The sequence below is a fragment of the Streptomyces echinatus genome, assembly GCF_014203595.1.
Lineage (GTDB): Bacteria > Actinomycetota > Actinomycetes > Streptomycetales > Streptomycetaceae > Streptomyces > Streptomyces echinatus.
Genome location: NZ_JACHJK010000029.1, coordinates 1 through 51,747, shown reverse-complemented (window position 1 = coordinate 51,747; position 51,747 = coordinate 1). Strand labels below are relative to the sequence as shown.

At 71.7% G+C, this 51,747-nt stretch carries 46 protein-coding genes and 3 pseudogenes; 19 read left to right on the top strand and 30 right to left on the bottom strand.

From position 1 onward, the window contains the following. Positions 1-357: 357 nt before the first annotated feature. From FHS34_RS43185 to FHS34_RS40225, 4 genes and pseudogenes are all read right to left on the bottom strand, one after another. On the bottom strand, positions 358-708 hold the full coding sequence (locus FHS34_RS43185; protein WP_225817923.1) for a TetR-like C-terminal domain-containing protein: 351 nt from the start codon (positions 706-708) through the stop codon (positions 358-360). A gap of 29 nt (positions 709-737) precedes the next feature. Further along, positions 738-920 (bottom strand): annotated as a pseudogene (locus FHS34_RS43180) (VOC family protein); the annotation flags it as partial. Positions 921-922: 2 nt separating this feature from the next. Next, positions 923-1,359: pseudogene (locus FHS34_RS40230) on the bottom strand (helix-turn-helix transcriptional regulator); the annotation flags it as partial. Between the two features lie 174 nt (positions 1,360-1,533). Next, positions 1,534-3,105 (bottom strand): MDR family MFS transporter, encoded by a 1,572-nt coding sequence (locus tag FHS34_RS40225; protein ID WP_184975396.1) that lies wholly within the window; start codon positions 3,103-3,105, stop codon positions 1,534-1,536. 128 nt (positions 3,106-3,233) lie between these two features. Here FHS34_RS40225 and FHS34_RS40220 point away from each other — a divergent pair, with 128 nt between their 5' ends. After that, positions 3,234-3,833, top strand: a complete 600-nt coding sequence (locus FHS34_RS40220; protein WP_184975393.1) for a TetR/AcrR family transcriptional regulator — start codon at positions 3,234-3,236, stop codon at positions 3,831-3,833. 55 nt (positions 3,834-3,888) lie between these two features. On the opposite strand, the gene FHS34_RS40215 is transcribed toward FHS34_RS40220, so the two are convergent. Beyond that, positions 3,889-4,440 (bottom strand): M23 family metallopeptidase, encoded by a 552-nt coding sequence (locus FHS34_RS40215; RefSeq protein WP_184975390.1) that lies wholly within the window; start codon positions 4,438-4,440, stop codon positions 3,889-3,891. Positions 4,441-4,916: 476 nt separating this feature from the next. Between FHS34_RS40215 and FHS34_RS40210 the strand changes: the two genes are divergently transcribed. Further along, on the top strand, positions 4,917-5,549 hold the full coding sequence (locus FHS34_RS40210; protein WP_184975387.1) for an HAD family acid phosphatase: 633 nt from the start codon (positions 4,917-4,919) through the stop codon (positions 5,547-5,549). A 590-nt stretch (positions 5,550-6,139) separates the two neighbouring features. Here the strand turns inward: FHS34_RS40210 and FHS34_RS40205 are convergent. Then, positions 6,140-8,665 carry an ATP-dependent Clp protease ATP-binding subunit gene (locus FHS34_RS40205; protein ID WP_184975384.1) on the bottom strand — a complete coding sequence of 842 codons (2,526 nt, stop codon included), beginning with the start codon at positions 8,663-8,665 and terminating at the stop codon, positions 6,140-6,142. Positions 8,666-9,113: 448 nt separating this feature from the next. Here FHS34_RS40205 and FHS34_RS42115 point away from each other — a divergent pair, with 448 nt between their 5' ends. Continuing rightward, a complete protein-coding gene (locus tag FHS34_RS42115) occupies positions 9,114-10,001 on the top strand; it encodes an SCO3374 family protein (protein ID WP_225817925.1) in 888 nt (295 codons plus the stop codon). On the opposite strand, the gene FHS34_RS40200 is transcribed toward FHS34_RS42115, so the two are convergent. The 10 genes from FHS34_RS40200 to FHS34_RS40155 all read right to left on the bottom strand — a co-directional run bounded on the left by FHS34_RS40200 (position 9,980) and on the right by FHS34_RS40155 (position 18,403). Then, positions 9,980-10,315, bottom strand: coding sequence for a histone-like nucleoid-structuring protein Lsr2 (locus FHS34_RS40200; RefSeq protein ID WP_184975382.1), 336 nt, complete (start codon positions 10,313-10,315; stop codon positions 9,980-9,982). The genes FHS34_RS42115 and FHS34_RS40200 overlap by 22 nt on opposite strands. Before the next feature lie 203 nt (positions 10,316-10,518). Further along, entirely contained in the window at positions 10,519-11,052 is a 534-nt protein-coding gene (locus FHS34_RS40195) for an amino-acid N-acetyltransferase (RefSeq protein WP_184975379.1), read from the bottom strand. A 9-nt stretch (positions 11,053-11,061) separates the two neighbouring features. Beyond that, a complete protein-coding gene (locus tag FHS34_RS40190) occupies positions 11,062-11,508 on the bottom strand; it encodes a BlaI/MecI/CopY family transcriptional regulator (RefSeq protein WP_245002608.1) in 447 nt (148 codons plus the stop codon). A 196-nt stretch (positions 11,509-11,704) separates the two neighbouring features. Beyond that, positions 11,705-11,881 carry a hypothetical protein gene (locus FHS34_RS40185; RefSeq protein WP_184975373.1) on the bottom strand — a complete coding sequence of 59 codons (177 nt, stop codon included), beginning with the start codon at positions 11,879-11,881 and terminating at the stop codon, positions 11,705-11,707. A 198-nt stretch (positions 11,882-12,079) separates the two neighbouring features. Next, positions 12,080-12,742, bottom strand: a complete 663-nt coding sequence (locus FHS34_RS40180) for a hypothetical protein (protein WP_184975407.1) — start codon at positions 12,740-12,742, stop codon at positions 12,080-12,082. A 157-nt stretch (positions 12,743-12,899) separates the two neighbouring features. Next, on the bottom strand, positions 12,900-13,697 hold the full coding sequence (locus tag FHS34_RS40175) for a type III pantothenate kinase (RefSeq protein WP_184975370.1): 798 nt from the start codon (positions 13,695-13,697) through the stop codon (positions 12,900-12,902). Between the two features lie 5 nt (positions 13,698-13,702). Then, positions 13,703-14,680 carry a carboxylating nicotinate-nucleotide diphosphorylase gene (gene nadC / locus FHS34_RS40170; RefSeq protein WP_184975367.1) on the bottom strand — a complete coding sequence of 326 codons (978 nt, stop codon included), beginning with the start codon at positions 14,678-14,680 and terminating at the stop codon, positions 13,703-13,705. A 29-nt stretch (positions 14,681-14,709) separates the two neighbouring features. After that, on the bottom strand, positions 14,710-16,407 hold the full coding sequence (locus FHS34_RS40165) for an L-aspartate oxidase (RefSeq protein WP_184975362.1): 1,698 nt from the start codon (positions 16,405-16,407) through the stop codon (positions 14,710-14,712). After that, positions 16,404-17,396, bottom strand: coding sequence for a pantoate--beta-alanine ligase (gene panC / locus FHS34_RS40160; RefSeq protein WP_184975359.1), 993 nt, complete (start codon positions 17,394-17,396; stop codon positions 16,404-16,406). The genes FHS34_RS40165 and panC overlap by 4 nt, the downstream gene beginning before the upstream one ends. Beyond that, positions 17,393-18,403 (bottom strand): Rossmann-like and DUF2520 domain-containing protein, encoded by a 1,011-nt coding sequence (locus FHS34_RS40155; RefSeq protein ID WP_184975356.1) that lies wholly within the window; start codon positions 18,401-18,403, stop codon positions 17,393-17,395. Before FHS34_RS40155 ends, panC begins: the two co-directional genes overlap by 4 nt. Positions 18,404-18,586: 183 nt before the next feature. Here FHS34_RS40155 and FHS34_RS40150 point away from each other — a divergent pair, with 183 nt between their 5' ends. Continuing rightward, the gene (locus FHS34_RS40150) at positions 18,587-19,771 is read left to right on the top strand and encodes a threonine aldolase family protein (protein ID WP_184975353.1); all 1,185 of its coding nucleotides are present in this window, start codon (positions 18,587-18,589) and stop codon (positions 19,769-19,771) included. 49 nt (positions 19,772-19,820) lie between these two features. Here FHS34_RS40150 and FHS34_RS40145 read toward each other — a convergent pair whose 3' ends face one another. After that, positions 19,821-20,030: a hypothetical protein gene (locus tag FHS34_RS40145; protein WP_184975349.1), complete on the bottom strand. Its 210-nt coding sequence runs from the start codon at positions 20,028-20,030 to the stop codon at positions 19,821-19,823. A gap of 205 nt (positions 20,031-20,235) precedes the next feature. Here FHS34_RS40145 and FHS34_RS40140 point away from each other — a divergent pair, with 205 nt between their 5' ends. Then, positions 20,236-21,342, top strand: a complete 1,107-nt coding sequence (locus FHS34_RS40140; protein ID WP_184975346.1) for a DUF5937 family protein — start codon at positions 20,236-20,238, stop codon at positions 21,340-21,342. A 48-nt stretch (positions 21,343-21,390) separates the two neighbouring features. On the opposite strand, the gene FHS34_RS40135 is transcribed toward FHS34_RS40140, so the two are convergent. Further along, the gene (locus FHS34_RS40135) at positions 21,391-22,062 is read right to left on the bottom strand and encodes a response regulator (protein ID WP_184975343.1); all 672 of its coding nucleotides are present in this window, start codon (positions 22,060-22,062) and stop codon (positions 21,391-21,393) included. A gap of 106 nt (positions 22,063-22,168) precedes the next feature. After that, positions 22,169-23,374 (bottom strand): sensor histidine kinase, encoded by a 1,206-nt coding sequence (locus tag FHS34_RS40130; RefSeq protein WP_184975341.1) that lies wholly within the window; start codon positions 23,372-23,374, stop codon positions 22,169-22,171. A 118-nt stretch (positions 23,375-23,492) separates the two neighbouring features. On the opposite strand from FHS34_RS40130, the gene FHS34_RS40125 reads away from it, so the two are divergent. After that, complete coding sequence (locus tag FHS34_RS40125) at positions 23,493-24,626, top strand: SAM-dependent methyltransferase (protein WP_225817928.1); 1,134 nt, start codon at positions 23,493-23,495, stop codon at positions 24,624-24,626. A gap of 68 nt (positions 24,627-24,694) precedes the next feature. Here FHS34_RS40125 and FHS34_RS40120 read toward each other — a convergent pair whose 3' ends face one another. Beyond that, the gene (locus tag FHS34_RS40120; RefSeq protein WP_184975338.1) at positions 24,695-25,846 is read right to left on the bottom strand and encodes an NADH-quinone oxidoreductase subunit D; all 1,152 of its coding nucleotides are present in this window, start codon (positions 25,844-25,846) and stop codon (positions 24,695-24,697) included. A 31-nt stretch (positions 25,847-25,877) separates the two neighbouring features. Here FHS34_RS40120 and FHS34_RS40115 point away from each other — a divergent pair, with 31 nt between their 5' ends. Together FHS34_RS40115 and FHS34_RS40110 are read left to right on the top strand one after the other, a co-directional pair. After that, positions 25,878-26,381 carry a PH domain-containing protein gene (locus FHS34_RS40115; RefSeq protein WP_184975335.1) on the top strand — a complete coding sequence of 168 codons (504 nt, stop codon included), beginning with the start codon at positions 25,878-25,880 and terminating at the stop codon, positions 26,379-26,381. A gap of 101 nt (positions 26,382-26,482) precedes the next feature. Further along, on the top strand, positions 26,483-27,790 hold the full coding sequence (locus FHS34_RS40110; RefSeq protein ID WP_184975402.1) for a PH domain-containing protein: 1,308 nt from the start codon (positions 26,483-26,485) through the stop codon (positions 27,788-27,790). 359 nt (positions 27,791-28,149) lie between these two features. Here the strand turns inward: FHS34_RS40110 and FHS34_RS40105 are convergent, their stop codons facing one another. Together FHS34_RS40105 and FHS34_RS40100 are read right to left on the bottom strand one after the other, a co-directional pair. Beyond that, positions 28,150-29,661, bottom strand: coding sequence for a prolipoprotein diacylglyceryl transferase (locus tag FHS34_RS40105; protein ID WP_184975332.1), 1,512 nt, complete (start codon positions 29,659-29,661; stop codon positions 28,150-28,152). A 99-nt stretch (positions 29,662-29,760) separates the two neighbouring features. Beyond that, a complete protein-coding gene (locus FHS34_RS40100; RefSeq protein ID WP_184975329.1) occupies positions 29,761-30,894 on the bottom strand; it encodes an alpha/beta hydrolase in 1,134 nt (377 codons plus the stop codon). Between the two features lie 226 nt (positions 30,895-31,120). On the opposite strand from FHS34_RS40100, the gene FHS34_RS40095 reads away from it, so the two are divergent. The 6 genes from FHS34_RS40095 (at position 31,121) to FHS34_RS40070 (ending at position 36,280) form a co-directional block, all read left to right on the top strand. Further along, the gene (locus tag FHS34_RS40095; RefSeq protein WP_184975326.1) at positions 31,121-32,935 is read left to right on the top strand and encodes a phosphatidylglycerol lysyltransferase domain-containing protein; all 1,815 of its coding nucleotides are present in this window, start codon (positions 31,121-31,123) and stop codon (positions 32,933-32,935) included. A 121-nt stretch (positions 32,936-33,056) separates the two neighbouring features. Continuing rightward, complete coding sequence (gene folP / locus FHS34_RS40090; RefSeq protein WP_184975323.1) at positions 33,057-33,971, top strand: dihydropteroate synthase; 915 nt, start codon at positions 33,057-33,059, stop codon at positions 33,969-33,971. Continuing rightward, on the top strand, positions 33,968-34,504 hold the full coding sequence (locus FHS34_RS40085; protein ID WP_184975320.1) for a nuclear transport factor 2 family protein: 537 nt from the start codon (positions 33,968-33,970) through the stop codon (positions 34,502-34,504). Before folP ends, FHS34_RS40085 begins: the two co-directional genes overlap by 4 nt. Positions 34,505-34,750: 246 nt before the next feature. After that, the gene (gene folB / locus FHS34_RS40080) at positions 34,751-35,110 is read left to right on the top strand and encodes a dihydroneopterin aldolase (RefSeq protein WP_184975317.1); all 360 of its coding nucleotides are present in this window, start codon (positions 34,751-34,753) and stop codon (positions 35,108-35,110) included. Next, positions 35,107-35,718 carry a 2-amino-4-hydroxy-6-hydroxymethyldihydropteridine diphosphokinase gene (folK, locus tag FHS34_RS40075; protein ID WP_184975314.1) on the top strand — a complete coding sequence of 204 codons (612 nt, stop codon included), beginning with the start codon at positions 35,107-35,109 and terminating at the stop codon, positions 35,716-35,718. Before folB ends, folK begins: the two co-directional genes overlap by 4 nt. A 73-nt stretch (positions 35,719-35,791) precedes the next feature. Then, positions 35,792-36,280: a DUF3180 domain-containing protein gene (locus FHS34_RS40070; protein WP_184975311.1), complete on the top strand. Its 489-nt coding sequence runs from the start codon at positions 35,792-35,794 to the stop codon at positions 36,278-36,280. Between the two features lie 37 nt (positions 36,281-36,317). Here the strand turns inward: FHS34_RS40070 and folE are convergent, their stop codons facing one another. The 6 genes from folE to dacB form a co-directional block, all read right to left on the bottom strand. After that, positions 36,318-36,923, bottom strand: a complete 606-nt coding sequence (gene folE, locus FHS34_RS40065; RefSeq protein WP_184975307.1) for a GTP cyclohydrolase I FolE — start codon at positions 36,921-36,923, stop codon at positions 36,318-36,320. Positions 36,924-37,055: 132 nt separating this feature from the next. Further along, complete coding sequence (ftsH, locus tag FHS34_RS40060; RefSeq protein ID WP_184975303.1) at positions 37,056-39,095, bottom strand: ATP-dependent zinc metalloprotease FtsH; 2,040 nt, start codon at positions 39,093-39,095, stop codon at positions 37,056-37,058. A 195-nt stretch (positions 39,096-39,290) separates the two neighbouring features. After that, positions 39,291-39,851, bottom strand: a complete 561-nt coding sequence (gene hpt / locus FHS34_RS40055; protein WP_184975300.1) for a hypoxanthine phosphoribosyltransferase — start codon at positions 39,849-39,851, stop codon at positions 39,291-39,293. An 85-nt stretch (positions 39,852-39,936) separates the two neighbouring features. Continuing rightward, positions 39,937-40,980: a tRNA lysidine(34) synthetase TilS gene (tilS, locus tag FHS34_RS40050; RefSeq protein ID WP_184975296.1), complete on the bottom strand. Its 1,044-nt coding sequence runs from the start codon at positions 40,978-40,980 to the stop codon at positions 39,937-39,939. 191 nt (positions 40,981-41,171) lie between these two features. After that, positions 41,172-42,320 (bottom strand): Rv3626c family coenzyme F420 biosynthesis-associated protein, encoded by a 1,149-nt coding sequence (locus FHS34_RS40045; RefSeq protein WP_184975293.1) that lies wholly within the window; start codon positions 42,318-42,320, stop codon positions 41,172-41,174. Positions 42,321-42,465: 145 nt separating this feature from the next. Further along, positions 42,466-44,022 (bottom strand): D-alanyl-D-alanine carboxypeptidase/D-alanyl-D-alanine endopeptidase, encoded by a 1,557-nt coding sequence (gene dacB / locus FHS34_RS40040; protein WP_184975290.1) that lies wholly within the window; start codon positions 44,020-44,022, stop codon positions 42,466-42,468. A gap of 124 nt (positions 44,023-44,146) precedes the next feature. Here dacB and FHS34_RS40035 point away from each other — a divergent pair, with 124 nt between their 5' ends. Both FHS34_RS40035 and FHS34_RS40030 read left to right on the top strand, forming a co-directional pair. Further along, entirely contained in the window at positions 44,147-44,638 is a 492-nt protein-coding gene (locus FHS34_RS40035; protein ID WP_184975399.1) for an inorganic diphosphatase, read from the top strand. A gap of 188 nt (positions 44,639-44,826) precedes the next feature. Further along, a complete protein-coding gene (locus FHS34_RS40030) occupies positions 44,827-46,482 on the top strand; it encodes a threonine/serine exporter family protein (protein ID WP_184975285.1) in 1,656 nt (551 codons plus the stop codon). A gap of 40 nt (positions 46,483-46,522) precedes the next feature. On the opposite strand, the gene FHS34_RS40025 is transcribed toward FHS34_RS40030, so the two are convergent. Next, positions 46,523-47,527, bottom strand: coding sequence for a DedA family protein (locus tag FHS34_RS40025; protein WP_184975282.1), 1,005 nt, complete (start codon positions 47,525-47,527; stop codon positions 46,523-46,525). 140 nt (positions 47,528-47,667) lie between these two features. On the opposite strand from FHS34_RS40025, the gene FHS34_RS40020 reads away from it, so the two are divergent. Beyond that, positions 47,668-48,033, top strand: coding sequence for a YbjQ family protein (locus tag FHS34_RS40020; RefSeq protein ID WP_184975279.1), 366 nt, complete (start codon positions 47,668-47,670; stop codon positions 48,031-48,033). Positions 48,034-48,060: 27 nt separating this feature from the next. On the opposite strand, the pseudogene FHS34_RS40015 reads toward FHS34_RS40020, so the two are convergent. After that, positions 48,061-48,826: pseudogene (locus FHS34_RS40015) on the bottom strand (MerR family transcriptional regulator). Positions 48,827-48,937: 111 nt separating this feature from the next. On the opposite strand from FHS34_RS40015, the gene FHS34_RS40010 reads away from it, so the two are divergent. Together FHS34_RS40010 and gad are read left to right on the top strand one after the other, a co-directional pair. Next, positions 48,938-50,224: an ion channel protein gene (locus tag FHS34_RS40010; protein ID WP_184975276.1), complete on the top strand. Its 1,287-nt coding sequence runs from the start codon at positions 48,938-48,940 to the stop codon at positions 50,222-50,224. A gap of 26 nt (positions 50,225-50,250) precedes the next feature. Next, positions 50,251-51,657 (top strand): glutamate decarboxylase, encoded by a 1,407-nt coding sequence (gene gad, locus FHS34_RS40005; RefSeq protein WP_184975273.1) that lies wholly within the window; start codon positions 50,251-50,253, stop codon positions 51,655-51,657. Positions 51,658-51,747: the final 90 nt, after the last annotated feature.

Below are 51,747 nucleotides of genomic sequence, written 5' to 3'. Positions count from 1 at the left end.
ACGCTACGAGAAACGGGCCTACACCTACCTCGGTACCGTCACCCTCGCAGCCCTGATCATCTGGCTTCGCACATGATCCGAGAAACAGCGCCTAGAACCGCCCGCCTCGCCGTCGCCGTACGGGGGCGACCGGAACCATCTGCCTCGCCGTCGCCGTACGGGGGCGACCGGGTCCGCCTGCCTCAGCGCCGTCGTCCGCGGGCGCCCCGCCTGCCCCGCCTCCGCTGTCCGCACGCGACCAGCACGGCCGCCCCGCCGTCGCCGTTCGCCGGCGAGCGGGGCGCCCGTTCCCGCTGCCGTCGGCCGGAGGCGACCGGCGTTGGGCCGGGCCGGGGCGGGCCGGGGCGGTGAAGGGGCTCAGCCGAGCAGGGAGTCGGCGAGGCGGATCGCCGTGTCCGCGTCCCGCGGGGCGTGTTCGAGCAGGAAGCGGTACCGGAAGAGGCCGTAGAACTGGTCGACGAGCAGGCCGGGGTCCCGGCCGGCGGGCAGTTCGCCGCGCTGCCGGCCCCGTTCCAGGATCTCGTGCACGGCGGCCCGCCGGGATTCGGTGAACGTCCGCAGCAGCTCCGCCAGATGCGGGTCCCGGGCCGCCTCGCGGACGAGGGTGCGCAGGGCCGGGGCGGCCGGCGGGCGCTGGGCGGCCTCGAAGGTGGCCACCGCCGGCGCGCGCAGGTCCCCGCGCAGGGTGCCGGTGTCCGGCGCGGGCACGTCCTGCGCGGCCTGGTCGGTGAGCGCCCGCCCTTGGCGACCAGCTTCTTCAGCGCCTCGGCGGACTCGGGGTCCAGGCCCGGGCCGTCCAGGCTCATCAGCGCCAGCTCCACGCCGGGCTGCTGCCTGGCGCCGACGGTGACCCAGCGCATGTCGCCCATGGCGAGATCGCTGCGCACCTCGAAGCCCAGTTCCTCGGTGAAGAAGGCCTCCGGTCACCGTAGGCAGGGCCGGGGGCGGCGCGCTTCTTCGATCTTGCGGTGTCGAAACCGCCGGCCCAGAGCATGGCGTAGCAGCCGGGGATGAGGGCGGCGCCGCGGCCCACGTGCCTGGTGCGGTACTCGCTCGGGGTGAGGCCGGTCCGGGTCTTGAAGCGGGCGGAGAAGGTGCCGAGGCTGCTGAACCCGACCAGGGTGCAGATCTCGGTCACCGTGAGGTTGGCGCTGCGGAGCATCTCCTCGGCCCGCTCGATCCGGCGGTGGGTCAGACACCGGCCGGGCGTCTCGCCGTACGCCTCCTTGCTCAGGCGCGCAGGAAGCGATACCGCGAGCACCCGGCGTGGGCCGCCACCACGTCGAGGTCGAGCTCCGGGTCGGCCCAGTCCCGGTCCATGGCGTCCTTGGCCAGACGCAGACGGCGGATTCTGTCCATGGGCCGATGGTGGCACCGGGGTCCGACGTCGGGCCGGTGGTGGCATGGGGATTCGGCATCGGGCCGGTCGTGGCACGGGGTCCGACATCGGGCGGGAGGTGGCACGGGGGCCCGGCGGCACAGGCCGAAGGCCCCGGGGCGGACACCCGCCGGGGCCTTCGGATGCGGGACGGGTCAGACGGCTTCGGCCACGGCCGCGGGCGCCGCCTCCGCGCCGTCGGTGGAGGGCTTCTGCGGGCCGCCCTTCAGCGGCACCTCCTTGACGAACAGCGCCGCGACCAGCACCAGCACCGAGATCGCCGCACCGAGCACGAACGCGGAGTGCGTGCCCGACGAGACGGCGTGCTGGTAGGCCTCCCGGGCCGCGGCCGGGAGCTTCTTCAGGCTCTCCGCGTCCAGCTGGGCCGACTTCGCGGTGAGGTTCTGTCCCGCCGTGCCGGCCCGCTCGGCCATGACGTCCTGGACCCGGTGGTTGAACAGCGCGCCCATGATGGCCACACCGAAGGAGGAGCCGAGGGTACGGAACAGGGTGGTGGACGAGGACGCCACACCCATGTCCTTCATCTGCACGCTGTTCTGCGCGACCAGCATGGTGACCTGCATCAGGCAGCCCATGCCGGCGCCGAGCACGGCCATGTAGAGGCCGGAGGTCAGCCGGGTCGTGTCCGTGTCCATCAGAGACAGCAGGTACAGCCCGACGATCATCAGCGCTCCGCCCGCGATCGGGAAGAGCTTGTACCGGCCGCTGCCGGTGGTGATCCGTCCGGCGATCATCGAGGTCACGAGCATCGCGCCGAGCATCGGCAGGAGCAGCAGACCGGAGTTGGTCGCGGAGGCGCCCTGCACCGCCTGCTGGTACAGCGGCAGGAACAGCGTGGCGCCGAACATCACGAAGCCGGTGATGAAGCCGATGACCGACATCAGGGTGAAGTTGCGGCTCCTGAAGATGTGCAGCGGCAGGACCGGCTCGGCGGCCCGGGTCTGCCAGAACACGAATCCGATCAGCGAGGCCACGCCGATGCCGATCAGCTCCATGATCCGCGCGGAGGTCCAGGCGTACTCGGTGCCGCCCCAGGTGGTGACCAGGACGATCGCGGTGATGCCGACGGTCAGCAGGATGACACCGAGATAGTCGATGCCCGCCTTGGCCCGCTTCTTCGGCAGGTGCAGCACGGCGGTGACCAGCGCGAGGGCGAACACGCCGAGCGGCAGGTTGATGTAGAAGGCCCAGCGCCAGCCCCAGTTGTCGGTGATGGTGCCGCCGACCAGCGGGCCGCCGATCATGGCGAGCGCCATCACACCGGCCATCAGGCCCTGGTACTTGCCGCGCTCCCGCGGCGGGATGAGGTCGCCGATGATCGCCATGACGCCGACCATCAGGCCGCCGGCGCCGAGACCCTGCACGGCGCGGAACCCGATCAGCTGGCCCATGTCCTGGGCCATGCCGCTCAGCGCCGAACCGATCAGGAAGATCACGATCGAGCTGAGGAAGGCGCCCTTGCGCCCGAACATGTCACCGAGCTTGCCCCAGATCGGGGTGGAGGCCGCGGTGGCCAGGGTGTAGCCGGTGACGACCCAGGAGAGGTGCTCCAGGCCGCCCAGTTCGCCGACGATCGTCGGCATGGCCGTACCCACGATCATGTTGTCCAGCATCGCGAGCATCATCGCGATCATGAGTGCGAGCAGCACCACTCGCACGCTCCTGGGCCGTTTGCCCTGTGCGTCCTGTTCGACAGTGTCCGCCATCGTCTTTCCATTCCCCCTTGCGGCCGTTACTTACTTGCCGCCCGGCTAGTACTCACTACACTGGGAAGGTAGCCCCGTTACTAGCCGGGCGTCAAGTAAGTTTCCGCGGAAGCGCGAGGAGTACGAGGATGGGCGTCACCATGGACGGCACCAAGCAGCAGCGCCGCGGCAACACCCGCCAGCGCATCCAGGACGTGGCGCTCGAACTCTTCGCGGAGCAGGGCTACGAGAAGACCTCCCTGCGGGAGATCGCCGCGCGTCTCGACGTCACCAAAGCGGCCCTGTACTACCACTTCAAGACGAAGGAAGAGATCATCGTCAGCCTCTTCGAGGACCTGACGAAGCCGATCGAGGACCTGATCGAGTGGGGCAGGCGCCAGCCGCACACGCTGGAGACCAAGCAGGAGATCGTCCGCCGTTACAGCGAGGCGCTCTCGGGCGCGGAGCCGCTCTTCCGGTTCATGCAGGAGAACCAGGCGACGGTACGGGAACTGCGCATCGGCGACACCTTCAAGGACCGGATGCGCGGCCTGCGGGACATCCTCATCGACCCCGAGGCGCAGCTCGTGGACCAGGTGCGCTCGGTGAGCGCGATGTTCACGCTGCACGCCGGCATGTTCGTGATGCAGGACCTGGAAGGCGACCCCGAGAAGAAGCGCGAAGCCGTTCTCGAGGTCGCCCTGGACCTGGTCAAGCAGGCGCACGAGCACGCCCGCGAGAGGGATTAGGGTCCTTCGTCCGGATCAGGCCGAGACCGGCCCGGTCCGGACGGGAAGCCCTGGGTCAGACCGTCACGCCCTTGGCGCGCAGGAACGAGACCGGGTCGACGGCGGAGCCGTAGTTCGGGGTGGTGCGGATCTCGAAGTGCAGGTGCGGACCGGTGGAGTTGCCGGTGGAGCCGGACAGGGCGATGTGCTGGCCGGTGCCCACGATCTGACCGATCCGGACGTCGATCCGGGACAGGTGCGCGTACTGCGAGTAGGTGCCGTTGCCGTGCTTGATGACGACGGCGTTGCCGTACGCCGGGCCGTCACCGGCGCCGTTCGGGCCGGCCTTGACGACGGTGCCGCCGTGCGCGGCGACGACCTCGGTGCCGGTCGGCACGGCGAAGTCCTGGCCGCTGTGCTTGGCGACCCAGTGGCTGCCGGCCTGCATGAAGCTGGCGGAGAGCGTGTACTTCTTCACCGGGTCGACCCAGGAGGCGGCGGACGCGGTGGCGGCGCTCGCGACCCCGGTCCCCAGCACGGCCGTGGCGCCGATACCGGCAGCCAGGACGGCCACGCGGTTGCGCTGCGAGGACGTACGAGTGGTGCGGGACGTGAAGCGTCGGATCATCGTGACCTCGTGAACTCGGGAGACAGGTCGCCACCCGGCGCACAGTCGTTCGTCCGGAGCGGCCATCCCTTGGTAACCGAGCACCACATCAAGCCCAAAACGGCCCAACTACGGCATCAGGTAGTAGCCGACCGCGAAACGAATCGCGTTCTTGACAGTCGCGCGGCGCGCTCACCCCGCCGCTGACGACGTCATTCCCTGTCGGGACCCCCTGGAGTGGTGGTCCGCTTTTCGCCCGATTTGCCCACCCGACTGATCCCACTATCTAAGGTAGTAACGGACATTTCGCCTGTGCCCCTTATCACCGGCTGCCCAAACCGAGAGCCACAGAAATGTGATGCAGGCCTCTAGGCACCTACCGTCCGGTAACCCTACGGTTCCTTTCGCGCCACTCTCCCCAAAGATCATGCCCCTGACATTCATGCGTACGGACATGACGTACGGACATGACGTACGGACGTGAGAGGACCCCCACGATGACCACACGCCCCTGGGCGCGCCGTATCTCCGTGACCGCCGTATCCGTGGCCGCCCTGGCCGCGCTGGCCGGCCCGGTCCAGGCGGCGGAGGCGACGGACGGCACGGCTGCCACGGCGACCGCGAGCACGTCCGCGAAGACCGACTACGCCACCTGGCAGAAGGACTGCCGGGCGGTCATGGACCAGGCCCTGCCGTACCTGAAGAGCCGCATCGCCGCCGCCGGGCCCGGTGAGAAGCAGGCGATCGTCTTCGACATCGACAACACCACGCTGGAGACCGACTTCGGCTTCAGCTACCCGCAGCCGGCCAACAAGCCCGTCCTGGACGTCGCCCGCTACGCCCAGGACCACGGCGTCTCCCTCTTCTTCGTCACCGCCCGCCCCGGCATCCTGTACTGGCCCACCGAGTACAACCTCGAACACGACGGCTACGAGATCTCCGGCCTCCGCGTCCGCGGCCTGTTCGACCTCTTCAAGGACGTCGCCGCCTACAAGACCGCCCAGCGCGTCGACATCGAGAACCACGGCTACACGATCATCGCGAACATCGGCAACAGCGCCACCGACCTGTCGGGCGGCCACGCCGAGAAGACGTACAAACTCCCCGACTACGACGGCCAGTTGTCGTAACACGGGGCCAGGTCCCCGGGCTACGCTCCATCCGTGCCCCAGCCGTTGTACGACCACGGGGGTGGCGGACGGAGCCGACGGCGATCGGCGGGGCGCCGGCGTCCGGACTGATCGTCTCGCTGCTGAAGAGACTGTTCCCGGCGGACGGCCCCGGGGCCGTGCCGGCCACCCGGACCGTGCGGCTCGGGGAGATCGGCCGGACGGAGACGGACCGCGACCGGGCGCAGAGCATCGTCGCGGAGATCCTCCCGGCCGTGCCGACGGCGTCGGTACTCGGGGACGCTGCGGCCGTCCTGGACCATTTCCTGGTCCGCACGGGCCTGTTGCTCAGCCCCGCCCCGGACACCCTGCACCTGGTCCACCGCACCTTCCCTGTCGGGAGCACGCGACGGAACTCGACCCGCCGGTACGCCGGCACACCGAGGACCTGGCCCGCGCCCTGCGGCCGCCCCGCACGGCGGAGGAGGCCAGGGAGCCGGCCGAGGCCGGCCCCTATGCCTTGTGAGAAGGACCCGGCCCGGTGAGAAGAACGGAAAGGGGCCGGTGCCCCAAGGCACCGGCCCCTTTCCGTTCGGTCGATCAGCGGACGCCTACGCGTCCTTGCTCAGGTTCGGTCCGGCACCGCCGGCCGCCTGCTCGATCGGCGGGACGTCGGGCAGAGCCGACTTCTCCTCACCCCGGAAGGTGAAGGTGGCGGCGTCGCCCTCGCCCTCGGTGTCCACGACCACGATGTGACCGGGACGCAGCTCGCCGAAGAGGATCTTCTCCGAGAGCGTGTCCTCGATCTCGCGCTGGATCGTGCGGCGCAGCGGACGCGCGCCCAGCACCGGGTCGTAGCCCTTCTTGGCCAGCAGCTCCTTGGCGGACTGGGAGAGCTCGATGCCCATGTCCCGGTCCTTCAGGCGCTCGTCCACCTTGCCGACCATCAGGTCGACGATCCGCAGGATGTCCGCCTGCGTCAGCTGCGGGAAGACGACCACGTCGTCGACGCGGTTGAGGAACTCGGGCCGGAAGTGCTGCTTCAGCTCGTCCGAGACCTTGTTCTTCATGCGCTCGTAGTTGGTCTTCGTGTCACCCGCGGCGGCGAAGCCGAGGTTGAAGCCCTTGGAGATGTCCCGGGTGCCGAGGTTGGTCGTCATGATGATGACCGTGTTCTTGAAGTCCACGACCCGGCCCTGGGAGTCGGTCAGGCGACCGTCCTCCAGGATCTGCAGCAGCGAGTTGAAGATGTCCGGGTGGGCCTTCTCGACCTCGTCGAAGAGGACGACGGAGAACGGCTTGCGGCGGACCTTCTCGGTCAGCTGGCCGCCCTCTTCGTAGCCCACGTACCCGGGGGGCGAACCGAAGAGACGGGACACCGTGTGCTTCTCGCTGAACTCCGACATGTCGAGGGAGATCAGCGCGTCCTCGTCACCGAAGAGGAACTCGGCGAGCGCCTTGGACAGCTCGGTCTTACCGACACCGGACGGGCCGGCGAAGATGAACGAACCGCCCGGACGCTTCGGGTCCTTCAGGCCGGCGCGCGTACGGCGGATCGCCTTCGACAGCGCCTTGACGGCGTCGTTCTGGCCGATGACCCGCTTGTGCAGCTCATCCTCCATGCGGAGCAGACGGCTGGACTCCTCCTCGGTCAGCTTGAAGACCGGGATGCCGGTGGCCGTGGCGAGGACCTCGGCGATCAGCTCGCCGTCGACCTCGGCGACGACGTCCATGTCGCCGGCCTTCCACTCCTTCTCCCGCTTGGCCTTGGCGGCCAGGAGCTGCTTCTCCTTGTCGCGCAGGGAGGCGGCCTTCTCGAAGTCCTGCGAGTCGATCGCGGACTCCTTGTCCCGGCGGACGGCGGCGATCTTCTCGTCGAACTCGCGCAGATCCGGCGGCGCGGTCATCCGGCGGATGCGCATCCGGGAACCGGCCTCGTCGATCAGGTCGATCGCCTTGTCCGGCAGGAAGCGGTCGGAGATGTAGCGGTCGGCCAGGGTGGCGGCCTGGACCAAGGCCTCGTCCGTGATGGAGACGCGGTGGTGCGCCTCGTACCGGTCGCGCAGACCCTTGAGGATCTCGATCGTGTGCGGCAGGGACGGCTCGGCGACCTGGATGGGCTGGAAGCGGCGCTCCAGGGCCGCGTCCTTCTCCAGGTGCTTGCGGTACTCGTCCAGCGTGGTCGCACCGATGGTCTGCAGCTCACCGCGGGCCAGCATCGGCTTCAGGATGGAGGCCGCGTCGATGGCGCCCTCGGCGGCACCCGCACCGACCAGCGTGTGCAGCTCGTCGATGAACAGGATGATGTCGCCGCGGGTGCGGATCTCCTTGAGCACCTTCTTCAGGCGCTCCTCGAAGTCACCGCGGTAGCGGGAGCCTGCGACCAGGGCGCCGAGGTCCAGCGTGTAGAGGTGCTTGTCCTTGAGCGTCTCGGGCACCTCGCCCTTGACGATGGCCTGGGCGAGGCCCTCGACGACGGCGGTCTTGCCGACGCCGGGCTCACCGATCAGCACCGGGTTGTTCTTGGTACGGCGGGACAGCACCTGCATGACCCGCTCGATCTCCTTCTCGCGCCCGATGACCGGGTCGAGCTTGGACTCACGAGCGGCCTGGGTGAGGTTCCGGCCGAACTGGTCAAGGACGAGGGAGGTCGAGGGGGTGCCCTCGGCCGGGCCGCCGGCGGTGGCGGTCTCCTTGCCCTGGTAACCGGAGAGCAACTGGATGACCTGCTGCCGCACCCGGTTGAGGTCTGCGCCCAGCTTGACCAGGACCTGGGCGGCCACGCCCTCGCCCTCACGGATCAGGCCGAGCAGGATGTGCTCCGTGCCGATGTAGTTGTGGCCCAGCTGAAGAGCCTCGCGGAGCGACAGCTCCAGGACCTTCTTGGCACGGGGAGTGAAGGGGATGTGCCCGGACGGGGCCTGCTGGCCCTGGCCGATGATCTCCTCCACCTGCTGGCGGACCGCCTCAAGCGAAATGCCGAGGCTCTCCAGGGCCTTAGCGGCGACACCTTCGCCCTCGTGGATGAGACCCAGGAGGATGTGCTCGGTGCCGATGTAGTTGTGGTTGAGCATCCGGGCTTCTTCCTGAGCCAGGACGACAACCCGCCGCGCGCGGTCGGTGAACCTCTCGAACATCGTTAATCGCTCCTCAGAGCGGTCAGGCAGTGGGGGGAACTTCCCCTCCCTGTCCTTCCGCAGCTTAGTCCCGCAAGCGGGGACCGCTCATTCCAACTGCCGACACCGTCGATGGCCTCCTGACCCCGAACGCCGACATCTGCTCCAACCCGATGGTGCGAGACGATGTTCCCGCAGGCCAGGCAGTTACCCCAGTCGCCAGTACGCCGATGGCGAACGTGAGACGCCCCGTCCTGCGTGTCGCCCCCTCCCACTAGGCATGTCTTACCCGCGGGCACTGACACTCCATGCGGCGCGCACCGGCTCACTCCGCTATGGGCGAACAACCTTGCGCCTCCCCGGGCTCCCGCGCGCCCCCATTTCCGGCACTCTGCGCAGGCGACAGGGCACCCAGCGTAACCTGAACGCCGCTTCGACGGTTGCACTTGGCATGGTTGGCTCAGTCCCCATGACCTCCACGGTCCCCCTTCCCCGCCGGCCCCCCGACCCGGATGCACCGGGCGCCGCCGATCCCACCGCCGGCGCTCTCCCCGCCGGTGGACACGCCGCCGCTCTCCTGGCCGCCCCGGAAGCCCGGGCCCGGCACTGGTACGAGAACGATCTGGGCTGGCCGACAGTGCCCGGACGGCCGCTCCGGCTGCTCACGGGGGTGCGGTTCGACGTGCTGGACGTGCCGGCCGAGGCGGGCGCGCAAGCGCTCCGGCATCTCGCACCGGACTCTCCCGTCATCCTTCGGGGTGACCGGATGGAGGTGCTGGTGGCCCCGGGCAGCGCGGAGGAGCTGCCCGGACTGCTGGACTGGCTGGAGTGGGGAGCGGTGTCCCTGGACCTGCGGGCCCTGGGGCCGGGCGGCACGCTGGAGGCGCCGCCGCCACCCGCGGGGACGACCGCCCTACGGCCTGAATCCCCGCGACCTGAATCGCCGCGTCCCGACTCCCTGCGACCCGCATCACTGCGTCCCGCACCACTACGACCCGAAGGCCCGGGGCCTGCATGCGCACGGCCTGATCCCGTGCGGGCCGGCTCGCCACGCGCCAGTTCCGCGCGGGCCGGATCCGCGGAGGCCGGATCCGCGCGGGCCGTATCGGTTCAGGGGGCCGTGGCCGCTGTGTGGCTGCGGCCCCCCGGGCCGGGAGACGAGATCGGGAACTCGCTGCCGGCCATGCCCTCGATGCCCGCCATGACGGCCGGGCCGGGCGTGGGGCGCGAAGGGAGCGCCCCCGATCTCGTACGACTGGTGGACACGGTGGCAGCGCAGTGCCACCGGGTCCGGCTGCGGCGCACCCGCGCCGGGCATCCCGCCGGTCGGCGGAATCAGCCGTTGGCCTTCTCGTAGGCCTCGCGAATCGACGCGGGAACACGGCCGCGGTCATTGACCTCGTAACCGTTCTCCTTCGCCCAGGCGCGGATCGCCGCGGTGTCCTGGTTGCCGCCGGCAGCGGCACGCGCCTTTCCACGCCCGCCCGAGGCACGGCCGCCGGTACGACGCCCGCCCTTGACATAGGGATCAAGAAGGCTGCGCAGCTTGTCCGCATTGGCAGTCGTGAGGTCGATCTCGTACGTCTTGCCGTCGACCGCGAACGTCACGGTCTCGTCCGCCTCGCCGCCGTCGAGGTCGTCGACAAGAAGGACCTGAACCTTCTGTGCCACCGCATTTCCTTTCATCGATAACGTTGAGGACCAGGGGTGTGCGGCGTCCGCCGTTTCGCCGCCCCTGTTATATGCAGTACTGCAGTACGTCGGAAAGCAAACCGCTTTTGCCGGAAAAACACAAACCCTCGGGAGTGACTCAGCAGACCACCCGCGCCCGGAAACATGCGCGTTTCGGACATAGGGAACCGGGGCAATGACGATCACAGATGCAGAAGCATCCGGCTGTTGCCCAAGGTGTTCGGCTTCACTCGTTCGAGACCGAGGAACTCCGCGACGCCCTCGTCATAGGAACGCAACAGCTCCGCGTACACATCGGTGTCGACCGGTGTCTCCCCGATCTCCACGAAGCCGTGCTTCCCGAAGAAGTCCACTTCGAAGGTCAGGCAGAAAACCCGTCGAACGCCGAGCCAGCGCGCGGTCTGGAGCAACTTCTCCAGCAAGTGATGGCCGACACCGGCGCCCTTGAGGCCGGGCTTCACCGCCAGAGTGCGGACTTCCGCCAGGTCCTCCCACATGACGTGCAGCGCGCCGCAGCCGACCACCTCGGCGTTGTCGTCGCGTTCCGCGACCCAGAACTCCTGGATGTCCTCGTAAAGCGTGACCATGGCTTTGTCGAGCAGGATGCGGTCGCGGACGTAGGCGTCGAGGAGGTGGCGCACGGCCGGGACATCGCTGGTCCGGGCCCGCCGGACGGTGATGGCTTTTGCGGAGACTTCGGGACGCTCTGCTGACATGAGCGGACGCTATCGCCCGTCCGTGTCCTGCGCCGAGCCGGGGCTCTCCTCTTGCCGGGCTTCCGGAGCTTCCCGTTGCCGCACTTCGGGGGCTTCCTGTTGCCGGGCCGCGGGCGCTTCCCGGGTTTCTTCGGGACCCTGGACGATGCGTACGGCGTCCCTGAGGGCCTGGCGCTGTTCCTGGCTCATCATGCCGAAGAAGGCGACGAGAGCGGCGGCCGGGTTGTCGCTCTGCGACCAGGCGTCGTTCATCAGGGCCGCGGCGTACGCGGCTCGTGTCGACACGGCCTCATATCGATAGGCGCGTCCTTCCGCCTCTCGGCGCACCCAGCCCTTCTGATGGAGATTGTCCAAAACGGTCATCACGGTGGTGTACGCGATGGACCGTTCCTGCTGGAGGTCTTCCAGGACTTCTCGAACGGTCACCGGGCGGTTCCACTTCCACACCCGCGTCATGACCGCGTCTTCGAGTTCTCCCAATGGGCGAGGCACAGCTCAGAACAATAGTGGGAGATCCCGGCAATGGCGTGCCGGACGTGCGCTAGAGCTGCAAACGCGAACAAAAAGGGCGTACGACTCGGAAAGCGGCGGGGCGTGGGAGTCGTACGCCGGGAGGGCCGGGGGCCCGTCGGAGCGCGGAGGGGGAGTCTCCTCAGGCGTCGGCGGCGGGAGCCTTGCGCGGGCCCTCCGCGCGCGCGAGCGCGGCGTCGACGGCGGCGTCCTCCCTGGCCTTGGCGGCCCCGCCCTGGGTCTTCACGATCACCCTGACCACACCGATGAAGAACACGGCCATGACGACCGGGGGCACGAGCGCGGAGACGTAGTCCATGTCTCCAGAGTATCCACGGCGGAACGGGCGAAAGGGGCGGGGTACACGCTGAGAGGACGGCCCGGACGGCCCGGACGGAGGCCGGGCCGTCGGTGCGGCGGGGTCGCCCGGGGCGACGAGGTCAGCCGGGGCGGCGGTGGGGCGGGGTCGGCCGGAGCGCCGGTGGGGCGGGGTCGGCCGGAGCGCCGGGCGGTGGGGTCAGCCCGCGGCCAGCTGGCGGGATTCGGCCGGCGGCGTCGGCTTGCGGCGCGGGAAGACCTCCCCCGGCGTCGGGATGGGCCGCTTCGGTGCCGCCGGCTCCGGCTCGGCCGGGCCCGCGGGCCGCTCCGCGGGTCCCGGCGATGGCTTCGGCGAGGGCTTCTGCGGGGGCCTGGACGGCCCCTCGGCCTGCTCGTCCTCCTGCCGGACCCCGGGCTCTCCCGCGCCGCCCGCAAGGGCCAGCAGGCGCGTTCGCGCGGGCGGCACGGCGGGCGCCGGCACCTTGCGCGCTCCCTGCGCGAACCGCGCCCGCACGTCCTGCTCGGCCAGCCCCTGGCAGCGGTCCAGCAGGGCCGCCGCCGCGGGGTTCCCGCGCAACGCCCGGAGCGCGGCGAGATCGTCCGGCGTGGGCCGGTGCCCGGCGCCGAGCGCCTCCTCCAGGAGGGCGAGGTAACCGGCGGCGGTGCCCGGCAGCGCGGCCCGGTACCGGCCCAGGTCGGCCACCAGGAAGGAGCGCAGCCTGGCCCCCTCGCGCATCGCCTCGTCGAGCGACTCGGCGAGCCGGTAGCAGTCCTGCACGTCCTCGGCGGAGACGTGGCCGGGGTGAAGGGCGAGGGCGAGGGCGCGGCGGAGCACACGCAGCTCCTCCGCGCCGAACGCCATGCCGCCGCGGGATCCGTATGGCGTGGGCATGCGGCGACGCTATCGCTAATCGGACAAAAGTGACGGATCGGAACGTTGTTTCGCTGCGTGTCGCTCCGGCGTTCCCTCGTCCGGGGTCACCGGGCAGGCCGGCCCCCGCGCGGGCGCCGGCCGTCGCTCACAGCCGTGAGACGTTCCGCTCGTACACCATGCGCAGCCCCATCAGCGTCAGCCACGGCTGGTGCTCGTCGATCACCGAGGACTCGCCCAGCACCATCGGCGCGAGCCCGCCCGTGGCGATCACCGTCACGTCGTCCGGATCGTCGGCCAGCTCGCGCGCCATCCGGCTCACCACCCCGTCGACCTGCCCGGCGAAGCCGTACACGATGCCCGCCTGCATGGCCTCGACCGTGTTCTTGCCGATCACGCTGCGCGGCCGGGCCACCTCGATCTTGCGCAGCTGCGCGCCCTTGACGCCGAGCGCCTCCACGGAGATCTCGATACCGGGCGCGATCACCCCGCCGACGTACTCCCCGCGCGCGGAGACCGCGTCGAAGGTGGTCGCCGTACCGAAGTCCACGACGATCGCCGGGCCGCCGTACAGCTCGACCGCCGCGACCGCGTTGATGATCCGGTCCGCGCCGACCTCCTTGGGGTTGTCGGTGAGGATCGGCACGCCCGTCTTGACGCCCGGCTCCACGAGGACGGCGGGTACGTCGCCGTAGTACCTCCGGGTGACCTCGCGCAGCTCGTGCAGCACCGACGGGACGGTCGCGCAGATGGCGATGCCGTCGATGCCGTCGCCCAGCTCGTCGCCGAGCAGCGGGTGCATCCCCATCAGACCCTGGAGCAGAACCGCCAGTTCGTCCGCCGTGCGCCGCGCGTCCGTGGAGATGCGCCAGTGCTCGACGATGTCCTCGCCGTCGAACAGGCCGAGGACCGTGTGCGTGTTGCCGACGTCGATCGTGAGGAGCATGGCCGTTACTCCGCCTCGCGCAGGTCCAGGCCGATGTCCAGGATCGGCGAGGAGTGGGTGAGCGCGCCGACGGCCAGGAAGTCCACGCCCGTGTCGGCGTACACGCGCGCGGTGTCGAGCGTGAGCCGGCCGGAGGCCTCCAGCAGGGCCCGCCCGCGGACGATCCCGACGGCCTCCGCGCACTGGTCGGGCGTGAAGTTGTCCAGCAGGATCAGGTCCGCGCCCGCGTCCACGACCTCGCGCAGCTGGTGCAGGGTGTCGACCTCGACCTCGATCGGCACTTCCGGGAAGGCCTCCCGGACGGCCTTGAAGGCCTGCGCGACGCCGCCGGCGGCGACCACGTGGTTGTCCTTCACCAGGGCCGCGTCGGACAGCGACATGCGGTGGTTGACGCCCCCGCCGCAGCGGACGGCGAACTTCTCCAGCGAACGCAGGCCCGGCGTCGTCTTCCGGGTGTCGCGGACCTTCGTCGTGGTGCCCTCCAGCGCGTCGGCCCACGCGCGCGTGGCCGTCGCGATGCCGGACAGACGGCACAGGATGTTCAGCGCGCTGCGCTCGGCGGTGAGCAGGTCACGCGTGCGCGTGGTGACCGACAGCAGCTTCTGCCCGGCCTCGATCCGGTCGCCGTCCTCCACGTGCCGCTCGACCTCGAACTCGTCCGTGCACACCACGGAGAGCACGGCCTCGGCGACCCGCAGGCCGGCCACGACGCCGCCCTCGCGCGCGGTGAAGTCACCGGTGGCGACGGCGTCCTCGGGGATGGTCGAGACCGTCGTCACGTCCACGCCGCCGTCCAGGTCCTCCTGGATGGCGACGTTGGCGACGTCCTCGACCTCGACGGGGTCGAGCCCGGCAGCGGCCAGCAGCTCGGCGAGCGCGGGGTCGAGCCCGCACTCCAGGTACTCCTCGTCGCCCTCCGTGCCGCAGGCGCAGCCGTCGCCGCAGCCGCCGGTGGTGGCGAGAGGAAGGTCGTCGGTGCTCACGTTCGTCACTGCTCCTGGACGCTGGGGTGTTACCGGGTAGGGGGGAAGTCTGCGGTGTCCGTGGTGCGTACGGCCAGCGACCGGTCCGGATTGAGCCGTACGACGATGTGGCGCCGCCAGGTGTCGTCGTCGCGCTCGGCACGGTCCTCGCGCCAGTGGCAGCCGCGGGTCTCCTCGCGCTGCCGGGCGGCGGCGACCAGGACACGGGCCACGCACAGGAGGTTGGTGGCCTCCCAGGTGTCGACGCCGGGCTCGGCGGTCTTGCCGTTCTCGTCCAGGGCGTCACGGGCCTCGGCGTGCAGCCGCTGGAGCTGCCCGGCGGCCGTGGCGAGAGACTCCTCCGAGCGCAGCACGCCGGCGCCCTCGGTCATGATCCGCTGGATGGCGAAGCGGGACTCGGGGGCCAGCAGCGGGTGCGCGGGCGTCTCGGGGTGCGGGACCGGTGCGGGCACGCGTGCGTGGAGGCCGTCCTCCGCGCGGGCAGCGACGATGTCGTCGGCGATCCGCTCGGCGTAGACGAGGCCTTCGAGGAGGGAGTTCGAGGCGAGCCGGTTGGCGCCGTGCACACCGGTGCAGGCGACCTCGCCGCACGCGTACAGGCCCGGGACCGTCGTGCGTCCCCGCGCGTCGGTGCGGACGCCGCCGGAGGCGTAGTGCGCGGCGGGGGCGATCGGGATGGGCTCGGTGACCGGGTCGATGCCGTTGGCGCGGCAGGCGGCCAGGATGGTGGGGAACCGGTGCTCCCACATGTCGGCGCCGAAGTGCCGGGCGTCGAGGTACATGTGCTCGGCGCCCTGCTCCAGCATCCGCCGCAGGATGCCCTTGGCGACGATGTCGCGGGGGGCCAGCTCGGCCAGTTCGTGCTGGCCCACCATGAAGCGCACGCCGTCCCCGTCGACCAGGTGGGCGCCCTCGCCGCGCACCGCCTCGGAGACGAGCGGCTGCTGGCCCTCGGCGTCCATGCCGAGGAACAGCACGGTCGGGTGGAACTGCACGAACTCCAGGTCGCTGACCTCGGCGCCCGCGCGCAGCGCCAGCGCCACACCGTCACCGGTCGACACGGACGGGTTGGTGGTCGCCGAGAACACCTGGCCCATGCCGCCGGTCGCGAGCACCACCGCGGGGGCGTGCACGGCGCCCACGCCGTCGTGCTGGCCCTCGCCCATCACGTGCAGCGTGACACCGGCCGTGCGGCCGTCGGCGTCGGTCAGCAGGTCCAGCACCAGCGCGTTCTCGATGGTGCGCAGCCCGCGCGCGCGTACGGCCTCGACGAGCGCCCGGGAGACCTCCGCGCCGGTCGCGTCGCCGCCCGCGTGCGCGATCCGGCGCCGGTGGTGGCCGCCCTCGCGGGTGAGGTGGATGTCGCCCTCGTCGTCGGTGTCGAAGTGGGCGCCGGTGGAGATCAGGCGCCGTACGGCGTCGGGGCCTTCGGTGACGAGGATCCGTACGGCCTCCTCGTCGCACAGGCCCGCGCCGGCCACCAGGGTGTCCTCCAGGTGCTGCTCGGGCGTGTCGCCCTCGCCGAGGGCGGCGGCGATGCCGCCCTGGGCCCAGCGCGTGGAACCGTCGTCGAGGCGGGCCTTGGTGACGACGACGGTCCGCAGCCCGGCGGCCTCGCAGCGCAGCGCCGCGGTCAGGCCCGCCACTCCGGAGCCGACGACGACCACGTCCGCGGAGATGTTCCACCCGGGGGCGGGTGCGTGCAGTCGTATGCCTGTGCTGGTCACGAGGCGGCTCCGAAGGTGAGAGGAAGATTGTCGATCAGCCGGGTCTTTCCGACCCGGGCGGCGACGGCGAGGACGGCCTCGCCGGTGAAGTCGTCGCCGATCTCGGTGAAGTCGGCGGGGTCGACCAGCGCGAGGTAGTCCAGCCGCAGCGGCGGGTCGTAGCGGAGGGCCTCGTCCAGCACCTGGTGGGCGGCGGCGCGGACGGCCGCCGGGCCGCCGGGCGCGGCGGTGGCCACCGCGTGCGCGTCGGCCGCCGCGCGGGACTCCCCTATGGCGCTCAGCGCCTCGGCACGCGCGTGCGTGGAGGGCACTTCCCGGGCCCGCGCGCGCAGCGCCTCCTGCGCCGCGTGCCGGTCGCGGCCGGCGAACAGCGCGCGGGACAGCGCGAGCGCGCTGCGGCGCTCGTCCACCGAGAGGTAGCGGTTGCGGCTGGACAGGGCGAGCCCGTCCTCCTCGCGCACGGTCGGTACGGCGACGATCTCGACGCCGAAGTTCAGGTCCCGCACCATGCGCCGGATCAGGGCCAGCTGCTGGGCGTCCTTCTGCCCGAACAGGGCGGCGTCGGGGCGGGTGAGGTGCAGCAGCTTGGCGACGACGGTGAGCATGCCGTCGAAGTGGCCGGGCCGGGAGGCGCCCTCAAGGCGCTCGCCCATGGGTCCCGCGGAGAGGCGCACCTGGGGTTCACCGCCCGGGTACACCTCGTCCACGGAGGGCGCGAAGACGGCGTCCGCGCCCGCCTCCGCGGCGAGCTTCAGATCGGCGTCCAGGGTGCGCGGGTAGCGGTCCAGGTCCTCTCCCGCGCCGAACTGCAGCGGGTTGACGAAGACGGTGACGACGACCTCGCCGTCCGGGCCGGCGATCTCGCGCGCGGAGCGGATGAGGGTGGCGTGGCCCTCGTGCAGGGCGCCCATGGTCATCACGACGGCTCGGCGGCCGTGGCGCACGCGCGCGTGCAGCTCTTCGGCGGTGCTCAGCAGGGCGGTGCTCATCGGTCGTTCCCCTCGGTGCCGTTCGTGCCGTCGGTGCCGTTCGTGCCCTCGGTGCCGTTCGTGCCCTCGGTGCCGTTCGTGCCGCCGGCTCCGCCGCCCGCGTGGCTTCCGTCGGCGAGTACCCCGAGGAGGTCCTCGGCCAGTTCCGGCTTCAGCAGGCCGTGGGCGAGCGCGCGGTCGGCGGTCGCGCGGGCCATCGCCAGATAGCCCGCCACGGTCTGCGGGGCGTGCTTGCGCAGCTCGGTGACGTGCGCGGCGACCGTGCCGGCGTCCCCGCGCGCGACCGGCCCGGTCAGGGCGGCGTCGCCGGAGCGCAGCGCGTTGTCCAGGGCGGCGCCGAGCAGCGGGCCGAGCATCCGGTCGGGCGCCCCCACGCCTGCCGCGCGCAGCAGCTCCATGGACTGGGCGACCAGGGTCACCAGGTGGTTGGCGCCGAGGGCGAGGGCCGCGTGGTACAGCGGGCGGTTCTGCTCGCTGATCCACTCCGGCTCGCCGCCCATCTCGATCACCAGGGCCTCGGCGGCCAGCCGCAGCTCCTCGGGCGCGGTGACGCCGAAGGAGCAGCCCGCGAGTCGCTGGACGTCCACGGGGGTGCCGGTGAAGGTCATCGCCGGGTGCAGGGCCAGCGGGAGCGCGCCCGCGCGCAGGGCCGGGTCGAGGACCTGCGCGCCGTACCGGCCGGAGGTGTGCACGAGCAGCTGTCCCGGCCGTACCGCGCCGGTCTCGGCGAGGCCGGCGACCAGGGCGGGGAGGGCGTCGTCGGGGACCGTGAGCAGGACCAGGTCGGCGCGCTGGAGGACTTCGGCGGGCGGCACCAGCGGGACGCCCGGGAGCATGGCCTCGGCGCGCCTGCGGGAGGCGTCGGAGACGCCGGAGACGGCCACCGGGCGGTGCCCGGCGAGCTGGAGGGACGCGGCGAGCGCGGGGCCCACGCGACCGGCGCCGACGACGCCGACGGTGAGCCGGGCGGGGCGGTCCTTGAGGTCTGGCTGGTGGAATGTACTCACGCGACGGCGGCCTTCCCGTTCCAGTCCGCTCTGGGTACCGGACGATTTCTCGTCATGTTAACGCTATCTCGTTCCGGCGCCGACCGGTTGTCCACAGGCTGTGGGTTTCCCCACGCTTCGGCCCCGGGCCCCGCGTGGAAATCCCGGTGTCCCCCGCCGGTCGGGCACGGCATGATCCACGCCATGACGGAGACAGCTGGGCTGGAGATGGAGCAGGGCGGGGAACGGTCGGCGCAGGAGCGGCTGCGTGAGCGGCGCGCGACCGCCCACCGGCAGGTGCGGCGCACGCTGGCACGCGCGAGCACGGGCGGATCGATCCGGGAGCGCCTCGCGGAGCTGACGGAGGCGGCCCCCGACGTCTACGACGTGGACGAGCCGACCGACATCTACGGCAACCGGATCGTGGCCGCTGTGGAGGAACGGGTCGCCGCGCTGCTCGGCACGGAGGCCGCCGCGTTCTTCCCGACCGGGACGATGGCGCAGCAGGTGGCCCTGCGCTGCTGGGCGGCCCGCACCGGCAGCCCCACGGTGGCCCTGCATCCCCTGGGTCACCCCGAAGTGCACGAGCGGGACGCGTTCAGCCAGCTCAGCGGCCTGCGCCCGGTCCATGTGACCAGCGAGCCCCGGCTGCCCACGGCCGCGGAGATACGCGACTTCGCCGAGCCCTTCGGGGCACTGATGCTGGAACTTCCCCTCAGGGACGCCGGTTTCCTGCTGCCCACCTGGGAGGAGCTGAACGACGTCGTCGAGGCCGCGCGGGAGCGCGACGCGGTCGTGCACTTCGACGGCGCCCGCCTGTGGGAGTCCACCGTCCACTTCGAGCGCCCACTGCGGGAGATCGCGGGCCTTGCGGACAGCGTCTACGTGTCCTTCTACAAGTCCCTCGGCGGTTTCGGCGGCGCGGCCCTGGCCGGCCCGCTGACCCTGATCGAGGAGGCGAAGACCTGGCGGCACCGCTACGGCGGCATGATCTTCCAGCAGTTCCCGACCGCGCTGTCCGCCCTGGTCGGTCTGGAGCGGGAGCTGCCCCGGCTGCCCGACTACGTCCGCCACGCGCGCGTGGTCGCCGCCGCGCTGCGCGAGGGGTTCGCCGAGGCCGGGCTGCCGTGGGCGCGAGTGCACCCCGGGGTGCCGCACACCCATCAGTTCCAGGTCTGGCTGCCGTACGACTCCGAGGGGCCGGCGGAGGCGGCGGTGCGGCAGGCGGAGGAGAGCGCGGTGTTCCTGTTCTCGAGCCCCTGGAACGCCGGCGGGCCCGGTCTGGCCTGGACGGAGGTCACGGTGGCCGCCGCCGGCCTGGAGTGGACGGCGGACGACGTCCGCGCGGCCGTGCGGGACTTCGTGGACCGCCTGCCGGAGCGGGCGTAGCCGAGCGCGCCGGGCACACGGCCCGGCGGGGCCCGGTGGGGCGCGCGGCTCAGCCGAGTGCGCGGGGGCGCAGCCAGCGGCTCAGGGCCTGCCGGAGGCGTCCGTGCGCCGGGCGCCCGGCGATGACCGCGCGGAAGCGCCGGTAGTCGCGCAGCTCGCGGACCACGGCGACGTCGTGACGGCCCGGCGCGGGCGGCTCCGGCTCGCCGTGCAGACGGGCGCGGTGGCTGTCGAGGAGGTACTGCTGGGTGATGCTCATGGCGGATCGCCTTCTCGGGACGTCGAGTGATCGCTGACTGGTCGTCGACTCGGTCGCCGACTGTCGACGACCGCTCGGTGAGTGATCGGGCTCCGCGGCTGCCCCGGTGCTCCAGACTGCGCCGCCCGGCGGGGGAAGTCGCGTCGATTGACGTCCGCCGTCAATCGGCGGCCCGGTTGTCGGTGGCGGCGGGCACCATGGGGGCATGAGCGTGCGCATCGACATCGCGGGGCTGCGGCCGGAGAGGATCGCCGCCGTCCCCTCGCCCCTGGCCGAGTTGGGCATGGCGCTGCACGCGCTGTCGGAGCCGGGGCACCACCCCGGACTGCAGGGCTGGGTGACGGGCGTGACGGCCCGGCTGGACACCCACCTGGCCGACCGGATGTGCGAGGCGGACTTCCTCTGGCGCTCGACCTTCTCGGACCTGTTCCTGCCGTTCGCGGGCGTCGCGGGCCGGAGCACGCTGCCCGGTGCCACCCTCGCCGAAGACCTGGACCTGCTGGACAAACTGACGGACGAACAGTTCGTGGACGCGGCGATGGAGTTCACCTGCGCGCTGCCGTACGGCGCGCAGGGCCCCTCCGCGCTCGCCGACGCCGACGTGCGCCGCCGGGCGCTGGAGCTGGCCGCCTCGCGCGGGCCCCGGCAGGTGCGGTTCGCCGAGCGGCTGCTTTGCGACCCGCCGCGGATCCGGGCCTGGGTGCGGCAGTTCGTGCAGGACTGCGACGAGGCGTTCTTCGCGGAGACCTGGTCCCGGCTGAAGCACCAGCTCGCGGCGGACGCCCGCCACAAGACGGACCTCCTGCTGCGCCGGGGCATGGCCGAGGCGCTGGCGGCGGTGTCGCCTACCGTGACGCTCGACGAGAATGCCGCCACGATCACGGTCGACAAGCTGGGCAGCTGCAGCTCGGCCACGGCGGACGGGGGCCTCCTCCTCGTCCCGACGAGCCTGGGCTGGCCGCACCTGAGCGTCCTGCACCGGTACGGCTGGCAGCCGGTGCTGCACTACCCCGTCGGCTCACCCGAGCTGGCGGCCCCGCCCTCCGTGGAACAGCTCGCGCTGCGGATGAGCGCCCTGTCCCACCCCGTGCGGATGCGGCTCTGCCGCCATCTGGCGCGCAGCGCCTACACCACCAGCGAGCTCGCGCAGTTCCACGACATGACGGCCCCCGAGATATCCCGGCACCTGAGCGTCCTGAAGAAGGCGGGCCTGGTCTCCACCCGCCGCCGCGGCCGGTACGTGCTGCACCAGCTGGACGTCACCGTCGTCGCCAGGCTGGGCAGCGACTTCCTGGAGGGCATACTCCGGTAGCGGGCATCGCCACCGGCCCGGCCGGCCCTGGCCCGCCGCCGCTTCCGGTCAGCCGTGGCCGCCGGCGCGCACCAGCCCCGTCTCGTACGCCAGCACGACCACCTGCACCCGGTCGCGCAGGCCGAGCTTGGTCAGGATGCGGCCCACATGGGTCTTCACCGTCGCCTCGCTCAGCACGAGCCGGGCCGCGATCTCGCCGTTGGACAGGCCCTGCGCCACCAGCACCATCACCTCCCGCTCCCGCTCGGTGAGCCGCTCCAGCTCCTTGTGCTGCGGCTCCTTGCCGGTGGAGGGCAGCATCGGCGCGAAACGGTCCAGCAGGCGCCGGGTGGTGGAGGGCGCCACGACCGCGTCACCGCTGTGCACGGCGCGGATGGCGGCCAGCAGGTCCCCGGGCGGCACGTCCTTGAGCATGAAGCCGGAGGCGCCCGCCTTCAGCCCGGAGAAGGCGTACTCGTCCAGGTCGAACGTGGTGAGGATGAGGACCTTCGGCGCGTCCGGCTCCCCGCAGATCCGCCGGGTGGTCTCCACACCGTCCAGCTTCGGCATGCGGACGTCCATCAGGATGACGTCGACGGCGGTGGACCGCAGCACCTGGAGGGCCTCCACGCCGTCGCCCGCCTCCGCGACGACCTCCATGTCCGGCTGGGCGGCGAGCACCATCCGGAATCCGGTGCGCAGCAGCACCTGGTCGTCGACGAGCATCACGCGGATCGTCATCGGGTCCTCTTCCGTGTCTTCGGTTGCCGCCCCCGCCGCCGTACGCCGTCTCCGGGCGCCGTCGGCAAGGGGTGGTGCGGGGGTCAACAGGGGGCCTGCGGCAGGGTCAGTGCGCCGGCTTGAGCGGGAGCAGGGCACTGATGCGGAATCCTCCGCCCGGGCGCGGCCCGGCGTCCAGCGTGCCGCCGACCATGCCGACCCGCTCGCGCATACCGATCAGGCCGTGTCCCTGCCCGTCGGCGCCGCCCTCCTCGTACAGCTCGTGCGGCGCTCCCTTGCCGTCGTCCTCGACGAGCAGGCCGAGACCGTCGTCGAAGTACACCAGCCGGACGCTCGCGCCCGCGTTGGGCCCGCCGTGCTTGCGCGTGTTGGTGAGCGCCTCCTGCACGATCCGGTACGCGGTCAGCTCCACTCCGCTGGGCAGCGGGCGCGGGGTGCCCTCCACCTTGAAGTCGACCGGGAGGCCGGAGCTGCGGCACTTCTCGATGAGGTCGTCGATCTGCTCGACGTCGGGCTGCGGGACGTACTCGCCGCTCTCCTGGTGCTCGCCGGTGCGCAGCACGCCCAGCAGGCGGCGCATCTCGGCGAGGGCCTGACGGCCGGTGGAGGAGATCGTCTCCAGGGCCTTCTTCGCCTGGTCGGGCGCGGCGTCCATGACGTAGGCGGCCCCGTCGGCCTGCACCACCATCACCGACACGTTGTGCGCGACGACGTCGTGCAGCTCGCGCGCGATCCGAGCGCGCTCGGCGGCCACCGCGACCTTCGACTGCGCCTCGCGCTCCTTCTCCAGACGGGCCGCGCGCTCCTCCAGCTGGGCGAAGTAGGCGCGCCGGGTGCGCATGGAGTCGCCGAGCACCCAGGCGAGGGCGAAGGGCACCGTCTGGAAGACCGCTATGGCGATCTGCCCGGCGAAGCTGCTGTGCTCGTCCGGCCAGCGGATCTGGGCCACGGTCGCCGCGCAGAGACTGACGGCGAGGGCGAGCCGGGAGGCCCAGAGCGCGCCTATCGCCGCGACCGTGTAGGTGATCACGAGCATGGCGAAGTCGGCGGGGGTCGTCTCGACGTCCAGGACCAGCTGGGCCAGTCCGGTCCCGAGGGCGAGCAGCAGCATCGGCTCCGGGAGCCGGCGGCGCAGCGCCACGACGACGCACAGGGCGACGGAGACGATGATCCCCCCGGCGGCCGTCCCGTGGTGACCACGCACCCCGTCGAGAGTGACCACACTCAGCGCGGACACCCCGAACAGGGCGACGGCCCAGAAGGCGTCGACCCACGTCGGGTGGCGGCGGAGGAAGTCATAGAGGCGCTGCACGTAACCCAGAGTAGGGAAACCGGATGCGTGCAGGGGTCAACCGAAGGGCCGATCCGTGCCGGGCGCGCGTACTCCCCAAGGTGGAGGCCGTGATCATCTGTGCGCCTAGTCTGTGCCGGTGACGGATGAGACGACAGTGGAGGACTTCCGCGGGAATTCCGGCCCACGCGGCTGGCGCGCGGCGGCCGAGACGGCTCTGTACGGACCCGGTGGCTTCTACCGCCGCCCGGAGGGCCCGGCCGGTCACTTCCGCACCTCCGTGCACGCCTCCCCGCTGTTCGCGCGGGCCGTGGCCGGGCTGCTGTGCCGGGTGGACGCGGCTCTGGGGCGGCCCGCGGTGCTGGACTTCGTCGACATGGGTGCCGGGCGGGGCGAGCTGGTCACCGGGGTGCTCGCCGCCCTGCCCGCCGACGTGGCCGCACGCGTGCGTGCGTACGCCGTCGACGTCGCCGACCGCCCGGCCGGCCTGGACGCGCGGATCACCTGGCTGAGGGAGCTCCCGGACGAGGTCAGCGGGCTGCTGTTCGCCAACGAGTGGCTGGACAACGTCCCCGTGGACGTCGTGGAGGTGGACTCCGCCGGCGTGCCCCGGCTGGTGCTCGTCACGGAGGACGGCTCCGAGCGGCTCGGGGAGCCCGTGACGGGCGAGGAGGCCGGCTGGCTCGCGCGCTGGTGGCCGCTGCCCGCCGAGGAGGGGCTGCGGGCGGAGATCGGCCTGCCCCGGGACCGGGCCTGGGGAGCGGCCGTGGACCGGGTGGTGCGAGGGCTCGCGGTGGCCGTGGACTACGCGCACACCGCGGGCGCGCGCCCTCCGTTCGGGACGCTCACCGGCTTCCGGGAGGGGCGCGAGACGGCGCCCGTGCCGGACGGCTCGTGCGACATCACGGCGCACGTGGCACTGGACGCGTGCGCGGTGGCCCCGGCCACGCCGCGCACGCCCTCCGGCACGGCGCGGGAGACCGGTGAACGGGCGCGTGAGCTTTCCGGCGCACGCCTGCTCACGCAACGCGCTGCGCTGCATGCCCTCGGCCTCACCGGCGCACGCCCCGCGCTCGCGCTGGCCTCGACGGATCCCGCGGCCTACGTACGCGCCCTCGCGAGCGCCGGGGAGGCCGCCGAACTCACGGCACCCGGCGGTCTCGGCGACTTCGGCTGGCTCCTGCAGCCGGTCGGCATCCCGGACCCCCTGGAGCCGGACCCCCTGGAGCCGGGCGCCCTGGAGCCGGGCCCCGAGGACTCACCCGGCCGGTGAACCACACCCGCGGGTCCGCACCCCTGTCCACACCTTGGGTCCGCGCGCCCGGCCGCCCGGGCGGCGGCCTACTTGTCGATGTCGCCGACCACGAAGAACATCGACCCCAGGATCGCCACCATGTCCGCCACCAGCGTTCCCGGCAGCAGCTCGGTCAGCGCCTGGATGTTGTTGTACGAGGCCGAGCGCAGCTTCAGCCGGTACGGCGTCTTCTCGCCCTTGCTGACCAGGTAGTAGCCGTTGATGCCGAGCGGGTTCTCGGTCCACGCGTACGTGTGCCCCTCGGGCGCCTTCAGCACCTTGGGCAGCCGCTGGTTGATCGGGCCGGGCGGCAGCTCCGCGAGCCGGTCCAGGCAGGCGTCGGCGAGGTCCAGGGCGTTGTGGGTCTGGTCCAGCAGTATCTCGAAGCGGGCGAGGCAGTCGCCCTCGCCGCGGGTGGCGACCTTCAGGACGTCCTGGAGGTTGCCGTAGGCCAGGTAGGGCTCGTCACGGCGCAGGTCGAAGTCGACGCCGGAGCCGCGCGCGATGGGTCCGCTCACGCCGTAGGCGTGCACCGTCTCCGGAGCCAGTGCCCCGACGCCGCGCGTGCGGCCACGGAAGATCTCGTTGCCGAGCACCAGGTCGTCGAAGACGTCCATGCGCGAGCGCACGGCCGCGACGGCCTCACGGGCGCGGGCCGTCCAGCCGGCCGGCAGGTCCTCCTTGAGGCCGCCGACGCGGTTGAACATGTAGTGCATGCGCCCGCCGGAGACCTCCTCCATCACGTTCTGGAGCACCTCGCGCTCCCGGAACGCGTAGAACACCGGCGTGATCCCGCCCAGCTCCAGCGGGTAGGAGCCGAGGAACATCAGGTGGTTCAGCACCCGGTTCAGCTCGGCGAGCAGGGTGCGCGTCCACACCGCGCGCTCGGGGACCTCCATGCCGAGCATCCGCTCCACGGCGAGGACCACGCCCAGCTCGTTCGAGAACGCGGACAGCCAGTCGTGCCGGTTGGCGAGCACGATGATCTGCCGGTAGTCCCGTGCCTCGAAGAGCTTCTCGGCGCCCCGGTGCATGTAGCCGATCACCGGCTCCGCGTGCACGATGCGCTCGCCGTCCAGTACGAGCTTGAGCCGCAGGACGCCGTGCGTGGACGGATGCTGGGGACCGATGTTGAGCACCATGTCGGTACTCTCCGCAGCGCCGCCGATGCCGACCGTGGTCTCCGTCGTAGGAGTCATGGCCCCAGTTTCCCCTACGTACGCTGGCCCCATGGAAACGGGGAGCCTGGAAGGAACCGGAGCGGCGGCCGGCCGGCCGGTGTGGCGGGGCCTGCGGCCCGGTCTGCTGCGGGTGCGCCGGCTGCTGCTGGTGGTGTGGACGGGGGTGCTCACGGTCGCCGCCGGGCTGGTGCCGGGCCTTCTCGTGGGGCCGGCCTGGGCGGCCTGCGCGCTGCTGCCGCCGGTGTTCGCCGCGTGGTGCTGGCGGCTGCTGGGACGCAACTGGCGCTCCTGGCGGTACGCCGAGCGGGCCGACGACCTGCTGATCAGCCGCGGTGTCCTGTGGCGCGAGGAGACGGTGGTGCCGTACGGGCGGATGCAGCTCGTGGAGGTGACCTCCGGGCCCCTGGAACGGCGGTTCGGGCTGGCCACCGTACAGCTGCACACGGCCGCCGCCGCGACCGACGCGACCATCCCCGGCCTGGACCCGGCCGAGGCGGAACGCCTGCGCGACCGGCTCACCGAGCTGGGCCAGGCACGATCGGCGGGCCTGTGACACCCCGGGACCGCGCGGAGGACGCGAAGGGCACGGAGACCACCGAGGCCGCCGAGGGCGCTGCGGCCGACGCGCAGGCTCCGCAGGGCGCTGGGGGCGCTATATCGGAGCCTTCGTCCGTCGTCGAGCGTCGGCTGCATCCGGTCACGCCCTTCCGCCGGGCGTGGGCGCCGCTCGCCGTGCTGGCCGGCTGGGCGGTGCACGACCCGGGCGGCGCGCAGGAGCAGCTCGCCCGGCTGACCGACACGGTGCTCCTGCTGGGCCTCGCGGTGCTGGTGCCGGCGGCCGGCCTCTACGGCTTCCTGTCGTGGTGGTTCACGCACTACGCGGTCACCGACACCGAGCTGCGCATACGCACCGGACTGCTGTTCCGGCGCACCGCGCACATCCGGCTGGAGCGCGTGCAGGCCGTGGACGTCTCCCGTCCGCTCCTCGCGCGCGTGGCGGGCGTCGCCAAGCTGCGGATCGACGTCGTCGGCGCCGACGACAAGGACGAGCTGGCCTACCTGGGCGAGCGGGAGGCGCGCGCCCTGCGCGCGGAGCTGCTCGCGCGCGCTGCGGGTTTCGCGCCCGAGACGGCGCGTGAGGTCGGAGAAGCCCCGGCGCGGGCACTGGTGCGCGTGCCCCCGCGAGAGCTGGCCCGCTCCCTGCTGCTGACGGGCGCCACCTGGGGCTCGCTGTGCGGCGCGCTGATTCTCCCCACCGTGCTCTGGCTCACCACGCAGAACGTGTGGACGGTCCTCGTCAGCGCCCTGCCCCTGCTCGGCGCGGCGGGCGCGAGCAGTGTGGGCCGGTTCGTCACCGAGTTCGACTGGACGGTGAGCGAGTCCCCGGACGGCCTGCGCATCGACCACGGGCTGCTCGACCGCACGCACGAGACGGTGCCGCCCGGCCGGGTGCAGACCGTGCGGATCGTGGAGCCGCTGCTGTGGCGGCGGGCCGGCTGGGTGCGGGTGGAGCTGGACGTGGCCGGGTCCGCCAACTCGGTGCTGATACCGGTCGCCCCGCGCGCGGTCGCCGAGTCGGTCCTCGCGCGCGTGCTGCCCGGTGTGACGGTGCCGCGGGAGATGTCCCGGCCGTCGGAGCGGGCCCGGTGGTGCCTGCCGGTGTGGTGGCGCGGGCACCGGCTCGCCGCCGGCGGCACGGTGTTCGCCGCCCGGAGCGGCCTGCTGTGCCGCCGGCTCTCGCTGGTCCCGCACGCCAAGGTGCAGAGCGTGCGGCTCACCCAGGGCCCCTGGGAGCGCCGCTGGGGGCTCGCCGACGTCCACGTGGACACCGGGGCCGACAAGACCGTCACCGCCCGTCTGCGGGACGCGGAGGAGGCCGCGCGCTTCCTCGGCGAGCAGGCGGAAAGATCCCGCACGGGCCGCGGAGACGCCCTCCCGGACCGCTGGATGACCACCGGCTGACCACCCGACGGCACGGCGTCCACGCCCCGTCACGCGCGAAATGGTCCCGTACCGGCCGCGAGGGCGTCTCCCTGCCGCCGTCCGACCGCCCGGCGGCCCCGCGTCCACCCCCCGTACGCGCGAAGAGCTCCCCGTAGAGGCCCCGGGACCCCTTCCCGGACCGCAGAGGCCCGACGGGCGCACCCCGCACCCCGCAACCCGCGAAAATGGCCTGTGCGGGCCCCGGAGACGCCTCACGGACCGTCGGCTGATCGCCGGTGACCGCCCGACGTCCGCGCATCCCCGCGTCCACGCGCCACGGGTACGCGTCGGGCCCGGCTCCCCTGAGGGGCCGGGCCCGGTGAATGGTCGGCGGAGGCTCAGGAAGCCGCGGTGCGCAGCCCCTGGACGTCGATCTGCTCGGTCTCGTCGTGCGCCGTCAGGTCGATGACCTGGCCGACCCCCCGCGACCGCTCGTCGGCGGGCTTGAACCCGGCCTCGGCCTCGGCCTTGTGCACGGCGAGGGCCTCCGGTCCGACGACGTCGGCGAGGTCCTCGTTCTGCACCGAGTCCAGCGTGGCCGTCGGCGCGCTCTTCTGGGTGCCGAAGAAGTCGAACCCGCCCTCGACCACCGGACGCCGCGCGGGAGCGGCCGGTACGACGGCCACCGCGGTCGGCACCGTGAAGTGCCCGGCGGGCGGCTGCCCCACGGTCCGGGCGACTCCGGCGGCGGGCGGCGCACCGGCACCGTCCCGCACGCCCTCCACGGCACCCTCTTCCCCGGCGCCGGACCCGGCCGCGGCGGCCTCGGACCCGACCGGCTCGGTCACGCCGGCCGCGGACACCACAGGCTCGGACACCCCAGGCTCGGTCACGGCGGCCTCGGTCACGGCAGGCATCGCAGGCACGGCAGCCTCGGTGACAGCGGCCTCGGAAGCCTCCGGCTCGGACGCCTCCGGCATGCCCGACAAGGACCCGTCCGGCTCCGGCGACTCGGGCCGGGCGGCCGTAGGCTCCGGCGACTCGAACCGGGCGGCCGCATGCTCCGCCGCCTCGGACCCGTCCGCCTCGGACTCATCCTGCTCGGGCCCGGCCTGCTCGGGCCCGGCCTCGGACTCCGCGGCGGCCTCGCCCTCCGGATCGCTCTCGTCCTCCGGATCGCTCTCGTCCTCCGGCTCGTCCCCGGCCTCGGCCACGGACTCGGCCGGAGCCTTCCGGTCGAACCGGGCCAGAGCCGTCAGGGCCCGCCGGTACAGGGATGCGCCCTCGGCCGAGAAGACAGCGAACGTCGTCGCCCCGCCCTCCAGGACCCCGGACGTCCCGGCAGGCTCGGCGGGGCCGGAGACCCCGGACGGCTGGGCGGTCGTGGTGGGCTCGCCGCGGCGCGCGGGCGGCAGGGCGGGCACCGACGAGACAGCGGGGCCCGGCTCGGCCGGGGCCGCTTCGATCTCCAGCAGCCGCCGCCCCTCCAGGGCGCTGGCGCGCTCGGTCTCCGCGGTGGCGTACCGGCGCAGCAGGGCGGCGTGCTCGTTGCGCAGGCCGGCCAGCTCGGCCCGCTTGGCCCGCAGCCGCTGCTCCAGCTTCGTGCGCAGCTCGCGGGACTCCTCCAGGTCGGTCTCCAGTTCGGCGACCCGCTCCTCGAACCGCCACTCGTCGCCGGCACGCGCGCGCGAGAGTTCGGCTACCTGTCTGCCCGCCTGGGCGTCCCAGCGGCGCATCACGACCGCGCCGACGACGGCCGTCGCCGCGGCGACGGCGGCCAGCGCGCGCACCACCGTGGCCCCGGAGAAGACCCAGGGGCCCAGCGCGCAGACGACGGAGACGCCGGCGATCGCCGAGGGAGGCAACAGCCGGTGCAGAGGAGGGGAATGGCGGTGGCGTCCACGTGGCATGGCCAGAAACTTACCGCGCGTAGGCGACTCGCGGACCCCCGCCCCGTAAAAACACAGCCATACCGCCGGCTTCACGGGGCGTCAGGGGTGACCGCCGGCTCAGTGGTCGATGAGCCGCCCGCTCATCCACTGGAGCGCGGGCGGGATCTCACGCTTCCAGGTGTTGAAGTTGTGACCGCCGCTCTCGAGGATGATCGACGAGATCCGGGTCTTGTTGGTGGCCTGGACACGGTCGATGAACTTCATCGTGTCCTTGTAGTTCTTCTCGCCGACCTTGCTGCTGGTGACGAGCAGCGAGGTGTCGGGCGCGGGCTCGTGCTTCAGGAGCCACCACAGGTCGGCACGGTTCTTCAGCTTCTCGTCGTCGTGGAAGAGGTCACCGGTCGTGGGGTCGATCGGCGCCTTGTAGTACGGCGACAGGCCCGCGGCGGCCGTGTACACGTCGGGGTGGTGCATGGCGAGCTTGAGGGCGCAGTAGCCGCCCGTGGAGTCGCCGATGACGCCCCAGCTGTCCGGGCGCTTGCCGACCCGGTACTGCGACTGCACCGCCTCCGGCAGGTCCTTGGCAAAAAACGTTTCCGCCTGCGGGCCGTCCGGCACGTCCACGCACTCGGTGTCCCGCGGCGGCGCCACCGTCGGCCGCAGCATGACCAGGATCATCGGCTGCATCCGCCCGTCCTTGGCCAGCTGCTGCGCCGTGTTCGGGAAGTTCAGCTTCTCCTTGTCCACCAGCGACTTCGCGGTGCCCGGGTAGCCGGTCAGGACGACCGCCACCGGGAACGTGCGCTTGCGGTACTGCGGCTGGAAGTACTCCGGGGGCAGATACACGTAGGCCGGCGCGCCGATGTGCGTCGTAGGGCCGACTATGTCCACCTTCTGCACCTGCCCGCCCATCTCGGGCCGCGCGGCACGCACACCGGGAACGGTGGAGGTGGAGACCACCTGGAGCGGCCCGCCGGTGCTGCCGTTGACCGAGTGGTCGACGACGACCCCCTGGTCGGTCTCCTTGCCGAAGAGGTCCGCCCAGCTGGCGTAGAAGCCGAAGGCCTGGTTGGCGGCGAGCCCGACGGAGGCGAAGAGCGCCAGCTGGGTGAACAGCATCAGACCGACCCGTCCGCTGACGGCCCGCCAGTTCTGCCGGGCAAGGCGCGGCCACAGCCACACCGTGCCGATGAACAGCACGGCGGCGACCACTATCGCCAGCACCAGCGAGTTGTTGCTCGTGAGACCCATAGCTGCTTCCTGCCTGCGCTTTCCGCCCGTGCCGTGCCCACGCCTGTCGCGAGGTTTTGCCCGGGACTTTCCTTGACCTTTGACCCGACTTTCCGGCGGAGAGTGAACCTCTCTCCTCAAGACACCGTCCTAGAGGGCGCAATGTCGCCGGATGCCCCGATCGGCACCGGGTTCAAGGTCTCTCGCAGAACTACGGGATGCGATGTCTATCAGGATAGATGGGGAAATGTCTGACGGGGTTCCGGGCCGATCAAGCCGGGTGCGGCGCGTACTGCGCGGCCCGAGTCCCGAGGCCGTCCCCGCTATGGTCGGCCGGGCGGCCGCGCTTGTGGGCCTCCTGGACATCGCCGCGGGAGTGTTCCCGCGCTTCCGCCACAGCCGTATGCACGCCCTGGCCGAGGTGCTGCCGGGCTCCTTCGGCCCGTTCGCGGCGGCACTCTCGCTCAGCGCGGGCGTGCTGCTGCTGCTGCTCGCGCACGGGCTCAAGCGACGCAAGCGCCGGGCCTGGCGGGCCGCGGTGGCCCTGCTCCCGTTGGGCGCGGTGGCGCAGTTCGGGTACCGGCACTCGCTGATCGGCGTACTCATCGCGGTGGCGCTGCTCGTACCGCTGCTGCGCCACCGGGATCAGTTCGCCGCCCTGCCCGATCCTCGCAGCAGGTGGCGCGCACTGGCCAACTTCGTCCTCATGAGCGCAGGTTCCCTCGGCCTCGGCCTGGTCATCGTAAACGTCCACCCGAACCGGACGATCGGCGACCCCAGCCTGGCGGACCGGCTCACCCACGTCATCTACGGACTGTTCGGCTTCGAGGGCCCGGTCGACTACCAGGGCAACACCTCCTGGACCGTCGCCTTCTCCCTCGGCGCGCTCGGCTGGATCACCGCGGTCACCACCATCTACCTGGCCTTCCGCCCGGAGCACCCGGCCGCGCGCCTCACCGAGGAGGACGAGAGCAGGCTGCGTGCCCTGCTGGAGAAGCACGGCAGGCGCGACTCGCTCGGCCACTTCGCGCTGCGCCGCGACAAGGCGGTCGTGTTCTCGCCGAGCGGCAAGGCCGCCGTCACCTACCGGGTCGTCTCCGGTGTGATGCTCGCCAGCGGCGACCCCATCGGGGACGTCGAGGCCTGGCCGGGTGCCATCGAGCGCTTCATGGACGAGGCCAGGGCCCACTCCTGGACGCCCGCCGTCATGGGCTGCTCGGAGACGGGCGGTGAGGTGTGGACCCGCGAGACCGGCCTGGACGCCCTGGAGCTGGGCGACGAGGCGGTGGTGGACGTTGCGGATTTCTCGCTCGCCGGACGCGCGATGCGCAACGTGCGCCAGATGGTCAAGCGCATCGAGCGGGCCGGCTACGAAACCCGGGTACGGCGTATCCGTGACCTCGGCGAGGCCGAGCTGGAGCGGATCCGCCTGGCCGCGGAGGACTGGCGCGGCACGGACACCGAGCGCGGCTTCTCCATGGCGCTCGGCCGCATCGGCGACCCGGGCGACGGCGACTGCCTGATCGCCACCGCCCACAAGGCCGACGACGCGGCGGGCGAGTACGGCGATCTGAAGGCGATCCTCCACTTCGTGCCCTGGGGCACGGACGGCGCGTCGCTGGACCTGATGCGCCGGGACCGCAGCGCCGACCCGGGCATGAACGAGCTGCTGATCGTGGCCGCCCTGCAGGCCGCCCCGAAGTTCGGCATCGCCCGCGTCTCGCTGAACTTCGCGATGTTCCGCTCCGCGCTCGCGCGCGGCGAGAAGATCGGCGCCGGCCCGGTGCTGCGCGCCTGGCGCGGACTGCTCGTCTTCCTCTCGCGCTGGTTCCAGATCGAGTCGCTGTACAAGTTCAACGCCAAGTTCCAGCCCCGCTGGGAACCGCGGTTCGTGGTCTACCGGGCCTCCGGCGACCTGCCCCGCATCGGCTTCGCCGCCATGCAGGCGGAGGGCTTCGTCGATCTCGCCCTGCCCCTGCCGCGCTTCCTGCGCAGGCGCCGGGTCGCCGCCCAGCGCCCGTGCGGGCACGCGGTGGCCGAGCATGACGTCCGGGCGGCCTGAGCCCATACGCGGTGCGGCCCGGGGACAGGCCCGGGCGGAAGCCCCGCCCCCTCCGGCACCGGGGGCTTCCGCCCGGGCCGCCGCGCGTTCCCGGCCCCGCCCTGGGGCCTACGCTGAACGTATGAACAACATCAGCGGGCGCGGCCGAGTGGCCGGCCTTCCGGAATGGGACCGGTGCGCGGTCATGGGGGTCGTGAACGTGACCCCCGACTCCTTCTCCGACGGCGGCCGCTGGTTCGACACGACAGTCGCCGTCAAGCACGGCCTCGACCTGGTCTCCGAAGGCGCGGACCTGGTCGACGTGGGCGGCGAGTCCACCCGCCCCGGCGCCACGCGCGTGGACGAGGCCGAGGAGCTGCGGCGGGTCATCCCCGTGGTGCGTGGCCTCGCCTCCGAGGGTGTCGTCGTCTCCGTCGACACCATGCGCGCCTCCGTCGCCGAACAGTCCCTCGCGGCCGGCGCCGCCCTCGTCAACGACGTGAGCGGCGGCCTCGCCGATCCCGCGATGATCCCGGTGGTCGCCGCCGCGGGCGCCCCCTTCGTCGTCATGCACTGGCGCGGCTTCCTGGCGGGCGGCAACGTCAAGGGCGCCTACGAGGACGTCGTCACCGAAGTCGTGGACGAACTGCACGCGCGCGTGGAGGCCGTTCTGGCCGGCGGCGTCGCCCCCGACCGCATCGTCGTCGACCCGGGCCTCGGCTTCTCCAAGGAGGCCGAGCACGATCTCACCCTCATCGCCCAGCTCGACCGCCTGCGCGCCCTCGGCCACCCCCTGCTGGTCGCCGCCTCCCGCAAGCGGTTCCTCGGCCGCGTCCTCGCCGGACCCGAGGGGGCGCCCCCGCCGGCCCGGGAACGCGACGCGGCCACGGCGGCCGTCTCCGCGCTCGCCGCGCACGCCGGCGCCTGGGCCGTGCGCGTGCACGAGGTACGCGCCACGGCGGACGCCGTACGGGTGGCACGGGCCCTTGAGGGGGCGCGTGCGGCAGGGTCCACGCCGGGTGCCCACACCGAGCGCCGGGCGGAAGGAGACAGGTGAGCGCCCCCCACACCGACGTCGAGCAGGTGGAGGCCGCCAACACCGCCTTCTACGAAGCACTCGAACGCGGTGACTTCGAGGAGGTCTCCTCCCTCTGGCTGACCCCCGCCGACCTGGGCGTGGACGAGGAGTACCACGACCCCGCCGACTCCGGGGTGGTCTCCTGCGTGCACCCCGGCTGGCCCGTGCTCACCGGCCGCGGCGAGGTCCTCAGGTCGTACGCCCTGATCATGGCCAACACCGACTACATCCAGTTCTTCCTCACCGACGTGCACGTCTCCGTGACCGGCGACACGGCCCTCGTGTCCTGCACGGAGAACATCCTCAGCGGCGGCCCCGCCCCGGAGGAGGGCGCGGAACTGGGACCGCTGGTCGGCCAGCTCGTCGTCGCCACGAACGTGTTCCGGCGCACGCCCTCCGGCTGGAAGCTCTGGTCGCACCACGCCTCCCCCGTCCTCACCGAGAGCGACAACGACGAGGACGGGGAGACCGGCGTGAACGGCGTGAACCCGGACGACGACCCCCTCGCCTGACCGGGCCGGAGGCACCCGGGGGAGAAGTGGTTGGAATCACCTACCCCCGGGTATGAGGGGCTACCAGCCCATGACAGTGCCGGGTTCCGCGGGGAAAACACCCGGTGAACCCTGCGGATACCGGCCCCGGCCCACGCCTCCGAGGCCCGGTTCTGTCGGTGCCCGCAGGTAGATTCGTCTGAGGCCGGTGTGCCGCCCGCACGCGGTACGGGCCGGTCGTTCCCGACGATTGCAGGAGTGATTCGCGTGGATCGTGTCGCGCTGCGCGGCCTCAAGGCCCGCGGGCACCACGGTGTGTTCCCCAAGGAGCGCGAGGAGGGCCAGACCTTCATCGTGGACCTCGTCCTCGGCCTGGACACCCGGCCGGCCGCGGCCGACGACGACCTGACGAAGACCGCGCACTACGGCATCGTGGCCGAGGAGGTCGTGGCCGTGGTCGAGGGCGAGCCGGTGAACCTCATCGAGACCCTCGCCGAGCGGATCGCCCAGACCTGCCTGAAGCACGAAGGGGTCCAGGAGGTCGAGGTCTGCGTCCACAAGCCGGACGCGCCGATCACCGTCCCCTTCGACGACGTGACCGTCACCATCACCCGGAGCCGAGTATGACCCGACCTTTCCGCCAGGGTCACAGCGACCCGACCGTCCAGCCGGTGCCCGCCTCGGTCGTCGAGCAGGTGGACGCCGCCGACACGACGCTGAGCAACCCCAAATGGGCCGTGATCTCCATCGGCTCCAACCTCGGCAACCGCCTGGAGACCCTCCAGGGTGCCGTCGACGCCCTGGAGGACACCCCGGGCGTCCGCGTGAAGGCCGTCTCGCCGGTGTACGAGACCGAGCCCTGGGGCGTGGCGCCGGGCAGCCAGCCGTCGTACTTCAACGCGGTCGTGGCCCTCAAGACGACCCTGCCGCCGGCGTCCCTGCTGGAGCGGGCGCACGCCGTCGAGGAGGCCTTCCACCGCGTCCGGGACGAGCACTGGGGCCCGCGCACCCTGGACGTCGACATCGTCGCCTACGCCGACGTCACCTCGGACGACCCGCATCTCACCCTGCCCCACCCGCGCGCCCACGAGCGTGCCTTCGTGCTCGCGCCCTGGCACGACGTGGACCCGCAGGCACAGCTCCCCGGCCGCGGCGCCGTGGCCGATCTGCTGTCGGTCATCACCCGTGAGGGTGTGGCGCACCGCGGGGACCTGGAACTCCGGCTGCCCGAGTAGTCGTTAAGGTCAAGACGGGTCAAGACCACGACGACCACCGGCCGGGGCGGTCCGGGGGAACTGAAGGGACACCGTGAGAGAGCTGCGCATCAGGGTGCTGGCGGGCGTGTTCGTCGTGGCCGGCGTCCTGTCCTGGGCGGGCGCCCGCCTCTGGAACTCGGTCGGGACCCTTCCCAGCGTGCCCCTGGCCGCGCCCATCGTCCTCGCGCTGATCGCGGTGGTGCTGCTCTCGACGGCGCTCTCGCTGCGCGCCCGCTTCAAGGCTCAGCGCGAGCGCCGGCCCGGTGCCAAGGGCGTGGACCCGCTGATGGCCGCCCGGGCGGTCGTTTTCGGCCAGGCCAGCGCCCTGGTCGCGGCCCTCGTCGCCGGTATGTACGGCGGCACGGGCATCTTCCTGCTGGAGCTGCTGGACTTCCCGGCCCGCCGGGACCAGGCGATCTACGCGGGCTTCTCGGTCCTGGCCGGCTTCGGCGTGATAGCGGCGGCCATCTTCCTGGAGCGAGTCTGCAAGCTCCCGGAGGACGACGACCAGAACCACCCGGGAGCGGAGCCCGTGGCCTGACGGCCGGCCCCGCTCACCGGCGTGGCCGGTGCGCCGTTCAGCGCGCCATGATGAGGCTCATCGCCTCGTTCCGCGTGGCGGCGTCCCGCAGCTGACCGCGCACGGCGGACGTTATGGTCTTGGCGCCCGGCTTGCGGATACCGCGCATGGACATGCACATGTGCTCGCACTCGACGACCACGATGACGCCCCGCGGTTCGAGGATCTCCATCAGGGAGTCGGCGATCTGCGTGGTGAGGCGCTCCTGCACCTGCGGCCGGCGGGCGTAGACGTCCACCAGGCGGGCCAGCTTGGACAGACCGGTGATCTTGCCGGTCTCGGACGGGATGTAGCCGACGTGGGCGACTCCCCTGAACGGCACCAGGTGATGCTCACAGGTCGAGTACACCTCGATGTCCTTCACCAGGACCATCTCGTCGTGCCCGAGGTCGAACGTCGTCGTCAGGACGTCCTCGGGCCGCTGCCACAGCCCCGCGAGGATCTCCTTGTAGGCCCGCGCGACGCGCGCCGGCGTCTCCCGCAGGCCCTCGCGATCCGGGTCCTCGCCGACCGCGATCAGCAGTTCCCGTACGGCGTTCTCGGCGCGCTTCTCGTCGAACTCGCCGATGGGGCCCTCGCCGTCCAGCGTCACCGGGTCGGTCATCTGGTTCCTCGTTCCTGTGCCATACACGCGCGTTTGGCTCGCGTTCTGTCCGCGGACATGCGAATGCCGCGCCCCCCAGGCTAGAACCTGGGGGGCGCGGCATTCATTCCGGCCCTGATGGCCGGCACACGGTCAGCTCTCCGGGCGGTCCTCCGGGGTCTGCTCCGTCACCGGGGCGGACTCCGTGGCCGTGGGCTTGGCGGTGCTGATCGAGGCCGTCGCGCCGTTCGCGCCGTTGGTCAGTGCCAGCTCCTTCGGGGAGAGCACCGGCGGGCGGGTGGACGGGGTGCGGCGGGAGGAACCGGTCCAGGCGGGCCGGGGCGGGCGCTTGACGATCGGGGCGAAGATCTCGGCGATCTCCTCCTTGCCCAGGGTCTCCTTCTCCAGCAGGTGGAGGACGAGCTGGTCGAGCACGTCACGGTTCTCGACCAGGATCTCCCAGGCTTCGTTGTGCGCGTTCTCGATGAGCTTCTTGACCTCTTCGTCGACCAGCGCGGCGACCTCTTCCGAGTAGTCGCGCTGGTGCGCCATCTCACGGCCGAGGAAGGGCTCGCTGTTGTCGCCGCCGAACTTGATCGCGCCGAGGCGCTCGGTCATGCCGTACTGCGTGACCATCGCGCGGGCCAGGTTGGTGGCCTTCTCGATGTCGTTCGCGGCGCCGGTGGTCGGGTCGTGGAAGACCAGTTCCTCGGCGGCGCGGCCACCCAGCATGTAGCCGAGCTGGTCGAGCATCTCGTTGCGCGTGGTCGAGTACTTGTCCTCGTCCGGCAGGACCATCGTGTAGCCGAGGGCACGGCCCCGGGACAGGATGGTGATCTTGTGGACCGGGTCGGAGTTCGGCGAGGCCGCCGCGACCAGGGCGTGACCGCCCTCGTGGTACGCGGTGATCTTCTTCTCCTTGTCCGACATGATCCGGGTCCGCTTCTGCGGGCCCGCGACCACGCGGTCGATCGCCTCGTCCAGCGCCTTGTTGTCGATCAGCTTCTGGTCGCCGCGGGCGGTGAGCAGCGCCGCCTCGTTCAGCACGTTGGCGAGGTCGGCACCGGTCATGCCCGGGGTGCGGCGGGCGACGGCGGACAGGTCGACGTCGGGCGCGACCGGCTTGCCCTTCTGGTGAACCTTGAGGATCTCCAGACGGCCCTGCAGGTCCGGCGGGTCGACCGCGATCTGGCGGTCGAAGCGGCCGGGGCGCAGCAGCGCCGGGTCGAGGATGTCCGGGCGGTTCGTGGCGGCGATCAGGATCACGCCGCCCTTGACGTCGAAGCCGTCCATCTCGACGAGCAGCTGGTTCAGGGTCTGCTCGCGCTCGTCGTGACCACCGCCGAGGCCGGCGCCGCGGTGGCGGCCGACCGCGTCGATCTCGTCGACGAAGACGATCGCCGGGGCGTTCGCCTTGGCCTGCTCGAACAGGTCACGGACACGGGAGGCACCGACACCGACGAACATCTCGACGAAGTCGGAACCGGAGATCGAGTAGAACGGGACGCCCGCCTCGCCCGCGACGGCACGCGCCAGCAGGGTCTTGCCGGTACCCGGGCGGCCGTAGAGCAGCACACCCTTGGGGATCTTGGCGCCGACGGCCTGGAACTTGGCCGGCTCCTGGAGGAACTCCTTGATCTCCTGGAGCTCCTCGACGGCCTCGTCGCAGCCGGCGACGTCGGAGAAAGTGGTCTTCGGGGTGTCCTTGGTGATGAGCTTGGCCTTGGACTTGCCGAAGTTCATGACCCGGGATCCGCCGCCCTGCATCTGGTTCATCAGAAACAGGAAGACGACCACGATCAGGACGAAGGGCATCAGGGAGAGCAGGACGCCGACGAACGGGTTCTGCTTGGACGGCGAGACCGTGTAGCCGTCCGGGATCTGCTTGTCCTGGAATTTGTTCTGCAGGTTGCCGGCGAGCTGGGAGCCCTGGTCGCCGATGTAGCTCGCCTGGATCTTCGAGCTGCCCTCGACCTTGTAGCCGTCCTTGAGCGTGACCTTGATGCTCTGCTCGTCACCGGTGGTGAGCTTGGCCGACTCGACCTTGTTGTCGTTGATCGCTGCCACGACCTGGCCGGTGTCCACCGTCTTGTAGCCGCCGGACGAGCCGACGACCTGCATCAACACGACCACGGCAAGGACGGCCAGCACGATCCACATGACCGGCCCACGGAAGTATCGCTTCACGTCCATCCATACGGAGCGGTGCCGCCCCGTCCCTCCTGCCATAGTGAGTTTGATAAGACAGTTCTTCTGACGGTACCCCAGCATTGTTGCGCGAAGCCGCACGGAGCCGTTTCGACGGCTGGGAAACCCGTCTCTGCATGCTTCAACGGCACGGGCCCCGCTGGGGTTCCCGATCGTCCTACCGGGCTTGGGCCGACTGGCTCAGCCGCCGTAGACGTGAGGCGCGAGCGTACCGACGAACGGCAGGTTGCGGTACTTCTCGGCGTAGTCGAGGCCGTAGCCGACGACGAACTCGTTCGGGATGTCGAACCCGACCCACTCCACGTCGATGGCGACCTTGGCGGCGTCCGGCTTGCGCAGGAGCGTGCACACCTTCAGGGAGGCGGGCTCGCGGGAGCCGAGGTTGTTGATCAGCCACGACAGGGTCAGGCCGGAGTCGATGATGTCCTCGACGATCAGGACGTGCCTGCCCTTGATGTCGGTGTCGAGGTCCTTGAGGATGCGGACGACACCGGAGGACTGGGTGCCCGCGCCGTAGGAGGACACGGCCATCCAGTCCATGGTGAGGGGGGTGGACAGCGCCCGGGCCAGGTCCGCCATGACCATGACCGCACCCTTGAGCACGCCGACGATCAGCAGGTCCTTGCCCGCGTACTCCGCGTCGATCTTCGCGGCCAGCTCTGCCAGCTTCGCGTCGATCTCTTCCTTGGTGATGAGTACCTGCTGGAGGTCGGCACCCATGTCTTTCGCGTCCACCCGCATCACTTTCGGTCGTCCCGCACTTACGGCCGCATGTACGGCCTCGCTGCCCGGCCCGCCGGAGAGTCACTCCGGGAGGGGTCGGAAATCAGCCTTGCCGAATCACCAGTCTGCCACCCTGCCGCTGGGCGACGACTTTGCCCGGGAGATTGATGGCTCCCTGGCCGCGCCAGCCGGTGATCAGGCGGTCGACTTCCTCGATGTGGCGGGCGAACAGCGCACCGGCCGGGGCACCGGCCTCGATGGCCGCACGGCGCAGGATCCGGCGCCGTACGGCGGGCGGGAGGGCGTACAGCTTGGCGCACTCCAGCAGGCCGGTGGCGTCCCGTACGGAAGCCTCGGCCTGGCTGGCCCAGGAGTCCAGGGCGTCGGCGTCGTCGCGGGAGAGCTGGGCGGTGCGGGCGAGCGCCTCGACGACGCCCTTGCCGAGGGCCTTCTCCAGTGCCGGCAGGCCCTCGTGCCGGAGCCGGGAGCGGGTGTAGGCCGGGTCCGCGTTGTGCGGGTCGTCCCAGACCGGGAGCGACTGGGCCATGCAGGCCTTGCGGGCGGTCTGCCGGTCCAGTTGGAGGAAGGGCCGCCGGTAACGGCCGGCGGCCCCCGAGACCGCGGCCATCCCGGACAGGGAGCGGATGCCGGAGCCGCGGGCGAGGCCCAGCAGGACGGTTTCGGCCTGGTCGTCCCTGGTGTGGCCGAGCAGGACCGCGGTGGCGCCGTGGCGTTCGGCGGCGGCGTCGAGGGCGGCGTAGCGGGCGTCGCGGGCGGCGGCCTCGGGCCCTCCCTCGCGGCCTACGGTCACGGCGACGGACTCGACCGGGGCCAGGCCCAGTTCACACAGTCGCAGGACGACTTCGTCGGCGCGGAGGTCGGAGCCGGCCTGGAGACCGTGGTCGACGGTGATCCCGCCGGCGCGGATGCCGAGTTTGGGGGCCTCGAAGGCGAGGGCGGAGGCGAGGGCCATGGAGTCGGCACCGCCGGAGCATGCGACGAGGACGAGCGGGGAGGGGGGCCGCTCGGCCGTCAGGCCGGGGTGCCGGCCCGCGAGCGCGCGGGAGGCGGGTTGGTCGTTCAGGATGTCGTGGAGGACGCGGCGGACCGCCAGGCGTATCGCCGCGACCGCAGGATGGGGACCCATGTCCGGTTCCCTTCATGAAGTTTTCGGGGGGTGAGCCCGAGACGGTCACTCAGAGTGTGTAGATGGTGACAGAAGCGGGCCGTTCCCCGAGCATTGCACGCCTACGCATGGCTCACGGTCCCTCGGACGGGTGATTGGAGGGGCGTTCGCCTGCCGTCGGCCGGATTCGTTTCACGACTCCCCGGCGCCGTTCACGACTCCGTCCTGCGGTGCACCCGCGCGACCCAGTCCGCCGGTTTGGCGATCTCGGCCTTGGTGGGCAGGGTGTTGGGCGACGTCCACACGCGGTTGAAGCCGTCGACGCCGACCTGGTCGACGACGGCCCGTACGAACCGTTCGCCGTCCCGGTACTGCCTCAGTTTGGCATCCAGGCCCAGCAGCTTGCGCAGGGCGATGTCCAGGCGGGAGGCGCCCTTCGCGCGGCGCTGCTGGAACTTCTCGCGGATCTCGGCGACGGACGGTACGACGCTGGGGCCGACGCCGTCCATGACGTAGTCGGCGTGGCCCTCCAGGAGGGACATCACGGCGGTCAGGCGGCCGAGGATCTCGCGCTGGGCGGGGGTCTGCACCAGCTCCACGAAGGAGCGCCCGCCGTCCTCCTCCTCGCCCTCGGGACGGCCGCCGGCGAGTGACTGGGCGGCTTCCCTGATGCGTTCCAGGAAGGTCATCGGGTCGACGTCGGTCTCCGCCAAGAACGACTGGATTTCGCCCTCGAGGTGGTCGCGCAGCCAGGGCACGGCGGTGAACTGCGTGCGGTGGGTCTCCTCGTGCAGGCACACCCACAGGCGGAAGTCGTGCGGCTCGACGTCGAGTTCGCGTTCCACGTGGACGATGTTGGGCGCGACGAGCAGCAGCCGGCCGCCGCCACTCGGTGCGTCAGGGGGGCCGCCGGCCGGGAGGTCGCGGGAGGCGGGGGCGAAGGTCTCGTACTGGCCGAGGACGCGGGAGGACAGGAACGACAGGAGCATGCCGAGTTCCACGCCGGTGACCTTGCCGCCGACGGCGCCGAGGACCGCGCTGCCCGGGTTGTTGCCGCGCCGTTCCTGCATCTTCTCCAGGAGCGGCCTGAGGATCTCGCGGAAGCCCGCGACGTTGGCGCGGACCCAGCCGGGGCGGTCGACGACGAGGACCGGGGTGTCGTTGACCTCCTCGGTGCCCATACGAGTGAAGCCCCGGACGTGTTCCTCCGAGGCCTTCGCGTGCCGGCGCAGTTCCGCGACGACGGACCTGGCCTCGTCGCGGCTGACCTCGGGGCCGGGCCGTACGAGCCGTGTCGCGGTCGCCACCGCGAGGTTCCAGTCGACCATCCCGGGAGATGTGGTGCCACCGAAGCCAGTCATGCGTCAACGGTACGTGAGCGGCGCCGCCGGGGGCAGGCTGTGGAACGCGGCGGAGGACCGCCGGACGGCGGGTGCCGGACGGGCACGACGCCACGACGGCTCCGGCGGCATGACCCCGTGGCCGCGCGGCGAATTCGGCTCGTCCTCAGCGGCAGCCGCACGCCGCCAGCGCCGACGCCGTCGCGTCCAGGGCCGACTGGGCCCCTTCGGCGTCCGTCGTGTCGGAGGCCAGGAAGGCGAAGGCCAGGAGGTGGCCGTCCTGGTCCACGACCGTGCCGGCGAGCGTGTTCACGCCGGTCAGCGTGCCCGTCTTGGCGCGTACGACGCCGGCCGCGCCATCGGTGTAGCGGCTGCTCAGGGTGCCGGTGAAGCCGGCCACGGGGAGGCCGGTGAGGACGGGCCGCAGGCCGGGGCGGTCCGGGTCGGCCGCCTTGACCAGGAGGCCGGTGAGGAGGTCGGCCGTCAGCCGGTCGGCACGGTCGAGTCCGCTGCCGTCGTGGAAGGAGGCGCCGGAGAGCGGCAGGCCGAGCTTGCGCAGCTGCGTGGTGATCGCCCGGGCGCCGCCGGCGAAGCTCGCCGGTTCGCCGCCGGCGAGGGCCGTGTGGCGGGCCAGGGCTTCCGCGATGTCGTTGTCGCTGTTGGTCAGCATCCGCTCGACCAGGGCGGACAGCGGCGGCGAGGAGACGGTGGCCAGGTTCTCCGCGCGCGTGCTGGCCTTGGAGGGACCGGGGGACGTCGTCGTGATGCCGGCCTCCTTCAGGAAGCCCGCGAACGTGGCCGCCGCGTCGGCCGCCGGGTCGCTCGCGCGCGGCACCGGACCGGCGGCGGAGTCGTCGGTGCGGCCCTCGTCCACGGTCAGGGCGCTGACCGGGGCGAGGTTGTCGTTGACGCCGATGGGGTGCAGGGCGGGACCGGCGTAGAGGGTGGTGTCGTAGGACAGCGTGATCTCGTGGATGCCGCGCTCGCCCAGCGCCTTCGCGGTGTCCGCGGCCAGCGTCCGCAGGCTCGCCCAGCCGTCGGCCCCGGCATGCGCCGTGAGGGTGGGGTCGCCGCCACCGACCAGGACGAGCTCGCGGGTGTCGGGTTCGAGGGCGGTGCGGGTGGTGAGGCGGTGGTCGGGGCCGAGGGCGGACAGGGCGGCCACGGCGGTGGCGATCTTGGTGGTGGAGGCGGGGGTGAGGGCCTTGCCGGAGTCGGAGCCGTACAGGCGTTCACCGGTCGCGACGTCGACGACGGCCGCCGCGTGGCTGCCGCCCAGCGCGGAGGCGTCCAGGAGGGGTCCCAGGACGTCGGAGAGGGCCTGTCCGCCCGGCGCCGACTTCTTGGTGCCCACGGCACCCGTGGTGCCCCCCAGGCCCACGAGGACGGGTCCCGCGCTCGGCGCGGGCGCGGGCGTCGTCGCGGCCGTGCCGGAACCGCCGTGATCTGCGCCACCTGACCGCTCCAGGGCGGCGGCCCGGTACCGCTCGGCCGTACGCTGACCGTTGGCGTCCCAGGGGCCGGCCACGGTCACCACGCCTGCGGCCAGTGCCAGGCCGGCGGTGGCGGCGCCCGCGGTGTACTGCCAGGTCCTGAGGGTGCGCGAACGGGGGAGGTGCGCAGGGCCGACCCGCACGGCCTCGACCAGCCGCGCGATCCGCGGCCGGGCGGCCTTCACGGCGCTCGCCAGACGCGGTCGGACGGCGTCCACGATCCGCGTCACCTGCGGTTTCGCGGTTCGCCAAGGCCTCAGCTCTGGCACGACCACCAGCCCCTTTCGCGATCACACACCTGCGTGAGGGACACTTAACCACCAGAACTATGTGCTGATCATGGAGGAGCCACCGGTGGAGTTCGACGTCACGATCGAGATCCCGAAGGGTTCGCGGAACAAGTACGAGGTGGACCACGAGACCGGTCGGATCCGCCTGGACCGTCGCCTCTTCACCTCGACCGCCTACCCGACCGACTACGGCTTCGTCGAGAACACCCTCGGCGAGGACGGCGACCCGCTGGACGCGCTGGTCATCCTGGACGAGCCGACCTTCCCGGGTTGCCTCATCAAGTGCCGCGCGATCGGCATGTTCCGGATGACGGACGAGGCGGGCGGCGACGACAAGCTGCTGTGCGTGCCGGCCACCGACCCGCGCGTGGAGCACCTGCGGGACATCCACCACGTGTCGGAGTTCGACCGCCTGGAGATCCAGCACTTCTTCGAGGTGTACAAGGACCTGGAGCCCGGCAAGTCGGTCGAGGGTGCCAACTGGGTGGGCCGCCAGGACGCCGAGGTGGAGATCGAGCGGTCGTACAAGCGCTTCAAGGAGCAGGGCGGCCACTGACCCCCTCTCCCCGCGAACGGGCCGCACGCGTGCGCGTGCGGCCCGTTCGCATGTCCGCGTTCGCATGTCCGCGTTCGCATGTCCGCGTTCGCATGTCCGCGTTCGCATGTGTGCACGAGTAAGGCTCGTGTGGGTACGTGTGCGCATACTGAGGCCTACGGAATGCGTCATTCAGGGAGCGGTGCGAGGTGACGGAGACGGACGACCGCAAGCCGCGGTCGGACGAGGCGCGGTACGACCCGGAGATCACGTCCGAGTTCGCCATCCCCAAGGGCCTCGACGTCTCCCCGAGTGCCGGTGAGTCGGAGACGACGTCCGAGTTCGCGGTGCCGCGCGGCCTGGAGACGCCGCAGCCGCCGGCCGCCGAGCCGGAGGGCTCGGCGTTCAGCGTGCCGAGCACCTACAGCTCGGCGTCCGCGCCGGGCGCGTTCACGCCCGCCACCGGGGTCCCGCTGGTCAGCCTGGTCAAGGACGCGCCGTGGCAGGACCGGATGCGCACGATGCTGCGCATGCCGGTCACCGAGCGGCCGGCTCCGGAGGCGGTGCAGCGCGAGGAGGAGGGCGGTCCGGCCGTCCCGCGCGTGCTCGACCTGACCCTGCGTATCGGCGAGCTGCTGCTGGCGGGCGGCGAGGGCGCGGAGGACGTGGAGGCCGCGATGTTCGCGGTGTGCCGGTCCTACGGCCTGGACCGGTGCGAGCCGAACGTCACCTTCACGCTGCTGTCGATCTCGCACCAGCCGTCGCTGGTGGAGGACCCGGTGACGGCGTCCCGTACGGTACGGCGGCGAGGCACCGACTACACACGGCTCGCGGCCGTGTTCCGGCTCGTGGACGACCTGACCGATCCGGAGACCCATGTCTCCCTGGAGGAGGCGTACCGGCGGCTGGCGGAGATCCGCCGTAACCGGCACCCGTATCCCGGCTGGGCGCTGACCCTGGCGAGCGGGCTGCTGGCCGGTGCGGCCTCCGTGCTGGTCGGCGGTGACCTGATCGTGTTCTTCGCGGCGGCCGTCGGAGCGATGCTCGGCGACCGGCTGGCGTGGCTGTGCGCGGGACGGGGGCTGCCGGAGTTCTACCAGTTCACGGTGGCCGCGATGCCGCCCGCGGCGATCGGGGTGGCGTTCGCGCTGGCGCACGTGGACGTGAAGGCGTCCGCGGTCGTCACCGGTGGTCTGTTCGCGCTGCTGCCCGGACGGGCGCTGGTGGCGGGTGTGCAGGACGGGCTGACGGGCTTCTACATCACCGCCTCGGCCCGCCTGCTGGAGGTCATGTACTTCTTCGTCGGCATCGTCACCGGCGTCCTGATCGTCCTGTACTTCGGCGTCAAGGTCGGCGGCAAGCTGAACCCGGACGCGGCGCTCATCATCAACGAGCGGCCGCTGCTGCAGATCGCCGCGGCGATGCTGCTGTCACTGACCTTCGCGGTGCTGCTCCAGCAGGAGCGGTCGACCGTGCTGTGGGTGACCCTCAACGGGGGCGTGGCGTGGACGGTGTACGGCGCGATGCGCTACGTCGCCGACATCTCGCCGGTGGCGTCCACGGCCGTGGCGGCGGGGCTGGTGGGCCTGTTCGGGCAGCTGCTGTCGCGGTACCGGTTCGCGTCGGCGCTGCCCTTCACGACGGCGGCGATCGGGCCGCTGCTGCCCGGCTCGGCGACGTATTTCGGGCTGCTGAGCATGGCGCAGAACGAGGTGGACAAGGGCCTGGTGTCGCTGGCGAACGCGGCATCGCTGGCCATGGCCATCGCGATCGGGGTCAATCTGGGGTCGGAGGTCTTCCGCCTGTTCCTGCGGGTCGGCTCCGCGGGGAAGCGCCGGGCCGCCAAGCGGACCCGGGGTTTCTAGGCGCTCGGGCTTCCCGGCGCCTTCCGGGGCCGGTGGCGGGCTACTGCCCGCGGTGGTCGTAGGGGTACTGGTCCTGGTCGTACCGCTGCTGCGGGTACGGGTCCTGGCCGTGCTGCTGCTGCTGCGGGTACGGGTTCGGGTCGTACTGCTGCTGGGGGTGCTGCTGCCCGCCGTAGCCCTGGTCCCAGTACTGCTCCTGCTGCCGGGGCTCCTGGTACGGCTGCCGGCCGTGCTGCCGGCCCTGCTGGTCGTACTGGTCGTACTGGTCGCCGTACTGCTGCTCGTACGGCTGGTCCGGCTCGATGCGGCGCAGCTGGGTCGTCGCGGTGTCCATGGCCGGCGGCTGCTGGTACCGGGGTGCCTGCGGCTGCAGCGGGGTCGCCGCCGCGGCGGGAGCGGCCTGGGCTCCCCGGGCGGCGGCCTTCTTCTCCTTGCCCCGGGCCCGCAGGAACTCGATCGCGATCGGGATCACGGAGACGAGGACGATCAGGATCAGGATCGCCTCGATGTTCTTCTTGACGAAGCCGATGTTGCCGAGCCAGGAGCCGAGCAGGGTGACACCCGCACCCCACAGGACACCGCCGATGACGTTGAAGGTCAGGAACGAGCGGTACTTCATGCCGCTGACGCCCGCGATGATCGGCGTGAAGGTGCGCACGATCGGCACGAAGCGGGCCAGGACCAGGGACTTCGGGCCGTACTTCTCGAAGAACTCGTGCGCCTTGGTGACGTTCTCCTGCTTGAACAGGCGTGAGTCGGGCCGGTTGAACAGGGAGGGGCCGACCTTCTTGCCGAACATGTAGCCCGCCTGGTCGCCGAGGATCGCGGCGAGGCAGATCAGGCCGATCGCGCCCCAGAGGGGGAAGTCGAGCTCGTGCGACGTGATCAGCAGGCCGCAGGTGAACAGCAGCGAGTCACCCGGCAGGAAGAACCCGATGAGCAGGCCCGACTCGGCGAAGACGATGAGCAGCAGGCCCCAGATGCTGTAGGTGTCGAGCAAATAGTTGGGATCGAGCCAGCTCGGGCCGAGGGCGAGTGTCATCACGGGTCCGGGCTCCTGAGGGGTGAAGGCGGCTACGGCGTCCTTGGAGTGCCGCACAAAGCTATCAACGTGAGGTGACCACCCCAGGTTCCACCGGTGCCTCCAGGATGCACTGGGGGGCGACCCGGAGAAAGCTGTGACTCATGGGACTCGATGACTACGGCGGCGGCCAGGGGCCCCAGCCGGACGTGCTGGTCGTGACGACGAACGACGTGCCCGGGTACCGGGTGCAGTCGGTCCTCGGCGAGGTCTTCGGACTCACCGTGCGTTCACGGCACCTGGGCAGCCAGATCGGCGCCGGACTGAAGTCCATGATCGGTGGCGAGCTCAAGGGCCTCACCAAGACGCTGGTGCAGACCCGTAACCAGGCCATGGACCGCCTGGTGGAGCAGGCACGCGCGCGTGGTGCCAACGGGGTGCTGGCGTTCCGGTTCGACGTGACCGAGGCCGCGGACGTCGGCACCGAGGTGTGCGCCTACGGCACGGCGGTGGTCCTGGCCCGGGAGTGAGCACCCGCGCATTCCCGGGCCAGGACGTCAGGACGTGGTGTGCCGGGCCGTGTTCGCCACGATCGCGTCCCGCATGTACACGGCCAGACCGGGGCGGATGGCCTCGTACGTCGCGGTGAAGCGCTCGTCGGCGACGTACATCTCACCGAGGCAGGCATGCATCTCGTGCCCGCAGTCGTAGTACGTCCCCGTGATGAACCGGCGGTGCTCCTCGGCGACGTCCATGGCGGCCTCCGAGTCCGCGGGCACTCCCCCGGCGAGGAGGCCGGCCATACGGTGGTGGATCGCGTCCATCTCGCCGGTGATCCGCTTCCAGTCCTCCTTGGTGTACGAGGCGGTGCGGCCCTGCGACTGCCGGTAGGCCTCGGTGTCGCCCCAGCGCTCTGTCACCTCGTCCGCGTACCGGTCCGGGTCGAAGTCGCCCGAAGACCTCGAACTTCTCCTCCGGTGTCAGGCTGATTCCCATCGTGCGTGCCTCCATGGCGTGCTCCACGGCCGCGGCCATCTTCTGCAGCTTCTCGATCCGGGCGGTCAGCAGTTCGTGCTGGCGGCGCAGGTGTGCGCGCGGGTCCGCGTCCGGGTCGTCGAGCAGGGCCGCGACCTCGTCGAGCGGGAAGCCGAGCTGCCGGTAGAACAGGATCTGCTGGAGCCGGTCGAGGTCGGCGTCGCTGTAGCGCCGGTGTCCGGCGTGCGTGCGCTCGCTGGGCGCGAGCAGGGCGATCTCGTCGTAGTGGTGCAGGGTGCGCACCGTGATCCCGGCGAACCCCGCGACCTGTCCCACGGAGTAGCTCACTTTTCCGCTCCTTCGGTCGGTACGGCTCCACGCTGACGCCTCACGTCACGTGAGGTGCAAGCCGGTCCCCCTCGGGATGTTTTGTTACTTTTGTCCGCTTATGGTGAGCCAGTGGCTGAGGAGACGAAGCGGCAGGCGCCCCGGAGCGCCCCGACGGCCCCGGCGCGGGCGCTGCTGCCGTTCATCCTGCCCGCCGTCGCCGTGGGCGTGGCCGCGAGCCTGATCTTCGTCGGGGTGAGCACGGCGGCCGAGGAGCTCCAGAAGGTGCTGTGGGGCCCCCTGCCGGACGCGCTCTGCGTGGGCCGCTACTCGGTGCTGTGGATGTTCGTCATGCTCGTGGCCACCGGGATCGCCGTAGGACTGGTGGTCTGGAAGGTCCCCGGGCACGCCGGTCCCGACCCGGCCACCGTCGGGCTGGACGCCCCGGTCCTGCCGCCCGCCGTGCTGCCCGGCCTGGCGCTGGCCACCGCGCTCATGCTGGCCGGCGGCCCGAGCCTCGGCCCGGAGAACCCGATCATCGCCGTGAACGTGAGCCTGGCCGCCTGGCTGGGCGGGCGCCTCCTGCCCCGGAGGCCGGACACGCTGTGGCCGGTGCTGGCCGAGGCGGCGACGATCGGCGCGCTGTTCGGCACGCCGGTGGCGGCGGCGCTGGTCATCTCGGAGGCGCTGGCGGGGCGGCCGATGCAGGGCCGGCTGTGGGACAACCTGTTCGCGCCGCTGACCGCCGGGGCCTGCGGGGCCCTGACGACCACCCTGGTGGCCCGCCCGAGCTTCGACCTGGGCCTGCCGCCCATGGGCCACCCGCACGCCAAGGACCTGCTGGCCGCGCTGGTGATCGCCGCCGCGTCCGCGGCGCTCGGCATGTGCGCCGTCTACGCCTTCCCGTACGTCCACGCGGCCTTCCGGCGGCTGCGGCATCCGATGCTGATGCTTCCGGCCGGCGGGGTCGTCCTGGGCGCGCTGGGGGCCCTCGGCGGCCATCTGACGCTGTTCAAGGGGCTCGCGGAGATCGGGGAGCTGTCCCGCGACCCGGAGGGCTGGACGGCGGGGCAGTTCGCCACCATGACGGTGGTGAAACTGGCCGCGCTGCTCGTCGCCGCGTCCTGCGGCTTCCGGGGCGGCCGGATCTTCCCCGCGGTCTTCGTCGGCACCGCCCTCGGCCTGTGCGCCCATGCGCTCGTGCCCGCCGTGAACCCCTCGCTGGGCGTGGCCACAGGTGTCCTCGGCATGCTCCTGGCGGTCACCCGGCAAGGCTGGGTGAGCCTGTTCACCGCCGCCGTCCTCGTCGCCTCGCCCAGCATCATCGCCCTGCTGTGCATCGCCTCGCTGCCGGCCTGGCTGCTGGTGACGGGCCGCCCTCAGATGCAGCTCCGCGAGGACGGAACCCCGGTCCGCTGACTCTCATCCCCCTGGAGGCAATTCCCATGGCGCTGCACAAAGGTCCCGAGAAGCACGAGGCACGGAGGGTGTCGGTCAACCCGTTCTTCGGGGAGGCCAACCCGGTCGGCGGCATGGCCGAGGCCCCGCCCACGCACCGGCTCCCGGACGCCCCGCTGCCCCCGTCCACGGCGTACCAGCTGGTGCACGACGAGCTGATGCTGGACGGCAACTCCCGGCTGAACCTGGCCACCTTCGTCACCACCTGGATGGAGCCGCAGGCCGGGGTGCTGATGGCCGAGTGCCGGGACAAGAACATGATCGACAAGGACGAGTACCCGCGCACGGCCGAGCTGGAGCGGCGCTGCGTGGCGATGCTCGCCGACCTGTGGAACGCGCCGGACCCGTCGGCCGCGGTGGGCTGTTCGACGACCGGGTCCAGCGAGGCGTGCATGCTCGCCGGGATGGCGCTGAAACGGCGCTGGGCGAAGCGGAACGCCGACCGGTATCCGGGCGCGCGCCCCAATCTGGTCATGGGCGTCAACGTCCAGGTGTGCTGGGACAAGTTCTGCAACTTCTGGGAGGTGGACGCCCGGCTGGTCCCGATGGAGGGCGACCGCTTCCATCTGGACCCGCAGGCCGCCGTCGCGCTGTGCGACGAGAACACCATCGGGGTGGTGGGCATCCTCGGCTCGACCTTCGACGGTTCCTACGAGCCGATCGCGGAGCTGTGCGCGGCCCTGGACGGCCTGCAGGAGGTCACCGGCCTGGACATCCCGGTGCATGTGGACGGGGCCTCGGGCGCGATGGTGGCGCCCTTCCTGGACGAGGACCTCGTGTGGGACTTCCGGCTGCCGCGGGTGGCCTCGATCAACACGTCGGGGCACAAGTACGGGCTGGTCTACCCCGGCGTCGGCTGGGCCCTGTGGCGGGACAAGGAGGCCCTGCCCGAGGAACTGGTCTTCCGGGTCAACTACCTGGGCGGGGACATGCCCACCTTCGCGCTCAACTTCTCCCGGCCGGGCGCCCAGGTGGTGGCGCAGTACTACACGTTCCTGCGGCTGGGCCGGGAGGGCTACCGCGCGGTACAGCAGTCCACCCGGGACGTGGCGACCTCGCTCGCCGACAAGATCGAGGCGCTCGGCGACTTCCGGCTGCTCACCCGCGGCGACCAGCTGCCGGTGTTCGCGCTGACCACGGCCGAGGGCGTCACGTCGTACGACGTCTTCGACGTGTCCCGGCGGCTGCGCGAGGGCGGCTGGCTGGTGCCCGCCTACACCTTCCCGGCGAACCGTGAGGACCTGTCCGTACTGCGGATCGTGTGCCGCAACGGCTTCTCGCACGACCTGGCCGACCTGTTCGTGGACGACCTGACCCGGCTGCTGCCCGAGCTGCGCCGGCAGCAGAGTCCGCTCACCCGGGACAAGGAGACGGCCACCGGCTTCCACCACTAGGCGCTGTTTCTCGGATCATGTGCGAAGCCAGATGATCAGGGCTGCGAGGGTGACGGTACCGAGGTAGGTGTAGGCCCGTTTCTCGTAGCG

Coding starts and splice junctions, on each gene's coding strand:
- FHS34_RS40225 (WP_184975396.1), bottom strand. CDS start 3,105: ATGGCGGACACTGTCGAACAGGACGCACAGGGCAAACGGCCCAGGAGC.
- FHS34_RS40220 (WP_184975393.1), top strand. CDS start 3,234: ATGGGCGTCACCATGGACGGCACCAAGCAGCAGCGCCGCGGCAACACC.
- FHS34_RS40215 (WP_184975390.1), bottom strand. CDS start 4,440: ATGATCCGACGCTTCACGTCCCGCACCACTCGTACGTCCTCGCAGCGC.
- FHS34_RS40210 (WP_184975387.1), top strand. CDS start 4,917: ATGACCACACGCCCCTGGGCGCGCCGTATCTCCGTGACCGCCGTATCC.
- FHS34_RS40205 (WP_184975384.1), bottom strand. CDS start 8,665: ATGTTCGAGAGGTTCACCGACCGCGCGCGGCGGGTTGTCGTCCTGGCT.
- FHS34_RS42115 (WP_225817925.1), top strand. CDS start 9,114: ATGACCTCCACGGTCCCCCTTCCCCGCCGGCCCCCCGACCCGGATGCA.
- FHS34_RS40195 (WP_184975379.1), bottom strand. CDS start 11,052: ATGTCAGCAGAGCGTCCCGAAGTCTCCGCAAAAGCCATCACCGTCCGG.
- FHS34_RS40190 (WP_245002608.1), bottom strand. CDS start 11,508: ATGACGCGGGTGTGGAAGTGGAACCGCCCGGTGACCGTTCGAGAAGTC.
- FHS34_RS40185 (WP_184975373.1), bottom strand. CDS start 11,881: ATGGACTACGTCTCCGCGCTCGTGCCCCCGGTCGTCATGGCCGTGTTC.
- FHS34_RS40180 (WP_184975407.1), bottom strand. CDS start 12,742: ATGGCGTTCGGCGCGGAGGAGCTGCGTGTGCTCCGCCGCGCCCTCGCC.
- FHS34_RS40175 (WP_184975370.1), bottom strand. CDS start 13,697: ATGCTCCTCACGATCGACGTCGGCAACACGCACACGGTCCTCGGCCTG.
- panC (WP_184975359.1), bottom strand. CDS start 17,396: ATGAGCACCGCCCTGCTGAGCACCGCCGAAGAGCTGCACGCGCGCGTG.
- FHS34_RS40150 (WP_184975353.1), top strand. CDS start 18,587: ATGACGGAGACAGCTGGGCTGGAGATGGAGCAGGGCGGGGAACGGTCG.
- FHS34_RS40145 (WP_184975349.1), bottom strand. CDS start 20,030: ATGAGCATCACCCAGCAGTACCTCCTCGACAGCCACCGCGCCCGTCTG.
- FHS34_RS40140 (WP_184975346.1), top strand. CDS start 20,236: ATGAGCGTGCGCATCGACATCGCGGGGCTGCGGCCGGAGAGGATCGCC.
- FHS34_RS40135 (WP_184975343.1), bottom strand. CDS start 22,062: ATGACGATCCGCGTGATGCTCGTCGACGACCAGGTGCTGCTGCGCACC.
- FHS34_RS40120 (WP_184975338.1), bottom strand. CDS start 25,846: ATGACTCCTACGACGGAGACCACGGTCGGCATCGGCGGCGCTGCGGAG.
- FHS34_RS40115 (WP_184975335.1), top strand. CDS start 25,878: ATGGAAACGGGGAGCCTGGAAGGAACCGGAGCGGCGGCCGGCCGGCCG.
- FHS34_RS40105 (WP_184975332.1), bottom strand. CDS start 29,661: ATGCCACGTGGACGCCACCGCCATTCCCCTCCTCTGCACCGGCTGTTG.
- FHS34_RS40100 (WP_184975329.1), bottom strand. CDS start 30,894: ATGGGTCTCACGAGCAACAACTCGCTGGTGCTGGCGATAGTGGTCGCC.
- FHS34_RS40095 (WP_184975326.1), top strand. CDS start 31,121: ATGTCTGACGGGGTTCCGGGCCGATCAAGCCGGGTGCGGCGCGTACTG.
- folP (WP_184975323.1), top strand. CDS start 33,057: ATGAACAACATCAGCGGGCGCGGCCGAGTGGCCGGCCTTCCGGAATGG.
- folK (WP_184975314.1), top strand. CDS start 35,107: ATGACCCGACCTTTCCGCCAGGGTCACAGCGACCCGACCGTCCAGCCG.
- folE (WP_184975307.1), bottom strand. CDS start 36,923: ATGACCGACCCGGTGACGCTGGACGGCGAGGGCCCCATCGGCGAGTTC.
- ftsH (WP_184975303.1), bottom strand. CDS start 39,095: ATGGACGTGAAGCGATACTTCCGTGGGCCGGTCATGTGGATCGTGCTG.
- hpt (WP_184975300.1), bottom strand. CDS start 39,851: ATGCGGGTGGACGCGAAAGACATGGGTGCCGACCTCCAGCAGGTACTC.
- tilS (WP_184975296.1), bottom strand. CDS start 40,980: ATGGGTCCCCATCCTGCGGTCGCGGCGATACGCCTGGCGGTCCGCCGC.
- FHS34_RS40045 (WP_184975293.1), bottom strand. CDS start 42,320: ATGACTGGCTTCGGTGGCACCACATCTCCCGGGATGGTCGACTGGAAC.
- FHS34_RS40020 (WP_184975279.1), top strand. CDS start 47,668: ATGGGACTCGATGACTACGGCGGCGGCCAGGGGCCCCAGCCGGACGTG.
- gad (WP_184975273.1), top strand. CDS start 50,251: ATGGCGCTGCACAAAGGTCCCGAGAAGCACGAGGCACGGAGGGTGTCG.